At 72.6% G+C, this 55,718-nt stretch carries 50 protein-coding genes, 3 pseudogenes and 1 riboswitch; of the genes and pseudogenes, 27 read left to right on the top strand and 26 right to left on the bottom strand.

All coding sequences use genetic code 11. The annotated features are described in order from the left end of the window. Window positions 1-245: 245 nt before the first annotated feature. The 3 genes from Sm713_RS00815 to sigJ all read right to left on the bottom strand — a co-directional run bounded on the left by Sm713_RS00815 (window position 246) and on the right by sigJ (window position 2,488). Complete coding sequence (locus Sm713_RS00815) at window positions 246-785, bottom strand: hypothetical protein (RefSeq protein WP_212907787.1); 540 nt, start codon at window positions 783-785, stop codon at window positions 246-248. Window positions 786-977: 192 nt separating this feature from the next. Beyond that, window positions 978-1,451 carry a carboxymuconolactone decarboxylase family protein gene (locus Sm713_RS00810; RefSeq protein ID WP_212907786.1) on the bottom strand — a complete coding sequence of 158 codons (474 nt, stop codon included), beginning with the start codon at window positions 1,449-1,451 and terminating at the stop codon, window positions 978-980. Window positions 1,452-1,555: 104 nt separating this feature from the next. Further along, window positions 1,556-2,488 carry an RNA polymerase sigma factor SigJ gene (gene sigJ, locus Sm713_RS00805; RefSeq protein ID WP_212907785.1) on the bottom strand — a complete coding sequence of 311 codons (933 nt, stop codon included), beginning with the start codon at window positions 2,486-2,488 and terminating at the stop codon, window positions 1,556-1,558. A gap of 719 nt (window positions 2,489-3,207) precedes the next feature. On the opposite strand from sigJ, the gene Sm713_RS00800 reads away from it, so the two are divergent. Continuing rightward, complete coding sequence (locus Sm713_RS00800) at window positions 3,208-4,389, top strand: serine hydrolase domain-containing protein (RefSeq protein WP_374195943.1); 1,182 nt, start codon at window positions 3,208-3,210, stop codon at window positions 4,387-4,389. Window positions 4,390-4,418: 29 nt separating this feature from the next. On the opposite strand, the gene Sm713_RS40010 is transcribed toward Sm713_RS00800, so the two are convergent. After that, entirely contained in the window at window positions 4,419-4,904 is a 486-nt protein-coding gene (locus tag Sm713_RS40010; RefSeq protein ID WP_374195942.1) for an ATP-binding protein, read from the bottom strand. 177 nt (window positions 4,905-5,081) lie between these two features. Here Sm713_RS40010 and Sm713_RS00790 point away from each other — a divergent pair, with 177 nt between their 5' ends. The 4 genes and pseudogenes from Sm713_RS00790 to Sm713_RS00770 all read left to right on the top strand — a co-directional run bounded on the left by Sm713_RS00790 (window position 5,082) and on the right by Sm713_RS00770 (window position 8,040). After that, entirely contained in the window at window positions 5,082-5,996 is a 915-nt protein-coding gene (locus Sm713_RS00790; RefSeq protein WP_212907782.1) for a helix-turn-helix transcriptional regulator, read from the top strand. Beyond that, window positions 5,953-6,258: a DUF397 domain-containing protein gene (locus Sm713_RS00785; RefSeq protein ID WP_308293140.1), complete on the top strand. Its 306-nt coding sequence runs from the start codon at window positions 5,953-5,955 to the stop codon at window positions 6,256-6,258. The genes Sm713_RS00790 and Sm713_RS00785 overlap by 44 nt, the downstream gene beginning before the upstream one ends. A 269-nt stretch (window positions 6,259-6,527) precedes the next feature. Further along, on the top strand, window positions 6,528-7,664 hold the full coding sequence (locus Sm713_RS41380) for a DUF433 domain-containing protein (protein WP_308293139.1): 1,137 nt from the start codon (window positions 6,528-6,530) through the stop codon (window positions 7,662-7,664). Further along, a pseudogene (locus Sm713_RS00770) lies at window positions 7,627-8,040 on the top strand (toxin-antitoxin system, toxin component, PIN family protein). Before Sm713_RS41380 ends, Sm713_RS00770 begins: the two are co-directional and overlap by 38 nt. 67 nt (window positions 8,041-8,107) lie before the next feature. Here the strand turns inward: Sm713_RS00770 and Sm713_RS00765 are convergent. Together Sm713_RS00765 and Sm713_RS00760 are read right to left on the bottom strand one after the other, a co-directional pair. Next, a complete protein-coding gene (locus Sm713_RS00765; protein WP_212907781.1) occupies window positions 8,108-8,422 on the bottom strand; it encodes a putative quinol monooxygenase in 315 nt (104 codons plus the stop codon). A 106-nt stretch (window positions 8,423-8,528) separates the two neighbouring features. Then, complete coding sequence (locus Sm713_RS00760; RefSeq protein WP_212907780.1) at window positions 8,529-9,290, bottom strand: DUF4239 domain-containing protein; 762 nt, start codon at window positions 9,288-9,290, stop codon at window positions 8,529-8,531. Between Sm713_RS00760 and Sm713_RS00755 the strand changes: the two genes are divergently transcribed. Next, window positions 9,289-9,534: a hypothetical protein gene (locus Sm713_RS00755; protein WP_212907779.1), complete on the top strand. Its 246-nt coding sequence runs from the start codon at window positions 9,289-9,291 to the stop codon at window positions 9,532-9,534. The genes Sm713_RS00760 and Sm713_RS00755 overlap by 2 nt on opposite strands. Window positions 9,535-10,398: 864 nt before the next feature. Further along, complete coding sequence (gene prcB, locus Sm713_RS00750) at window positions 10,399-11,262, top strand: proteasome subunit beta (protein WP_212907778.1); 864 nt, start codon at window positions 10,399-10,401, stop codon at window positions 11,260-11,262. Between the two features lie 95 nt (window positions 11,263-11,357). Here the strand turns inward: prcB and Sm713_RS00745 are convergent, their stop codons facing one another. Both Sm713_RS00745 and Sm713_RS00740 read right to left on the bottom strand, forming a co-directional pair. Further along, on the bottom strand, window positions 11,358-11,714 hold the full coding sequence (locus Sm713_RS00745; RefSeq protein WP_212907777.1) for a DUF1330 domain-containing protein: 357 nt from the start codon (window positions 11,712-11,714) through the stop codon (window positions 11,358-11,360). Between the two features lie 171 nt (window positions 11,715-11,885). Further along, window positions 11,886-13,373 carry an MFS transporter gene (locus Sm713_RS00740; protein ID WP_212907776.1) on the bottom strand — a complete coding sequence of 496 codons (1,488 nt, stop codon included), beginning with the start codon at window positions 13,371-13,373 and terminating at the stop codon, window positions 11,886-11,888. A 559-nt stretch (window positions 13,374-13,932) separates the two neighbouring features. On the opposite strand from Sm713_RS00740, the gene Sm713_RS00735 reads away from it, so the two are divergent. The 3 genes from Sm713_RS00735 to Sm713_RS00725 all read left to right on the top strand — a co-directional run bounded on the left by Sm713_RS00735 (window position 13,933) and on the right by Sm713_RS00725 (window position 17,850). Continuing rightward, window positions 13,933-14,487 (top strand): hypothetical protein, encoded by a 555-nt coding sequence (locus Sm713_RS00735; RefSeq protein WP_212907775.1) that lies wholly within the window; start codon window positions 13,933-13,935, stop codon window positions 14,485-14,487. Window positions 14,488-15,066: 579 nt separating this feature from the next. Further along, window positions 15,067-17,034: an APC family permease gene (locus Sm713_RS00730; RefSeq protein ID WP_212907774.1), complete on the top strand. Its 1,968-nt coding sequence runs from the start codon at window positions 15,067-15,069 to the stop codon at window positions 17,032-17,034. 114 nt (window positions 17,035-17,148) lie between these two features. Further along, on the top strand, window positions 17,149-17,850 hold the full coding sequence (locus tag Sm713_RS00725; protein ID WP_212907773.1) for a UTRA domain-containing protein: 702 nt from the start codon (window positions 17,149-17,151) through the stop codon (window positions 17,848-17,850). Between the two features lie 50 nt (window positions 17,851-17,900). Here Sm713_RS00725 and Sm713_RS00720 read toward each other — a convergent pair whose 3' ends face one another. Then, window positions 17,901-19,169 (bottom strand): MFS transporter, encoded by a 1,269-nt coding sequence (locus Sm713_RS00720; protein ID WP_212907772.1) that lies wholly within the window; start codon window positions 19,167-19,169, stop codon window positions 17,901-17,903. 149 nt (window positions 19,170-19,318) lie between these two features. Here Sm713_RS00720 and Sm713_RS00715 point away from each other — a divergent pair, with 149 nt between their 5' ends. The 3 genes from Sm713_RS00715 to Sm713_RS00705 all read left to right on the top strand — a co-directional run bounded on the left by Sm713_RS00715 (window position 19,319) and on the right by Sm713_RS00705 (window position 21,818). After that, window positions 19,319-20,287, top strand: coding sequence for a LysR family transcriptional regulator (locus Sm713_RS00715; RefSeq protein WP_212907771.1), 969 nt, complete (start codon window positions 19,319-19,321; stop codon window positions 20,285-20,287). Window positions 20,288-20,409: 122 nt separating this feature from the next. Then, window positions 20,410-20,661: a hypothetical protein gene (locus Sm713_RS00710; protein WP_212907770.1), complete on the top strand. Its 252-nt coding sequence runs from the start codon at window positions 20,410-20,412 to the stop codon at window positions 20,659-20,661. Between the two features lie 11 nt (window positions 20,662-20,672). Continuing rightward, window positions 20,673-21,818, top strand: coding sequence for a flotillin family protein (locus tag Sm713_RS00705; RefSeq protein WP_212907769.1), 1,146 nt, complete (start codon window positions 20,673-20,675; stop codon window positions 21,816-21,818). Between the two features lie 111 nt (window positions 21,819-21,929). On the opposite strand, the gene Sm713_RS00700 is transcribed toward Sm713_RS00705, so the two are convergent. Next, window positions 21,930-22,577, bottom strand: coding sequence for a hypothetical protein (locus Sm713_RS00700; RefSeq protein ID WP_212907768.1), 648 nt, complete (start codon window positions 22,575-22,577; stop codon window positions 21,930-21,932). A 335-nt stretch (window positions 22,578-22,912) separates the two neighbouring features. On the opposite strand from Sm713_RS00700, the gene Sm713_RS00695 reads away from it, so the two are divergent. Further along, entirely contained in the window at window positions 22,913-23,320 is a 408-nt protein-coding gene (locus tag Sm713_RS00695) for a PPOX class F420-dependent oxidoreductase (RefSeq protein WP_212907767.1), read from the top strand. A gap of 204 nt (window positions 23,321-23,524) precedes the next feature. On the opposite strand, the gene Sm713_RS00690 is transcribed toward Sm713_RS00695, so the two are convergent. Beyond that, window positions 23,525-23,764, bottom strand: coding sequence for a hypothetical protein (locus tag Sm713_RS00690; RefSeq protein ID WP_212912235.1), 240 nt, complete (start codon window positions 23,762-23,764; stop codon window positions 23,525-23,527). Beyond that, complete coding sequence (locus Sm713_RS00685) at window positions 23,761-23,976, bottom strand: hypothetical protein (protein ID WP_212907766.1); 216 nt, start codon at window positions 23,974-23,976, stop codon at window positions 23,761-23,763. The genes Sm713_RS00690 and Sm713_RS00685 overlap by 4 nt, the downstream gene beginning before the upstream one ends. A 118-nt stretch (window positions 23,977-24,094) precedes the next feature. Between Sm713_RS00685 and Sm713_RS00680 the strand changes: the two genes are divergently transcribed. Next, complete coding sequence (locus tag Sm713_RS00680) at window positions 24,095-24,937, top strand: helix-turn-helix transcriptional regulator (protein ID WP_212907765.1); 843 nt, start codon at window positions 24,095-24,097, stop codon at window positions 24,935-24,937. Next, the gene (locus tag Sm713_RS00675) at window positions 24,918-25,133 is read left to right on the top strand and encodes a DUF397 domain-containing protein (RefSeq protein WP_212907764.1); all 216 of its coding nucleotides are present in this window, start codon (window positions 24,918-24,920) and stop codon (window positions 25,131-25,133) included. The genes Sm713_RS00680 and Sm713_RS00675 overlap by 20 nt, the downstream gene beginning before the upstream one ends. Before the next feature lie 103 nt (window positions 25,134-25,236). On the opposite strand, the gene Sm713_RS00670 is transcribed toward Sm713_RS00675, so the two are convergent. From Sm713_RS00670 to thrC, 5 genes are all read right to left on the bottom strand, one after another. Beyond that, window positions 25,237-25,671, bottom strand: a complete 435-nt coding sequence (locus tag Sm713_RS00670; RefSeq protein ID WP_212907763.1) for a VOC family protein — start codon at window positions 25,669-25,671, stop codon at window positions 25,237-25,239. 214 nt (window positions 25,672-25,885) lie between these two features. Further along, on the bottom strand, window positions 25,886-27,514 hold the full coding sequence (gene groL, locus Sm713_RS00665; protein WP_212907762.1) for a chaperonin GroEL: 1,629 nt from the start codon (window positions 27,512-27,514) through the stop codon (window positions 25,886-25,888). 842 nt (window positions 27,515-28,356) lie between these two features. After that, on the bottom strand, window positions 28,357-28,560 hold the full coding sequence (locus tag Sm713_RS00660) for a cold-shock protein (protein ID WP_003986833.1): 204 nt from the start codon (window positions 28,558-28,560) through the stop codon (window positions 28,357-28,359). A 673-nt stretch (window positions 28,561-29,233) separates the two neighbouring features. Continuing rightward, the gene (locus Sm713_RS00655; RefSeq protein WP_212907761.1) at window positions 29,234-29,512 is read right to left on the bottom strand and encodes a MoaD/ThiS family protein; all 279 of its coding nucleotides are present in this window, start codon (window positions 29,510-29,512) and stop codon (window positions 29,234-29,236) included. 113 nt (window positions 29,513-29,625) lie between these two features. Then, window positions 29,626-31,056 carry a threonine synthase gene (gene thrC, locus Sm713_RS00650; protein ID WP_249416021.1) on the bottom strand — a complete coding sequence of 477 codons (1,431 nt, stop codon included), beginning with the start codon at window positions 31,054-31,056 and terminating at the stop codon, window positions 29,626-29,628. Beyond that, window positions 31,050-31,223: riboswitch (SAM riboswitch) on the bottom strand. Its footprint overlaps the gene before it by 7 nt. A gap of 405 nt (window positions 31,224-31,628) precedes the next feature. Here thrC and Sm713_RS00645 point away from each other — a divergent pair. Together Sm713_RS00645 and Sm713_RS00640 are read left to right on the top strand one after the other, a co-directional pair. Then, window positions 31,629-32,600 (top strand): glucosyl-3-phosphoglycerate synthase, encoded by a 972-nt coding sequence (locus Sm713_RS00645; RefSeq protein WP_212907759.1) that lies wholly within the window; start codon window positions 31,629-31,631, stop codon window positions 32,598-32,600. A 702-nt stretch (window positions 32,601-33,302) separates the two neighbouring features. Next, window positions 33,303-34,730 carry a trehalose-6-phosphate synthase gene (locus Sm713_RS00640; RefSeq protein WP_374196022.1) on the top strand — a complete coding sequence of 476 codons (1,428 nt, stop codon included), beginning with the start codon at window positions 33,303-33,305 and terminating at the stop codon, window positions 34,728-34,730. 61 nt (window positions 34,731-34,791) lie between these two features. On the opposite strand, the gene otsB is transcribed toward Sm713_RS00640, so the two are convergent. Beyond that, a complete protein-coding gene (gene otsB, locus Sm713_RS00635; protein ID WP_212907757.1) occupies window positions 34,792-35,646 on the bottom strand; it encodes a trehalose-phosphatase in 855 nt (284 codons plus the stop codon). A 253-nt stretch (window positions 35,647-35,899) separates the two neighbouring features. On the opposite strand from otsB, the gene Sm713_RS00630 reads away from it, so the two are divergent. Continuing rightward, on the top strand, window positions 35,900-37,492 hold the full coding sequence (locus tag Sm713_RS00630) for a PstS family phosphate ABC transporter substrate-binding protein (protein WP_212907756.1): 1,593 nt from the start codon (window positions 35,900-35,902) through the stop codon (window positions 37,490-37,492). Between the two features lie 244 nt (window positions 37,493-37,736). Here Sm713_RS00630 and Sm713_RS00625 read toward each other — a convergent pair whose 3' ends face one another. Continuing rightward, window positions 37,737-37,955 (bottom strand): DUF3263 domain-containing protein, encoded by a 219-nt coding sequence (locus Sm713_RS00625; RefSeq protein WP_212911685.1) that lies wholly within the window; start codon window positions 37,953-37,955, stop codon window positions 37,737-37,739. A 313-nt stretch (window positions 37,956-38,268) separates the two neighbouring features. Here Sm713_RS00625 and Sm713_RS00620 point away from each other — a divergent pair, with 313 nt between their 5' ends. The 3 genes from Sm713_RS00620 (at window position 38,269) to Sm713_RS00610 (ending at window position 42,069) form a co-directional block, all read left to right on the top strand. Beyond that, window positions 38,269-39,297 (top strand): ROK family protein, encoded by a 1,029-nt coding sequence (locus Sm713_RS00620; RefSeq protein WP_212907755.1) that lies wholly within the window; start codon window positions 38,269-38,271, stop codon window positions 39,295-39,297. Window positions 39,298-39,304: 7 nt separating this feature from the next. Beyond that, entirely contained in the window at window positions 39,305-40,537 is a 1,233-nt protein-coding gene (nagA, locus tag Sm713_RS00615; RefSeq protein WP_212907754.1) for an N-acetylglucosamine-6-phosphate deacetylase, read from the top strand. Window positions 40,538-40,866: 329 nt separating this feature from the next. Continuing rightward, complete coding sequence (locus Sm713_RS00610) at window positions 40,867-42,069, top strand: 1-phosphofructokinase family hexose kinase (RefSeq protein ID WP_212911684.1); 1,203 nt, start codon at window positions 40,867-40,869, stop codon at window positions 42,067-42,069. A 152-nt stretch (window positions 42,070-42,221) separates the two neighbouring features. Here Sm713_RS00610 and Sm713_RS00605 read toward each other — a convergent pair whose 3' ends face one another. The 4 genes from Sm713_RS00605 to arfB form a co-directional block, all read right to left on the bottom strand. Next, window positions 42,222-43,265 (bottom strand): carbohydrate-binding protein, encoded by a 1,044-nt coding sequence (locus tag Sm713_RS00605; RefSeq protein ID WP_212907753.1) that lies wholly within the window; start codon window positions 43,263-43,265, stop codon window positions 42,222-42,224. 184 nt (window positions 43,266-43,449) lie between these two features. Then, window positions 43,450-45,102, bottom strand: coding sequence for a diguanylate cyclase CdgB (gene cdgB / locus Sm713_RS00600; protein ID WP_212907752.1), 1,653 nt, complete (start codon window positions 45,100-45,102; stop codon window positions 43,450-43,452). 640 nt (window positions 45,103-45,742) lie between these two features. After that, entirely contained in the window at window positions 45,743-46,225 is a 483-nt protein-coding gene (locus Sm713_RS00595) for a flavin reductase family protein (protein ID WP_212911683.1), read from the bottom strand. 960 nt (window positions 46,226-47,185) lie between these two features. Further along, window positions 47,186-47,611 carry an alternative ribosome rescue aminoacyl-tRNA hydrolase ArfB gene (arfB, locus tag Sm713_RS00590; protein WP_212907751.1) on the bottom strand — a complete coding sequence of 142 codons (426 nt, stop codon included), beginning with the start codon at window positions 47,609-47,611 and terminating at the stop codon, window positions 47,186-47,188. Between the two features lie 398 nt (window positions 47,612-48,009). Between arfB and Sm713_RS00585 the strand changes: the two genes are divergently transcribed. Then, entirely contained in the window at window positions 48,010-48,585 is a 576-nt protein-coding gene (locus Sm713_RS00585; RefSeq protein WP_212907750.1) for a TerD family protein, read from the top strand. A gap of 223 nt (window positions 48,586-48,808) precedes the next feature. Next, window positions 48,809-49,306 carry a hypothetical protein gene (locus tag Sm713_RS00580; RefSeq protein WP_212907749.1) on the top strand — a complete coding sequence of 166 codons (498 nt, stop codon included), beginning with the start codon at window positions 48,809-48,811 and terminating at the stop codon, window positions 49,304-49,306. A gap of 28 nt (window positions 49,307-49,334) precedes the next feature. On the opposite strand, the gene Sm713_RS00575 is transcribed toward Sm713_RS00580, so the two are convergent. Next, on the bottom strand, window positions 49,335-50,018 hold the full coding sequence (locus tag Sm713_RS00575; RefSeq protein ID WP_212907748.1) for a pentapeptide repeat-containing protein: 684 nt from the start codon (window positions 50,016-50,018) through the stop codon (window positions 49,335-49,337). 469 nt (window positions 50,019-50,487) lie between these two features. Here Sm713_RS00575 and Sm713_RS00570 point away from each other — a divergent pair. The 3 genes and pseudogenes from Sm713_RS00570 to Sm713_RS00560 form a co-directional block, all read left to right on the top strand. Beyond that, window positions 50,488-50,808, top strand: a pseudogene (locus tag Sm713_RS00570) (hypothetical protein); the annotation flags it as partial. A 485-nt stretch (window positions 50,809-51,293) separates the two neighbouring features. Further along, a pseudogene (locus Sm713_RS00565) lies at window positions 51,294-52,353 on the top strand (zinc-binding dehydrogenase). A gap of 192 nt (window positions 52,354-52,545) precedes the next feature. Continuing rightward, window positions 52,546-54,051 (top strand): MFS transporter, encoded by a 1,506-nt coding sequence (locus Sm713_RS00560; protein WP_212907747.1) that lies wholly within the window; start codon window positions 52,546-52,548, stop codon window positions 54,049-54,051. 14 nt (window positions 54,052-54,065) lie between these two features. Here the strand turns inward: Sm713_RS00560 and Sm713_RS00555 are convergent, their stop codons facing one another. Then, on the bottom strand, window positions 54,066-54,548 hold the full coding sequence (locus Sm713_RS00555; protein WP_212907746.1) for a GNAT family N-acetyltransferase: 483 nt from the start codon (window positions 54,546-54,548) through the stop codon (window positions 54,066-54,068). Window positions 54,549-54,608: 60 nt separating this feature from the next. Beyond that, complete coding sequence (locus Sm713_RS40005) at window positions 54,609-55,676, bottom strand: aminoglycoside phosphotransferase family protein (RefSeq protein WP_249416020.1); 1,068 nt, start codon at window positions 55,674-55,676, stop codon at window positions 54,609-54,611. Window positions 55,677-55,718: the final 42 nt, after the last annotated feature.

Genomic DNA, 55,718 nt, shown 5'->3' with positions numbered 1-55,718 from the left:
GAGGCCACCCATGCGCGAACCCGGCAGAGCCCCTTCGCGGGAGCGCCTTCTCGCCGCCGCGGGCGAGCCCTTCCACAACGAGGGCATACGGACCACCGGCGTCGACCACCGGCCCGATCGGCCCGGCCCTGCGTGCGCCGGCCGGGCCGATCGGGGCTGTGCGCGGATCTGTGGATCTGCCACCAGCTGATCAGTGGGGCAGTGGATCAGCCGCCTGCTGATCAGCGGATCAGTGGATCAGTGGATCAGCAGCGCAGGGCGGTCTGGGTGTAGATGCTCTCGACCGGGGAGATGAAGTAGCCGTCCGCGCGCGTGCAGTCCTTGACGGTGCTCGTCCCCTGGGACCAGAACTCCTGCGCCCGCGTGTCCTTGGTGATCACTTGGCCCAACACCTTGTTGGTGGCCTTGTCCCAGACGCCGATACGGATCTCGTACGGGTCCGGGTACTGCGTGAGGTAGCTGTCCCACACCCAGATGTAGCCGTAGTTCTGCTGGCACTTCGGGGAGTAGAACTGCTTGAGGGAGACCCAGTGGCCGCCGTTGCCGTCGTCGCCGAGGTAGGTCGTCGCGCCGATCTGGTAGGCGTCGTCGCAGACCCCGCTCGCCTGTGCGCGGGCACTCGCCGGGTTGCCGGCGGCGGACGGCGCGGTCGAGCGCACGGCCGTCCTCTCCCCCGAGGACGCCCCGGGCGCCGGCCCGGTCCCCGCATAGGCGCTGCTCGTCATGGCACCCATCGCCAGGGCGGCGACCGCGGCCACGACTATTCCGACCCTTTTGAAACGCATCGCGTGGTTCTCCTGAGGTGGAAGTGGGCTTGTACGACGCCGTGTACGACGGCTCACCCGTCCCTTGGGTTGTAGGGAACGTGCCGGGCCGGGTGGGATTCGGACACCGTCACCCATGGCCCGCCCATGGCCCGATCCGACCGGGCCCGGCACCGTTCGGTGCCGGGCCCGGCCCGGCGCCGAGCGGTGTCGCTAGCCCCACTGACCAGGCTGGTAGTCGCCGGCGGGCTGCCGGGTGATGACGTTCAGCCGGTTCCACGTGTTCATGACGGCGACGAGGCACACCAGGGCGGTGAGCTGGTCCTCGTCGTGGTGCTTGGCCGCGTTCGCCCAGGCCTCGTCGGTGACGCCGCCGGCGCCGTCGGCGACGCGGGTGCCCTGTTCGGCCAGTTCCAGGGCCGCGCGCTCCGCGTCGGTGAAGACCGTGGCCTCCCGCCAGGCCGCGACCAGGTTGAGGCGCAGCGCGGTCTCGCCGGCGTGCGCTGCGTCTTTGGTGTGCATGTCGATGCAGAACGCGCAGCCGTTGATCTGGCTGACGCGGATCTCCACCAGGTGCCGCGTGGCGGCCGGGAGCGCCGACTCCCACACGGCGTTGCCGGCCGAGACGATGTGCTTCACGAACTTGGAGCCGACCGGGTTGCCTTGGTGGTCGAGACGGGCTTCCATGCTGATCTCCTTGCCGTATCGGGGGTACACCCTTCCGACACCGCAGGCCGGCGAAATGTGAGCCGAGCCGGGCCCCCGGCTCCCCGGTCTCCGGGCCACCCCCGTCAGCCTTCCGTCCCCGTCTCCGTTCCCGTGCCCGTCCCCGTCCCCGTGCCCGTGCCCGTCCCCGTCCAAGGGCGGAGCTTCTCGGGGTTGCGCACCGCCCAGATGCGCCTGATCCGCTCGCCCGCGACCTCGAACGCGAACACCGTCACCGTGACGCCGTCCTCCTGCGCGACCAGCCCGGGCCGGCCGTTGACCGTGCGCTCCAGGAGCGTCGCCTCGGGTGCCGTGCGGGCGATGTCGATGTAGAGGCGCGCGATCTGCTCGCGGCCTTCGATCGGGTGGGGGTGGGCGCTGGCGAGGCCGCCGCCGTCGCCGATGGCCGTGGCGTCCGGGTCGAGCAGGCCGATGAGGGCCTCGATGTCCTGGGCCTCCCACGCCTGCTTGAAGTCCCTGATGACGCCGGCCTGCTGCGCCGTCGGCGTCGCGGGAGGCTCCGCCGCGCGGATGCGGCGGCGGGCCGAGGAGGCGAGCTGGCGGCAGGCCGCGGGGGTGCGGCCGACGATCTCGGCGATGTCGGCGAAGGGGTAGCGGAAGACGTCGTGCAGGATGAACGCGACGCGCTCGGCCGGGGTCATCGCTTCGAGCACGACGAGGAAGGCCATGTTGACCGATTCGTCTAGGGTGACGCGGTCGGCCGGGTCGGCGGTGGCGTTGCCCGGGCGCCCGCTGATCCACTCCGTGCGGTCGGGCAGCGGCTCCGGGACCCACTGGCCCACGTACCGCTCGCGCCGGGCGCGCGCCGAGCCGAGCAGGTTGAGGCAGACGCGGCTGGCGACCGTGGTCAGCCAGGCACCGGGGGTTCGGATCCCGTCCCGTTGCCGCGGGGTCAGCGCGTACCACCGGGCGTAGGTCTCCTGCACGGCGTCCTCGGCCTCGGCCAGCGACCCGAGCAGGCGGTAGGCGAGGTTGGTCAGCTGGCGCCGCTCGCTCATGATCGCGCTCAGGGCCGGGTCGGTTCCCGCATGTCCCGGCTCGCCGGACCCCGTCTCCCGGCTCGCCGGACCCGGCGTGCTCCGGCTCCTCGGACCGGTGGCGTACCGGGTCCTCGGACCGGTGGCGTACCTGCTCGCCGGACCGGCCCTCAGCCGGCCCTTCCGGCCCCGCCGGCTCGGATGGGGTGCTCATGGTGCGCTCGCTCCCTCGCTCGCGTCTGCCCTCATCCGTTCGACAGGACGGCGCCCCTGAATGTGAGGATGCCACTGATCAGGCGCCGAGAGGGGCCCGGAGACGCAAGCCGAGACACAGGCCGGAGACACAGGCCGAGAGACACAGGCCGAGAGACACAGGGGGGGCCTTGCCACGGCAGGGTGATGTGCCGTGGCAAGGCCCCGGCGGGGTTCACCGCGTCCGGTGAACCCCGCCCCGCCCGGCGTCAGGAGCCGCCCAGCCCCAGGACGCCGCCAAGCAGACCGCCACCGGATGACCGGTGGCCCCCGCCCGACGCTCGATTGCTCTCCGCCCGGACTCGTTCCCCCCGGATGTCGCGGCAGGTATCTGATGGCTCACCTGGACCTCATGCGGGACATACACATTTAGGGGTGCGTCCATGTCAACGGCCCCATGGACATGGGCACAGCATCGCCATGTGGTACATAGGGCCGCCATTCAACCGCCCGTGTCCGGTGCGCGGCACGGTGCCAGGATGGGCCGTATGACGACGATCGACGGTATCGACGGTGAGGTCGCACCCGGGTTCGAGCCGGTGCGGGAGGCGTTCGCGGCGAACTTCGAGCGGCACGGGGACATCGGCGCCGCGGTGTGCGTGTACCGGGACGGCCGGCCGGTGGTGGACCTGTGGGGCGGGACCGCCGACCCCGACGCCGGCCGTCCGTGGCAGCGGGACACGCTGCAACTGGTCTACTCGGCGACCAAGGGGGCGACGGCGACCGCCGCGCACCTGCTGGCCCAGCGCGGCGAACTGGACCTGGACGCGCCGGTGGCCGCGTACTGGCCCGAGTTCGCGGCGAACGGCAAGGCGGAGATCCCGGTGCGCTGGCTGCTGTCCCACCGGGCGGGCCTGGTCGCGCTGGACCGGCCGGTGCCGCTCGCCGACGCACTGGCCTGGCAGCCGATGGTGGACGCCCTCGCCGCCCAGGAACCGCAGTGGACACCGGGCACCGCGCACGGCTACCACGGCCGCACCTTCGGCTGGCTGGTCGGCGAGGTGATCCGCCGGGTGTCCGGCCGCACACCCGGCCGCTTCTTCGCCGACGAGATCGCCGCCCCGCTGGGCCTGGACTTCTTCATCGGGCTGCCGGCCGGTGAGCGCGAGCGGGTCAGCCGGATGGTGTCGACGAAGCCGGACTTCGACCCGGCGTCCGTCCCGCTGGAGGCGATCCCCGAGGAGTTCCGCGAGATCGTCGCCGCCACGCTCGACCCGGACTCCCTCACCAACCGCGCCTTCGCGGTCACCGACCCGGCCGAGATGGACTTCGGCTCGCCCGAGGTGCAGGCCGCGGAGATCCCGTCCTCCAACGGCATCGGCAGCGCGCGGGCGCTGGCCCGCATGTACGCGGCGGTGATCGGCGAGGTGGACGGCGTCCGCCTGCTCACCGCGGACACCCTCGCGTCGGCGACCGAGGAGCAGGCCGCCGGCCCGGACAAGGTCATGATGATCCCGAGCCGTTTCGGCTCCGGATACATGCTCCCCACGGAGATGACCCCCCTGACGGGACCGCACTCCTTCGGCCACCCGGGCCGTGGCGGCTCGCTCGGCTTCGCCGACCCGGACCACGGCATCGCCTTCGGCTACGTGATGAACAACATCGTCGAGGGCGCCGAGGACCCTCGCGCGGTGTCGCTGGTCGAGGCAGTACGGAAGTCGTTGGCGTAACGGGATGGGGTGCCGGGCCGGGCGACCCGTCACCTTGCCCCGTCCCCGGTGGCCACCTCCGCCCAGACGGTCTTGCCGAGGGGGTCGCGTGGGGCCGAGCCCCAGCGGGTGGCCAGGGCGTTCACCAGGAGCAGGCCGCGGCCCGACTCGCCGCCGGGGCAGGAGGGCGGCGCGGCCTTCGGCGGACGCTTCACGCCTGCGGCGTCCGCGACCTCGATGCGGACCACGCCGGTCGTCCCGTCCAGGCTGAGGCAAAGGGCGAAGTGGTGTCCCGGGACGCGGCCGTGGAGCACGGCGTTGGCGCTCAGTTCGGCCACGAGGAGTGCGACCGTGCACGAGGTGTCCGACGGTGGCGGGTACCCCCACTCCTCCATGCGGCGCACCGCAAGCCGGCGTGCGAGGCGCGCGTTTCGGGGTGAGGAGGTGAACTGGCGCCTGAACTCTCGGCGTTCGGGCACGCCCGCCGCTTCCGGTCGCGGTTCCTCGTCGCGCGTGGTGGTCGTCTTCGTCAGCACGCTTGTCCGTCCTTGTCCGTCGAGCCCGGTGAAGCCCCGCGGTGTACGCGAGTCATCACGTTCCGTACTCAAGGTTCGGCAGACCGTCCTAGGGTCGGAAGGTGACGGAGCCTTACCTTTCGGTTCGTAAGGAACGGACGTGATCCCTTGGCCAGCGAAATCGATCCCAGTACGTCGATGGCGGCGCTGTTCGGGTCGCGGGTGCGCAGGCTCAGGCTGGCGGCGGGGCTTACACAAACCGAACTGGGCATGCTGACGCATGTCGTGGCCAGCAGGATCACGCAGATCGAGCGGGCCTCCGGAGCGAGGCCGACGCTGCAACTGGCTCGGGCGCTTGACGTCGCCCTGGGGGCGGACGACCTGCTGGTCGACCTGTGGCCGTATGTGTATCGGGAGGCGTTTCCGGACTGGGCGCAGGCGTTCATCGGGCACTCGGTGCGGGCGGTGGGCATCAGTGAGTACGCGGCCCACGTCGTGCCGGGTCTCTTACAGACGAGGGAGTACGCGCGGGCCGTGCTGCGCGTCGGCCGCACCCTCAGCAGCGACGAGCAATTGGAGGAGAGGCTTGCCACCCGCATGGGACGACAGGAACGGCTGCGTTCGCCCGACCGGCCGGAACTGTGGGTCGTCCTCGACGAGGCGGTGCTGTTGCGCCCAGTTGGCGGGCAACTCGTGATGCGGCGGCAACTGGAGCGGGTGCTCGACGCCGCCGCGGAGCCGCACATCACCGTGCAGGTGCTGCCGTTCGACCAGGGCGAGCACGACGCGATGGGCGGCTCCCTGACCATCCTGACGCTGCCGGACGGTTCGGAGATGGCCTACACGGAAGGCGCCCACTACGGGCAACTCATCGAGGATCCGGAGGAGGTCAAGGCCTTCGCGCTGGCTTACGATCGGCTGCGGGCGGCAGCTCTGCCGCCGCTCATGTCGCTCGACATGATCCGATCCGTGATGGAGGGCAACCACCATGGAGCGAAGGTCCCGTCCCGATCTGAACGGCGCCGTCTGGCGCAAGAGCAGCTACAGCAATCAGGAGGGCGGCAACTGCGTGGAGGTGGCCGACGGATTCCCGGGCGTCGTGCCCATCCGTGACAGCAAAGCCCCGCACGGTCCCGTCCTGACCTTCGAGGCCACTGCCTGGACTGCGTTCATAGGCGACCTGACTCGTACCGCCTGGCGCAAGAGCAGCTACAGCAATCAGGAGGGCGGCGACTGCGTGGAGGTGGCCGACGCATTCCCGGGCACCGTCCCCGTCCGTGACAGCAAGGCCCCCCACGGCCCCGTCCTGACCTTCCGGACCCGCTCCTGGGCCGTCTTCATAGGTGGGTTGAAGGCCGGGAGCCACCGCGTCTGAGCCGACCGGGCCCCGGTCACCGTCCGTCTTCCCGGGCCGCCGGGTCCTTGTCCACGAGGGTCCGGTGGCCCACTGAACTCCCAAAGAACCGGGACAAAGAACTACCGCCCACCCACCTTCCCGGCCCGTTTCACCCGTCAGGGTGACCAGCTTGCAGGCGGAGGACACGGACGGTTACGTTCGCCGCGACAACCGTAAAAGCTACGGCCCCCGGCCGGGACGGCAATCCCGAACGAGGGCCTGACCGATCAGGAAGCAAACCCTTCCCGATGGCTGACCCGCAGTCTAACGCGCGCCTGCGCGCCCATGCCGGTTCCGCCGGTACTCCCACCTCCGGCGTGATCCACGTACGCACCCGCCTCACCGCCGACTTCACGGTGATCTCCAACGCCCTCGCGCAACGCCGCGGCAGCGCGATCACGGTCGGCGTCGCGGCGTACGTCCTGTCCCTGCCGGACGGCTCCCCTGTGAGCATCGCCGCACCGTGCGCGCACTTCACCGAGGGTCAGACCCTGATCTCGTCGACGCTCGGAGGCCTCGAAGTGGCCCGATACCTGGAGCGAGACATGAGCGATGGCCTGGATCCACTCCGGGAACTCGTCGACTGGCTGGAGAAGGAGCATGGACCCATCACCGAGGAGGAGTACGCCGCGGGCCTGGAGGAGCTGAAGGAGCTCGACGCCGAACATGCCCGGCGTGCCGAGCTGGCTGTGCCACGATGTGAAGGCAGGGCTGAGAGGAGGCAGGACATGGTCGACAGGTTCAGCGACGGGCTTCTGACCCCCAAGGAAACAGCCTCCTACCTCGAGATCCCCCAGTCGACCCTCGCCTCCTGGCTGAAGGGCAAGGCCGCCGGAACGCCACTGGTCCATCAGGTGCAGCCGGTGCGGAGGGGACAGCCTTCGGTGCCCTTCATCGCCGTGGCGGAGGCGCACGCCCTTCGTTCGCTCCGCTCCCTCGGACTGCGGATGAGCGAGATCAGGGAGGCGGCTGCCGCCGTACGGGACGCCTTCGGTACGCCGTACGGGCTCGTGTCCCAACGGATTGCGACGGACGGCGTGGACATCTTCATCGAACACGGCTTCGGGGATCTGCGTAGAGCACGGGACGGGCAAGCCCCCATCCAGGAAGTGGTCTCGGACTATCTCCGCTACCTGAGCTGGGAGCCGGGCGACGACTTCCCGTCCAGCCTGCGACTGCGGCAGTACCCGGCATCCGTACCGGTCGTGATCGACCCCAGGTTCGGCCACGGCCTCCCGGTGGTGGCCGCGAACCGTGTCTCGGTCAAGGCCATCACCGATCTCTGGGAGGCCGGGGAGACGGTCGAGGACATCGCCTACGACTTCGACATGACGCCTGAACAAGTCGATGCGCTCTGCCGCGCAGTGGTGCGCCTTGCCGCCTGAGTTCTTCCTCGATCGGAATCTCGGGCGCCGAGTCGCCGATGGACTGACTGCCTGCGGATGGACTGTCCACCGCATCGGGGACGTCTTCCCCGACGACGGCCAGGACATACCCGACCAGGAGTAGATCAGCCATGGCCTCGAACGGTCCTGGGTCCCGCTCTCGAAGGACGGTCGGATCAAGACACGTGACCTGGAGATCCAGCCTGTTCTGGAGCACGAGGCGGTGCTCTTCTACCTGGACAATCAGCAGCTTCGCAGCATCGAGATGGTCGAACGGCTCCATGCACGCCGCGACGCGATACACCGAGCCGTCGAGAGAGGCGGTCCGGCGGCTTACGCGGTACGACACGACCGCATCGAGCGCACGTGGCCCTGACAGGGCGGACTGCGGACGACAACCGCCCGCAACGGCAGTCCCCCGGAGGGGATTGGTGGGACCTTCGTCACCCGGCGGCCAGCCCCACTCCCCCCAGAACAGTGAGCTCCGTACGCTGCGGTGGTGACGCGAGCAGGGCGAGGACGTCCGCCGGGCGAGGTGCGTCGGCGGTCGGCTCGCCGGTGAGGGCCGCCTGGGCGCTGGCCTCGTCGTGCCAGACCTCGGTGACGTGCACCGTGTCCGGAACCGAGGCGTCGCGGCTGATCAGGTAGAGCTCACAGCCGGGGAACCCGCGCAGGCCCGCCGCGACCCTCAGCAGGATGTCGGCGAGGTCGCCGCCCCTGCCCGGGTGCGCGGTCATGGTCATCAGTCGGCCGATCATGCCCCCGCCTCGACTATGTCCGGTGCAGTCGTCATACCCAGGACGATATGCGGCCCGACGGCGGTACGGGTCGCGTGCGCACCGCCGGATCCCACCCCGCCGGATCTCACCCCACCGACGGGAACAGGTCCACGAACGGCTGGGGCGTGGCGGATAGTCCCTGGCCGAAGGGGGTGTCGAGGTCCCAGATGAGGAAGAGCAGGAAGACGATCAGGGCGCTGAAGGTGCCCGCCAGGACGAGTTCGCGGGCCGAGCGCCTGATCTGGAGGGTGAACATCAGGCCGACGGTGACCACCGCGCCCGCGATCAGGCCGAACCAGACGACGCCGGGCATCGTGGGGCCCGCGCTCTGCCCGCGGGTGTTGCGGGCCGCGTCGGCGGTGGCGACGAGGTCGGCCATCGCCTGGTAGTTCTGGCTCTCGGCCTCGCTTGCCGGTTCGCGGTCGAGAATGTCGTGGCGCACCCGGTCGAGCAGCTCCGTCCCGTGCGGCGACAGGGACTGCTGCTCCTCCATGTGCCGCCACTCGGTGTGGACGACGTAGGACACGTACGCGTCGATGTCGGACCTGACGCGGTCCCGGACCGCCGCCGGGTAGACCTGCGCGCGGGCACTCACCTCGTGCAGCGCCTGGGCCTCGTTGAACGTGTTGTCCTGCGCGGCGCTCCTGGCCTCCCAGACGCCGGCGATGGCGAGGCCCAGGACGATCGCGTAGATCACGCCGATCATCATCGTCATGTACTCGATGACGTCGGGCGTCTCGGACGGGTCGTCGTCCTCCCCGATCCTGCGCTGCTGCAGCACGACGACGGCGACGACCACGGCGCACACCAGCGCCATCGCCAGGACGAGTACCACCCATTCCGACATGGACAACCCCCATGGCTGGTCAGGCTCTTGCGAGGCCTGGTTCCCGGAATCCTTCGTCTTCGGATCCCGGCTGGTCAGGACGGGTCAGGACGACCGCGTGCTACGGGACGAACGGGAGCGCGGGCGCAGCACGGCCGCCGCCAGGACGGCCGGCACGGTGATCACCAGCACCGTGAGCGTCAGCGGTGCCCCGCCGTGGTGGGACTGGGCGAGCGTGCTCTTGTGCCGCGGGGCGGCCTGGTAGGTCCGGTCCGGTGGCTCGGGTGCGGACGGGGGGTCCGTCGCCGGTGCGGATGACGCGGGTGGCGGCGGAGGGGCCGGCGGCGCCGCGGCCTCGCCCGACGGGCCTGGGGTCTCCGGTTTCTGCGGTCCCGGGGTCGGCGTGGGCGCCGGCGGCGTGGGCGTGGGCGTCGCGCCTTCCGACGGCGGCGGCGGAGGCGGAGGGGTGTGCGGGGGCGGTGTCGTGGGCGGCGGCGTGGTGGGCGGCGGCGTCGGCTTGCACGGTGGCGGGGGCGGCGGGCACGGCCAGTGGTGGTGGTGCCGCGTCCAGTCCGCCGAGCTCAGCCACAGGCCGATGTGGATGCACAGCCCCAGGTGGATCCCGCCCCCGTGGTGGCCCTCTCCGTGGTGCCGCGACGAAGACGGATCCGCCGTGCCCGACGCCCCGGTAAGTGCCAGGCACAGGACGAGGGTTGCGGGGAGGGTGAGGAAGGCGACGGCACGTCGGCGGAGCACGTCGCGCACCTGTCCCCAACGGCCTCGGGTACCCATCCCCTTGCCGGCCCCCATGCCACGTCGCCCGCCGCGCGCAGCGATGCGCGTGGGCGTGTCCCGTCCCCTCACAGCCACGTCGCGGATCGTCTCACAGCATTTGTCATGTGATGACTTTTTTGCGGGTTTTCGGTACACCGGGCCCTACGAGCAGGCATAATGCACGGCCACACATGCCCTTCGGATGCTTCCCAGCGCCGGCCCCCCGCAGACATGCCCCGGGCCCCGTACAGGCGGCCGAGAGCGTTTCCCGTCTGCTGGATCTGGTAGGAATCGGGGGTCGGGGGAGCCGCGAGTGGGGAGCCTCGTGCGCGCACGGGGACGAGGGAGGGGTCGCATGGCACCGCGTGAGGTCGCCGGCCCGTCGCAGGACGGGTACTTCAGCGGGTCGGAGAGTTCGTCGTTCACCGAGTTCGTCGCCGCCCACCGGCCCGAGCTGCTCCGGCCCCACCGGGCCGTCCCCCGGGATGCCGCCCCGGGCGTCTCGCCCGGGGGCCTGCCGCACGGCACCACCGTGCTCGCCCTCGCCTTCCGCGACGGCGTGCTGATCGCCGGCGACCGGCGGGCCACGATGGGCAACGTCATCGCGCAGAAGGACCTGGAGAAGGTGCACCCCGCGGACGACTGGACCGCGGTCGCCTTCGCCGGGACCGTCGGCCTCGCGGTGGACATGGTGAAGCTCTACCAGGTGGAGCTGACGCACTTCGAGAAGATCGAGGGCGCCCCCATGACCGTCAACGCGAAGGCGGCCCGGCTGGCCGCCATGGTCCGGCAGAACCTCGGCCAGGCGATGCAGGGGCTCGCCATGATCCCGCTGCTCGCGGCCTACGACCAGGTCGCCCCGGACGGCCGGCACGGTCGGATATTCAGCTACGACGTCACCGGCGGCCCCTACGAGAAGACCGACTTCCACGCCGAGGGCTCGGGCTCCCCGTACGCGCGTGCCGCGCTGAAGAAGCTGTTCCGGCGCGACATGTCACGGCGCGAGGCGGCGCTGGCCGCGCTCCAGGCGCTCTACGACGCGGCCGACGACGACTCGGCCACCGGCGGCCCCGACGTCGGCCGCCGCATCTACCCGATCGTCTCCGTCATCACGGAGGAGGGCTACGAGCGGCTGCCCGAGCCGGAGACCGCGGAACTCGCCCGCGAGATGATCGACCAGCGGCGGACGCGACCGGACGGACCGGCCGCGGGCCTGTAAGCGACGGGTGCGTGAACCGCAGGGCTTCCCGGCCCGGCCCGGCTCCGCGAGCGAGGCCGCCCGCCGCTCCGGCCTGCTCCGTCAACCCCGCTCCGTCAGCCCCCGCCCGCCCCCGTCATCGCGCGGATCTCGCGTGCGAAGCCCGCGACCGTGAAGTCCGCGGGGACGCCGTCGATCAGGACCATGTCGCTGATGGAGCTGCCCGTGCGCAGGGGGCGGATCCGCTCGTACTCCGGGGAGTCGTACCAGTTCCGCGCGTCCGCGTGGCTCGGGAACTCCAGGAGGACGGCCAGGCCCGGCCAGGCGCCTTCGAGGACGTCGACGGCGCCCTGCGCGAGCCACCGGCCGCCGTACGCCCGGACGGTGTCCTCGACCTGCTCCAGGTAGGACAGCCCGTCCTCGCCGGGCACGCCGCCCGGGATGCGCAGCTGGTTGATCAGGTACGTGGTCATGCGGGTCCTCCGGTCTCTGCTGCGGCGGGAGCAAGGGGGTGCCCCGGCGGCGCCGGCCAACCGGGGACGAGGGGGTGTCCCGGCGGCGCCGGCCAACCTGCGATGAGCGGGTGTCCCGGCGGCGCCGGCCAACCGGGAAGGCACGGCGGTCCGGGGCCGCCGTGCAGCGGATCAGCCATTCCGGAACCGTGCCGCGATGCGCGGCGAGTCGAAGCCCGTCCCCTGGCCCGTGGACCAGCGCACCAGGTCGGGGGCGTGCAGCCGGGCCGCGCCCGCCGCCCAGATGGAGACCACGATGACGGCCCCCAGCGTGGCGATGGCCATGGTGATCGCCACGGAGATCTGGAAACCGTCGGCGAAGGACGGATAGTGCGTCAGCGCCAGGTGGACCAGCACGGGTCCGATCAGGAACGCCGCCTCCGAGCGGAGCAGCTCGACCAGGGCGAAGGTCGGGCCGAGCTGGGCGGCCGTGACGGAGAAACCGGCGAGGAACAGGCCGGGGGTGACGCCGGCGCCCGCGCCGTAGCCCAGGAACACCATGGACAGGGGGATGAGGACGTCCGCGTCGCTCTGGTCCACGCCCAGCAGCAGGGCCCCGCCCGCCAGGATGCTGAGGATCCCGGTGAGCGCGAGCACCGGCGTCCACTTCGTCCTCACGCACCTGTAGAACATCACGGAGGCGACGATCACGCCGACGATCATCGGGGTGAGCAGGCCACCGGTCTTGACCGCGGAGAAGCCGGACATCCTCAGCAGGTAGGTCTCGCTGAGCTCCAGGAGCGTGGTGAAGCAGGCGCCGACCACCATCGCGGTGATCACACCGGTGACGGGCAGGGTGTTGGTGATGATCCGTACCGGCATCAGCGGGTGCCGCGTGTGGTACTGCGACCCGATCAGCGAGATGCCGAAGAACACCCCGACGAACAGGGGCACCAGGAACTCGGGGTCGGACCAGGTGCCGCGGGCCAGCCAGGCGACGCCGAAGAACGGCAGGAAGGACGCGCCGAACGCCTGTGGAATCGCCCACCAGTCGAAGGCGCTGCCCGGCGCGAACGGTTCGTTGGGCTCGAACGTCAGCAGGCCGATGGACAGGCCGATCGCCGCGATGACCGCGATCCCGGTGTACAGGAGCCGCCATCCGTCGTACTCGCCGATCAGGCCGCCCACCAGCGGCCCGACGGTCACCATGCCGAAGAAGCCGAGGCTGACCACGGCACCCGTGGTCGGCAGCCGGTCCATCCCGTGGCGGAGGATCAGCGGCGGCAGCGAGGCGACCAGCAGCATGCCGGTCGCGGCGCCCTGGAGGATCACGCCGGCGATGAACTGCTCGATGCCGTACGCGCTCAGCACCACGATGGTGCCCACGATGAAGCCGCCCTCGGCCAGCAGGTACACCGTGCGCCGCGACAGGCGCTGGGTCAGGTCGGCCGAGACCACCGCGCCGAAGGCGTAGCCGGCGTTGGACATGGCCCCGGCCAGTTGCAGCTCGAACGTCGTGGCGCCCAGCGCCCGCATCAGGACCGGGCTGGCCAGGGTGGTGACGGTGGTGAGCACCAGGTACGGGCTCAGCGCCAGGAGCACCACGATGACCGCGGCGGGGTAGTTCGTGGCCAGGGGCACACGGTTGAGCACGCTCGGCACGGTGAGACGGAAGCGCATGGTTGCCCTTGCGGTCGGGGACGGGCGGCGCCCGGTCACGCACCCGGCACCCACCGAGTGCCGTCCTCAGCTCGGACGGGCCGCGGCCTGACGGGCCATCAGTTCACCGTAGCCCTGACCGGCCCGTATGACGTTTTGACACGCCATGGGGCTATTCGACCGTTTCCTTGGCGACGGCGTCGTAGCCGCTGGTCGACGAGAGGGAGCCCCAGCCGCAGTAGAACTGGGCGTTGAACCAGCGGCCGGCTTGAGAGGGCTACCCGGGGTGGGTGGGGCCGCGGTGCTGGTCAGCCCGTGCGCCGGGTCTCTGGCTCATGCGCTTCAGTTGCCCGGACCATGGCCGAGGGGCACGGGGGTGTCAACGGGGACTCGGGGCGTCTGTGGCAGGGGTGTACGGGTGAGGCGTGTGGGGCGCCCGGGGTGGCGCCCGGGGTGTGATGGCACGTCAACGTCAGAGGCCGTCCAGAGGCGCCACGCCGCGACAAGAACGCGCATCGCACCCGTATGACGGACGTCAAGGTCCGTTGACCCGTGCCATCCGCTGTCTACGGTTCGGCTCATGGGAGGGCTCGACGAGGTGGGGCGCGACGACGCCGTGCGCACTGCGGAGCCCGCCGGGGCGGCGCACGACCGGCACTGGGCGGGTGGCCTGCGCAGCGCACTGCTGTGTCCGGCGCTGCTGCTCGGGCTCCTGCTGCTCGTCGACCGGGGCATCGGCGACCTCACGTGGTGGCGGGCCGGGGTGTGGACGGCACTCGCCGTCCTGCTGTTCCTGGTGCTCTTCCCGGCCCGGGTCACCGCGGGCCCCGGCTGGCTGGCCTCCCGCGGGCTGCTGCACGGCCGGCTGGTCCGCACCGACCGGCTGCGTTCGGTGCGCTGGTCGGACGGCATCTCCCAGCGGGTCGTCCTGCGGGACGCGCTGGGCGGCCGGGTGGACGTCGACGCCCGCGTCCTGGCCGCCAACCCGCACCTGTGGCACCGCCTGAGTGAGGACGCGCGTACCGCGCGCGAACTCGGATTCCTGGTCAGCGGCGAGGCGGCCCTGCGCCGGCTGTCGGAGCGGATCGACCGGGAGGCGGCGGCGGACGTGTTCAAGGTGTCGGGCCTGGAGTAGGCGCGGACCGCTACGGCAGGCAGTGCCCCTGTCGGCACGGTGGCGATCTGACGGTCTCGTCGTGGCTGGTCGCTCCCCCACTGCCTTGAGGGCGTGGGAGGCACCCCCACCCCGCGCCCCTTGCAAGCCGGGGCTGCGCCCCGGACCTGCGCCCCGATAGGGGCGCGGGGAACTGCGCGAGCAACCAGGACGAAGCGATAGCCGACCCGCGACCGCAAGGGGCAAGGCCTGATAAGGGGCGCGGGGAACTGCGCGAGCAACCACGACCCGGCGGCAGCCAGGCAACGACCGCAAGCGGCTCGACCCAAAAAGGGGCGCGGGGAACTGCGCGACCCGCGCCCACTGGCAGGTGGTCGGGCGACAGGCCGCAAGAGGCTCGACGGACCGGATCGGGCGAAGCCCGAATCGACAGGGGGCGCGGGGAACTGCGCACCGACGCGGCACCCCGAGACGTTTCTCTCACTTCGTCCGCCAGATACCGACACGCCGGGTTCGCGCACCCCCATTACATACGCTGACCGAGCCGCCGCCCGCCCAGCGCAGCGCCCCGCAGCGCCACCCATGATCAGGAGCCCCTCGATGGCCCCCACCGATGCCGCCCCCCTGAGCCGGCTGCGCGCATGGATGCTGGAGGGGCTGTCGGACATGGCCGGTGCCCGGCAGGCGCAGGCGCAGGCGCAGGCTCCGAGCGCCGCGCCGCCGCACCCGCACAAGGGCCAGCGGTGGTGGCGCGTGATGTGCCTGACCGGTGTCGACTACTTCTCCACCCTCGGCTACCAGCCGGGCATCGCCGCCCTCGCCGCGGGCCTGCTGTCGCCGATCGCCACGATCGTGCTGGTCATCGTCACCCTCGTGGGGGCCCTGCCGGTGTACCGGCGGGTCGCCGAGGAGAGCCCGCACGGCCAGGGGTCGATCGCGATGCTGGAGCGGCTGCTGTCGTTCTGGCAGGGCAAGATCTTCGTGCTGACGCTGCTCGGCTTCGCCGCGACCGACTTCCTGATCACCATCACCCTGTCGGCCGCGGACGCCGGCACCCACCTGGTGGAGAACCCGCACCTGACCGAGGTGCTGCACGGCAGGCAGATGCTGATCACCCTGCTGCTGATCGCGCTGCTGGGCGCGGTGTTCCTCAAGGGCTTCCTGGAGGCCATCGGCGTCGCGGTCGTCCTCGTGGCCGCCTACCTGGTGCTGAACGCCGTGGTGGTCGGCGTGGGCATCTGGCACGTGATCGTCGCGCCGCACGTGATCACGGACTGGTCCGCGGCGCTCACCGCGCAGCACGGCAGCCCCCTGGCCATGCTCGGCGTGTCGCTGATCGTCTTCCCGAAGCTGGCGCTCGGCCTGTCCGGGTTCGAGACGGGCGTGGCCGTGATGCCGCACGTCGAGGGCTCGAAGGGCGACACCGAGGAGAAGCCGGCGGGCCGGATCAGGGGCGCCAAGAAGCTGCTCACCACCTCCGCCGTGATCATGAGCTGCTTCCTCATCTGCACCAGCTTCATCACCAGCGTGCTGATCCCGGAGAACGAGTTCGAGCGGGGCGGCCAGGCCAACGGCCGCGCCCTGGCCTTCCTCGCGCACCGCTACCTCGGCGACGGCTTCGGCACCGTCTACGACGTCTCCACCATCGCCATCCTCTGGTTCGCGGGCGCGTCCGCGATGGCCGGGCTGCTCAACCTGATGCCGCGCTACCTGCCGCGGTACGGCATGGCCCCGCACTGGGCGCGGGCGGTGCGGCCCATGGTGCTGGTCTTCACGCTGGTGGCGTTCCTCGTCACCTGGATCTTCGACGCGAGCGTGGACGCCCAGGGCGGCGCGTACGCCACCGGCGTGCTGGTCCTGATCAGCTCCGCCGCCATCGCGGTGACCATCGCCGCACGCAGGGCCGGGCAGCGCGGCTGGACCGTCGGCTTCGGGATCATCTCCGCCGTCTTCCTCTACACGACGGTGGTGAACGTGATCGAGCGCCCGGACGGCGTGAAGATCGGCGCCTGCTTCATCACCGGGATCATCCTGGTGTCGCTGCTCTCCCGGCTGGCCCGCTCCTTCGAGCTGCGGGTGACCAACGTGGAGCTGGACGACCTCGCCGAGCGCTTCGTGCGCGACATCGCGCACCGCAGGATCCGCTTCATCGCCAACGAGCCGGACAGCCGCGACATCGCCGAGTACCGCGACAAGCTGGAGCAGATCCGCAAGGACAACGACATCCCGGCGCAGGAGGACTTCATCTTCACGGAGGTCTCGATCGCGGACCCGTCGGAGTTCGAGGCCGACCTGAGGGTGCACGGCGAGGTCCTGCACGGGCGCTACCGGGTGCTGACGTTGCAGAGCGCGTCCGTGCCCAACGCCCTGGCGGCGCTGCTGCTGCACGTGCGGGACACCACCGGCGGGCTGCCGCACATGTACTTCGAGTGGACCGAGGGCAGTCCCCTCGCCAACTTCCTCCGCTTCTTCCTCTTCGGCCAGGGCGAGGTCGCACCGGTCACCCGCGAGGTCCTCCGCGAGGCGGAACCGGACCGCTCGCGCCGGCCCCGCGTGCACGTGGGCTGACTCGCCCCTCACACCCCACCCCTCACGCCTCACCCCGGCCGACCGGCGCCAAAAAGTGACATAATGCCGCGAAACGTACGCTGGTGGTGGTGCCCGACGGGACGGTGACGGCGGATGCCCGAGGCTCACGAGAACTCCTCCGAGCCCCATGAGCCCTACGAGCCCCACGAGCCCTCCGAATCCCGCGAACCCCACGAACCCCGCGGCCCTCAAGACCCCCACGAACCCCCCACCCCCCGTATCCGCTGGACGCGCCCCAACCTCCGCTACCAGTGGGAGAAGGACCGCGCCCGGTTCCCCAAGGAGCGGCGGGCGCGGTCCGGGGTCATGGAGTACGACACCGGGCTGCCGGCCTCGGAGCTGGTCTTCCACGCGTCATACAGGGACGTCCCGGCGGATCCCGCGCTCGCCGCCGCGTTCGGGGTGCCGGAGGGCACGGTGCTGGTGGAGCGCACCTACCGCACCCGCCCGGCGGCCGAGCGCGCCCCGCTGGCGCTGGTCACCTCACGGCTGGTGCGGCACATGGTCGCGGCCAACCCGGACCTGCTGACCGAGGCCCGCGAGCCCTGGCCCGGCGGCACCCCGCACCAGCTCGCCACGGTCGGCATCGAACTGGACCGCGTGGAGGACCGCGTCACCTCCCGCCCGCCGACCGCCGCAGAGATCCGGGAGCTGGACCTCCCGCCCGGCGCCGCGGTCCTGCTGCTGCGCAAGAGGTGCTTCGACACGGCGGGACGGGTGGTGGAGCTGTCGGACATCACCCTCCCCGCCGACCGCACGGAACTCGTCTTCACGACCCCGCTCCGGCCCTGGTGACCGGGGCGGAGCACCGCGGTGGGGCCGCTCGCCCCGAGTGGGCCCTCGCCTCAGGTGAGGCTCGCCGCCTCCTCCCCCGTGTCCGGCGACACGTCCAGGGGCGTACCCGCGGCCGCCCGCTCGCGGCGCGGGAGCAGCAGCGGCGTGGCCAGGAGGAGGACACCGGCGATCGCGATGGCGGTGCGGGGGCCGGTGGCGGCGGCCAGCAGACCCCACAGGGCCGTCATCGCCGCGATGGCGGCGCTGGTGCTGACCGACCACGCCGACAGGGTGCGGGCGAGACGGCCGGGTTCCGTGTGGTCGAGCCGGTAGGTGGACAGCACGGGGTTGAACAGGGCGGAGAACGTCACCAGGCCGAACTGGACGACGATGACCAGCACGATCCCGGCCAGGCCGGGCCGGACGAACGCCAGCCAGAGGGGCCAGCAGGCCCGCAGCACGCCGGAGAAGAGGATCACCCTGTGCTGCCCGAACCGCGTCACGAGGCAGCTCGCGAGGCGGGAGCCGAGCAGGCCGCCGGCGCAGGGGAGCGCGAACACGAGGCCGTACTGCCAGGGCGCGAAGCCGAGGCGGCCCAGCAGGAGCACGGCGAGCAGCGGCTCGCTCGCCATGATGAGGCTGTTGACCGCGAGCACGTTGAAGAACAGCGGGCGCAGCCCGGGGTGGGTGAGGATGTGGCGCCACCCTTCGAGCAGGTCGCCGGCCCGCAGCCGCGTCCCCTCAGTCCGCGCGGGGCGCGGCTCGCTCCCGCCGACGGCGCGGAGGCCCAGCGCGGAGAGCAGGTAGCTGGCCGCGTCGGCCACCACGGTCGTCACGGGGCCGAACAGCCCGATCGCGGCGCCGCCGAGCGGCGGTCCGAGCACCGCCGACGTCCACATCGTCGACTCGAACCGGCCGTTCGCGACGAGCAGGTCCTCCGGCGGCACGAGCGTCTTCAGGAACGCGCCGCTGGCCGCCCTGAAGGCGATGTCGGACGCGGCGACGACCACGGACACGACGAGGAGCTGGACGAAGCTCAGCAGGCCGAGCGCGTACGCGGCGGGCACGCTCAGCATGGCCGCGAACCGGGTGAGGTCCATCCCGATCATGACCGGCCGCTTGCGGCGGAACTCGACCCACGGGCCGAGCGGCACCGCGAGCACGGCCCCCACGGCCCGCCCGGCGGCGGCCAGCGCCGCCACCTGGGTCGGCCCGGAGTGCAGCACGAGGATCGCGATCAGGGGGAACGCGCCGAACCCGAGCCACGTGCCGTACGAGCTGACGGCGAACGCCGCCCACAGCCACCCGAACCGCCGCCCCAGCGCACGCCTGCCCGCCATACCGCCGCCCCTCTCGCCGATCCGGGAACCCGCCACCCGTGCCCCGCGACCCGCTGACCGTCGGAATCAAAGCGAGTGGCGGGCGGTGGGGGCAAACAACCGACCCGCCGGGAAAGCACAACCGAGCGTTGTGTCGATACGGTGACGGCGTGGATCTCGACGCCGTGCGCACCTTCGTGGCCACCGTGGACGCGGGGCGGTTCCAGGACGCCGCCGCCGAACTGTCCGTCACCCAGCAGGCCGTCTCCAAGCGCATCGCCGCGCTGGAGAAGGTGCTCGGCGTCCGGCTGTTCGTCCGCACCGCGCGCGGAGCGCAGCTCACCGCCGACGGACAGGCGTTCCTGCCCCGCGCCCGCGACCTCCTGCGCGCCGAGGAGCGGGCGGTCGCCTCCGTCGGCCCCGGCCGCCGCGCGCTGCGCATCGACGTGATCGGCAGGCGGCTCGCCCCGGCCGCCGTGCTGGGCGACTTCCACCGCGCGCACCCCGAGGTCGAACTCGACGTCGTGACCCTCTTCGACGCGGACGCGGCCGTCGACGCCATCCGGTCCGGCACCGTCGACGCGGCCTTCCGCGCCGTCACCATGCCCGGCCGGCGGCTCCCCGCCGACATCCGCGCCGCCCGCGCGTTCGGCGAGCCCATCGAGCTCCTCACCGGGCCCGCGCACGAGCTGGCCGGCGCCCGCGCCGTCACGCCCGCCGACCTCGCCGGGCACCGGATCTGGATGCCCGGCATCGTCGCGGGAACCGAGTGGGCCGCCTACTACGGCGACCTGGCCGCCGCGTTCGGCCTCACCATCGAGATCACCGGCCCCGACTTCGGCACCGAGCCCCTGCTGGACACCCTCGCCGTCACCGCGCGGCTCGCGACCTTCGTCGGCGAGCGGACCCGCCTCGTCTGGCCCGCCGAGCACGGCCTGCGGCGGATCGCCGTGCACGGCCCGACGCCGGTCTACCCGCACTCGCTGCTGTGGCACCGCGACAACCCGCACCCGGCGCTCGCCGCGCTCCGCGACCACTTCCGCTCCGGGCGGTCCGGGCACCCCGACGGGGAGATCTGGACACCGGCGTGGGCGCCCTGGCCGGGGCCGGTGGGCGAAGTGGAACCAGCAGGTCCGTGAGCCGGGGACACGTTCGGTCCCGGAACGGTTCCGGCCGTGCTACGACACCCCACCTGCATGCGCTTTTCCCCCTCGCGGGTCTAAGGTCGAAGGCGGAGGTCCAGGGGGAAGGGGCAGGCCGGATGGCTCAGGACGACGCCGTGGTCGGCTGTACCGGGATTCTGGTCATCGGCACCCGTGGCAGCGCCGGTCCCGGCGAGGTGCTCGTGCGGGTGCGCGGCGGCTCCGAGACCTTCCTCGCCTGGTCCGACGAGCCCCTGTCACGAGGGGCGACCGTTCTCGTGATCGAGTCCCGTGGCACCCGCCAGGTGGACGTCATCGAGTGGACGGATCCATTGGACGCCACCGCCCTGGACGCCGGTGGCGTGGGCTGAGGAGATGAAGGATGTTCGGTTACCGCGTTCCCGCCCCTGACCAGGCGATGCTTATCTCCGGTGGCAGGCGCGGCCTGGGTGGCGCCCCCTTCCGGGTGGTGACCGGCCACGGGAAGTTCGTCCTGCCGGTCTTCCGCAAGACGCGCTTTCTGACCCTGGCGATGCGCGAGGCCGAGGTCGAGGAGAAGTGCGTCACCCGGCAGGGCATCACGCTGACGGTCCGCTCCGTGATCGCCTTCAAGGTCGGCAACGACGACGAGAGCATCGTCAACGCCGGCCAGCGGTTCCTCTCCGACCAGGAGCAGATGGCGATCCTCACCGGCCGGATCTTCGCCGGCCACCTGCGTTCCATCATCGGCTCGATGACGGTCGAGGAGATCGTCACGGAGCGCCAGAAGCTCGCGACGGAGGTCCTGGAGACCTCGAAGGCGGAGATGGCGAAGATCGGCCTGATCGTCGACTCGCTCCAGATCCAGTCCATCGACGACGGCGACACCGGCTACATCGAGGCGATGTCGGCGCCGCACAAGGCGGCCATCCGCCGGCAGGCCCAGATCGCGCAGGCCCAGGCCACCCAGACCGCGGCCGAGGCGGAGCAGGAGGCCGCGCGGAAGCAGGCGGAGTACGCCCGCCAGACGGCCGTCGTCCAGGCGGAGTACAACGCCCAGGTGGACCGCGCCCAGGCCGAGGCCGCGCAGGCCGGTCCGCTCGCCCAGGCGCACGCCCAGCAGGAGGTGCTGGCCGCGCAGACCGAGCTGGCCCAGCGCAAGGCGGAGCTGCGGCAGAAGGAACTGATCGCCGAGGTGGTCAAGCCCGCGGAGGCGGAGGCCGAGCGGATCAGGCTGCTCGCCGTCGCCGAGGCGGAGCGGATGAAGATCCAGGCGGAGGCCGCGGCCTCGCACGACCGCGTGGCGCTGGACCGGATGCTGATCGACCAGCTCCCGGGGATCGTGAAGGAGGCGTCCGGCGGCCTGGCCGGCGCCAACGTCAACGTCCTCAACGGCACGGACGGCCTCGGCGAGATCGCCGCCGGCCTCGTCGGGCAGGGGCTGACGATCCTGGACTCCGTCCGGCAGAACCTGAACAACGGCGGCTCGGCGAAGGCCGCCGCGGACGGGCACGGGGGCTCGGACGGGGCACGCGTCGGCATCGAGTGACCCCACGCAACGGCGCCCCGGAAGGGGCGCGGGGTGGTACGGCTACCAGTGGTTCCCCGCGCCCCTGACGGGGCGTACGCATGCCGGAACGTTCCGGCCGAGCTGGGACGGTCAGTAGCCACCCCCGCCGCTGCCGGTGTTCGTCCCGCTCGGGCTGGGGCTGCCGCTGGGGCTGGCCGACGACATCTTCGTGATCTGCTTGCCCGTCGCGTCGAGCGCCCACCACTTCGCACCGAACTGGTTGAGGCCCTGTCCGGCGGTGTCGCCGGCCTTCTTGTCACCGGCGAAGTAGTACACCGGGTGGCCGTTGACGGTCACCTGTGTACCGCCGTCGGTCCGCTTCGTGGTGCCGAGCTTCACGCCCGAGCCGACCCCGCTGCCGGCCTTGGGCTCGCCCACGGTGAGCACCGGCGGCCAGGCCGCGGCACAGGCACCGGTGCAGGTGGACCTCGTCGTGGTGTCGGCGAGGAAGCGGTACACGGTGAACCCCCTCGCGCCGACCATGGTCCTGCCGAGACCGGTGTTGTGGACGGAGAGCGAGGCGGGTCCGGTCGGGCTGGCGGTGGGGACGACACCCGCCTGCTTGGTCGCGGTCGCCGCGGGAGTCTTGGCCTTTGCGCTCTCTTCGGCCTGTGACACCGTCGAGGACGATTTGTCGCTGCCGGCGGAACATCCTGTGGTAACTGCGGTGGCCAGGCTGACGGCGGCGAGCACCGCGGCACCGGCTGCCCAGTCGGCCGCCCAGGTCGTGCGTTTCATACGGACCCCTCGTAGTTGGCAGGCGTCGTCGGTGACGCTGTCTCCACTAACGATCAGCTCCGCGGCTCCGGCAATCCGGGTGACCCGGCCGGGCTAAGCAGGTGGGGGACACCCCGCTCGGGCGGGTGAGAGGGCACCGGCCGGCACGGGACCCGCGCCCCGGGTCCGTCGAGCGCCCCGGGGAGGCTCCCGGCGCGGAATTCCTTACGCGCAAAGGGTGTTGGGCATCAGTGCGCCGGCACAACACGGCCGCACGCGGCGCACGGAACCACCTTTCGTAGCGACGCCCGCCGTGCGGGCGCCGCCTCCCTCTCCGCAGAGGAGGACGCCGAACCGTGTCAGCCCAGCTCTCGGACGCCCTGAAGAAGTACGTCGACGAGGAGAAGGTCTTCGCGACCGTCGCCACGGTCCAGCCCGACGGCCGCCCGCACCTGACGGTCGTCTGGCTCAAGCGCGAGGGCGACGACCTGCTGTTCTCCACGACGGTGGACCGCCAGCAGGGCCGGAACGTCGCCCGCGACCAGCGCGTCACGATCCTGATCAGCCCTCCGGACGAGCCGTACAGGTACGCCGAGGTCCGCGGCACCGCCACGGTCACCCCCGACCCCGACCGCCGCATGCCCGACGAGCTCTCCCTCAAGTACCGGGGCATGCCCTACGCCCAGGCCAACCCGAACTCCGTGAACGACGCGGACCGCGTCATCGTCCGGGTGACCCCCGACAAGGTGACGGGCCGCTTCTGACACAGACCCGCACGCGAGCGTCGCGGGCCCCGCCCCCGGGGCCCGCGACGGCGAGGGCCCCGGACCACCTGCGCCCCCCGATGGCGGGAAAGCCGAGACAAAAGGCAAGCCGGTTCAAGGGGCGCGGGGAACTGCGCAAACACCCCCGCGACGAGACACCCAACACAAGAGACCAACCCCGGAGCCCGGCACAGCCAGCGCAGCTCACGGCACCCACTTGCGCCGATTCGCCTCCCGCACCCGCGCCCGCAGCACCTCCCCCGGCTCGGCCACATCCACCTCCCCCGGAGGACAGTCCCACCTCCGCCCGCCCCCGGGCGGACGCAACTGCACGTACCCGCCCTCGTACCCCATCACCTCCCCCACTCTGCCGTCCCGCCCGTCCCGCACGTACGAGCCGATCGCCGGCCGCCGCTCCCCCGCCGCGGGCTCCGTGGCGCTCACCGCCTCACCTCGCTGAGGACGGCGACCAGGCGCTGCGCCGTGTCGACGTTGCAACGCCCCAACTCCACGAGCGGGTACGGCTCCTCGCTCGCCGCGGTCAGCGGGTCGACGCGCAGGGACGGCAGCACCACCCCGAGCGCCGCCAGCGCGCCGCGCAACCGGTTCACCACGTCCTCCACGGCCTGGATCCCCTCCACCGACTTGGCCACCATGATCCTCCAACTCCACGCTCAGTACCTGAGTTCTCCACAAAGAGTGGCGGATGGAGAGCTACCCTGACCACTGTCGGTGAACAACACCACTCTCTGTGGCACAGTTTGGGAGGCTGCCATGCCGGGCCCGAAGGATCTCGACCCCACCTCCTCGCCCCGCGCGATGCTCGGCAGCGAGCTGCGCCACGCCCGCGAGCGCGCCTGCCTCACCCAGTCGGAGCTGGGCGAGCCGCTCTTCGTCAGCGGTTCCTTCATCGGCCAGCTGGAGGCCGGTACGCGCCGCATGCAGTTGGAGTACGCCGTCCAGTTCGACGAGATCCTCGGCACGGACGGCTTCTTCACCCGCAACTGCGAGGCGTCGGCCAGGTCGAGGTACCCGGACCACTTCGCGGAGGCGGCGGAGGCGGAGGCGGTCGCCACGGAGATCAGGGAGTACGCGCCGCTGCTCATCCCGGGGCTCCTCCAGACGGAGGCGTACGCGCGGGCCGTGTTCCGCGCGTACCGGCCCACGGCCGAGGAGGAGGTCATCGACGAGCTCGTGGCCGCCCGGCTGGACCGGACCCGGCTGCTGGACGATCCGACGACACCGATGTTGTGGGCGGTACTCGACGAGGCGGTGCTGCGCCGGAGGGTCGGGGGCGCGGCGGTGATGGCGGAGGCTCTGGGGCACGTGGCGGCGGTGGCGCGGCGGCACCGGGCGATCGTTCAGGTGATTCCCTTCACCGTCGGAGCACATGCCTGCCTTGACGGCGCGCTGAAACTGATGTCCTTCCCCGACGCTCCCAAGCTCGCCTACGTCGACGGCCCGAGCATGGGAAAGCTGATCGATGACCCGGCCAAGGTCAGCAGATACCAGCTGACTTACGACCTGCTCGGTGCCGTTGCACTTCCGCCATGGGATTCGATGGTCCTCATGGAATCAGTGGCACAGGATTACGCCCATGGAGCACAGAAGCCATGACCACGACCTGACCCGGGCCGCCTGGCAGAAGTCCAGCCACAGCGGAGGCGACGGTGCCAACTGCCTCGAAATAGCCACCGGCTTCCACGGCATAGTCCCGGTGCGCGACTCGAAGAACACCGCAGGGCCCGCCCTCCTCTTCCGGGCGCCCGCCTGGGCGGAGTTCGTCGTGGGGATCAGGAACAGCGCGGCCTGAGCCTCCCCGTACGCAACACCCCCCGCCGACCGATCGCCGGATCGACGGCGAAGGCCGCACCGCGGCGACGCGGCTCGCGCGGCCTCCCCGGCCCGCGGCCGGACTACGCCGCTCTCGCGGCCACGCAGAACCCGTTGCCCTCCGGGTCCGCCATCACCAGATGATGGCCGTCGACCTCCACGAGGACGCTGCCGCCCGCGGCCGTGAGCCGTGCCCCCTCCGCCCTGATCCTCGCCCAGCGCTCCCCCGCCGTGCCGTGGCCCGGGACGCGTATGTCGATGTGCAGGCGGTTCTTGGCGGTCTTGGGCTCGGGAACCCTGAGGATCGACAGGCGGGGCCCCACCCCGTCGGGGTCGCAGAGCCAGGCGCCGTCCTCCTCGTCGCCGGCCTCCTCCGGGCCGAACGACGCCAGCCACTCCTCACGGGTCGCGAACGGCGCCAGCGGCGGCTCGTCCACGTAGCCGAGCGCCGTCTTCCAGAAGGCGGCGAGCACGCGCGCGTCCGCGCAGTCGAAGGTCAGATCGATTCGGATCGCCATGCCCAGGACCGTACAACCCGCCACTGACAGCCCCTCCCTGGAAGACCCGCCGCTGAGGGACCGTCCCGGAAGCCCCGCCACCGACAGCCCGTCCGAGAAGCCCCGCCACCGACAGCCCCGTCCCCGGAGACGACCGAGGGCGGCACCCCCTGAAGAGGGGATGCCGCCCTTGGTGTGAGCGAAAAGCTCCGAACCTCCGAACCGCGGTGGCGGATCAGAAGTCCATGTCACCGCCCGGCATACCGCCCGGCGCGCCGGCGGCGGCGCCGGCCTTCTCCGGCTTGTCGGCGACGACGGCCTCGGTGGTGAGGAAGAGGCCGGCGATCGACGCGGCGTTCTGGAGCGCGGAACGCGTCACCTTCGCCGGGTCGATGATGCCCTCGGCGACCAGGTCCACGTACTCGCCGGTCGCGGCGTTCAGGCCGTGGCCCGGGGTGAGGTTGCGGACCTTCTCCACCACGACGCCGCCCTCAAGGCCGGCGTTCACGGCGATCTGCTTGAGCGGGGCCTCCAGGGCCAGCTTCACGGCCTGGGCACCGGTGGCCTCGTCGCCGTCCAGCTCGAGCTTCTCGAAGACCGACGCGGCCTGGAGCAGCGCCACGCCACCACCGGCGACGATGCCCTCCTCGACGGCGGCCTTGGCGTTGCGGACGGCGTCCTCGATGCGGTGCTTGCGCTCCTTGAGCTCCACCTCGGTGGCGGCGCCGGCCTTGATGACGGCCACGCCGCCGGCCAGCTTCGCGAGGCGCTCCTGGAGCTTCTCGCGGTCGTAGTCCGAGTCGGAGTTCTCGATCTCGGCGCGGATCTGGTTGACCCGGCCCTGCACCTGGTCGCTGGAGCCGTTGCCGTCGACGATGGTGGTCTCGTCCTTGGTGATGACGACCTTGCGGGCGCTGCCGAGCAGGTCCAGCGTCGCGTTCTCCAGCTTGAGACCGACCTCCTCGGAGATGACCTCGCCACCGGTGAGGATGGCGATGTCGCCGAGCATGGCCTTGCGGCGGTCGCCGAAGCCCGGGGCCTTGACGGCGACGGACTTGAAGGTGCCGCGGATCTTGTTGACGACCAGGGTCGACAGGGCCTCGCCCTCGACGTCCTCGGCGATGATCAGCAGCGGCTTGCCGGACTGCATGACCTTCTCCAGCAGCGGAAGGAGGTCCTTCACGTTGCTGATCTTCGAGTTGGCGATCAGGATGTACGGGTCGTCGAGGACGGCCTCCATACGCTCCATGTCGGTGGCGAAGTACGCCGAGATGTAGCCCTTGTCGAAGCGCATGCCCTCGGTGAGCTCCAGCTCCAGACCGAAGGTCTGCGACTCCTCGACGGTGATGACGCCTTCCTTGCCGACCTTGTCCATGGCCTCGGCGATCAGCTCGCCGATCTGGGTGTCGGCCGCGGAGATGGAGGCGGTGGAGGCGATCTGCTCCTTGGTCTCCACGTCCTTCGCCTGCTCCAGGAGGGCGGCGGAGACGGCCTCGACGGCCCGCTCGATGCCGCGCTTCAGCGCCATCGGGTTGGCACCGGCGGCGACGTTCCGCAGGCCTTCCTTGACGAGCGCCTGGGCGAGGACGGTCGCCGTCGTCGTACCGTCACCGGCGACGTCGTCCGTCTTCTTGGCGACCTCCTTGACGAGCTCGGCGCCGATCTTCTCGTACGAGTCCTCGAGCTCGATCTCCTTGGCGATGGACACGCCATCGTTGGTGATCGTGGGGGCGCCCCACTTCTTCTCCAGCACGACGTTGCGGCCCTTGGGGCCGAGCGTCACCTTGACGGCGTCGGCGAGCTGGTTCATGCCGCGCTCAAGGCCGCGCCGTGCCTCCTCATTGAACGCGATGATCTTGGCCATGTGAAGTGGTCCTCCCGGACAACAGAGGTCTCCCCATGCCCTGTGAGAGCGTGGGGCGGGATTGCTCCGGACCGCGCTGGCGCCCGCGACGGACGGTCTGCCTGCCGCCGCGGTTCCTTGCCCCGCGGCGCCTGCGGACCTCACCGACCCGGTCCTTCTTTTTGTCACTCTCACCTTCAGAGTGCTAACGCCAATGATTAGCACTCTCCCCACCCGAGTGCAAGGTTCCGCTGCGGCGGGTGGCCCGGGGCGGGTGGGCGGTGCGTCTGCGTGCGGCGTGCGGCGTGCCGGTTGCGCGGTTCCCCGCGCCCCTGATCGGGCTCGTCCAGCCCCTTGCCGCCTCTCGTGCGGCTGACCGGCCGCGGGCTGTTTTGCGCAGTTCCCCGCGCCCCCCGATCGCAGCCCGTCCAGCCCCCTGCCGCCCCTCGTGCGGCTGACCGGCCGCGGGCTGTTTTGCGCAGTTCCCCGCGCCCCCCGATCGCAGCCCGTCCAGCCCCCTGCCGCCCCTCACGCGACCAACCGTCCACGGGCTGTTTTGCGCAGTTCCCCGCGCCCCGGCCGCAGCCCGTCCAGCCCCCTGCCGCCTCTCACGCGACCGACCGGCCGCGGGGGCCTTTCGCGCAGTTCCCCGCGCCCCGGCCGCAGCCCGTCCAGCCCCCTGCCGCCTCTCGCGCGACCAACCGTCCACGGGGCTCCTTCGCGCAGTTCCCCGCGCCCCTGATCAGGGAACGTCGGCCGCCAGCCGCTCCCGCCCGGCTGACCGTCCCCCGGCATGGCGAAGGGCCCGCGCCCCGGGTGGGGTGCGGGCCCTTCGGTAAACGTCGCTGTATTCAGTCGGCGCTTCAGCCGGCCACACGGACCATGTCCGCCTGCGGCCCCTTCTGGCCCTGCGAGATCTCGAACTCGACCCGCTGGCCTTCCTCCAGGGTGCGGTAGCCGTCCATCTGGATCGCGCTGTAGTGGACGAAAACATCCGCACCACCGTCGACCGCGATGAAGCCGTAGCCCTTCTCCGCGTTGAACCACTTGACGGTGCCCTGAGCCATGCCTAACTCCCCTATTACTGGCCCTTGCACAGGACCGCACTTCGCGGACCCGGGTCAGACCTCACGCCCCAAATGGTTGGGGGTGTGCGCCGGAACGCGTCGACCGCGGCTGAATGTATCTGTCCAACTGCCGTCTGCAACAGGTCAAGCGGACGAGAAATCTGGGCAGCGCAGATCGTAAATAGCCGGAGAATTCCCAAGAACTCAGGGCAATTCGGGCCGGGCAAAAGCCGTGAAGGGCTGAAAAGAGTCGGGGACTTTGGCCATTTCTCGACGGCAAACGGCCGCACTCCCCCAGGCCCCGACTTGGGGCGAGCGGGCGCGTTCCCAAACTCTACCGCTTTCAATCCTACTGAATTGCCCCCTCCGCTTCTTCTCCGGAGGGGGCAATCACAGGGACGGTTCGGGGCGTCGAACGGTTCCGCGGGCCGGAGCGGCCTCCGGGAGGCGCCGGGACGGGCGGACTCGTGAGGCCTGAGGGGGCTGAGAGGCCTCCGGGGACGGAGAGGAGCGACGACAGGGGCGGCGCATTACCCGGAGCACGGAGGCACGAAGGGGGCGCACTTGATATGCACCTGCCGGGCGACGCGGTCGCGCCCCGGCCCCGACAGGCCGACGGGGCGCCCCGCTCCACGGCTGGGGCGCCCCGCTGTGCGGCGTCGAGCGGCGGGTGTCAGCAGCCGCCTGCGACGGCGGGGATGATCGAGACGCCCGCGCCGTCCGGGGTGGCCGTCTGGAGGCCCTGCTCGAAGCGGACGTCGTCGTCGTTGACGTAGACGTTCACGAAGCGGCGCAGCTTGCCCTGGTCGTCGAGGACGCGGGCGGAGATCCCGGTGTGCCGGGTCTCCAGGTCCGCGATGACCTCACCGAGCGTGGTGCCCTCGGCGGGCACTTCGGCCTGGCCGCCGGTGTAGGTGCGGAGGATGGTCGGGATGCGGACGTTCACGCTCATGTTCAGACCTTCCTGGTCCTGGTCGTGGTGGTGGTCTCTGGTGGGCGGGGCCGGGTGGGGGCGGCGGCGGGGCGGGCGGCCCAGGCGGCTCGTCCGGCCCGGTGGGTGCTGGCTCAGCCGGCCAGTCCAGCCGCGCGGAACTCGTCCAGGCTCGGACGGATCGTGGCCGTGGGGCCGGTGGTGGGGGCGACGGCGTCCAGCGTCTTCAGGCCGTCGCCCGTGTTCAGCACCACGGTGGTGAGGGTGGGGTCGAGCACGCCGGCCTCGACGAGCTTCTTCGTCACGCCGACGGTGACGCCGCCCGCGGTCTCCGTGAAGATCCCCTCGGTGCGGGCGAGGAGCTTGATGGCGTCGACGATCTGCGCGTCGGTCACGTCCTCGACGGCACCGCCGGTGCGGTGCGCGATGTCCAGGACGTACGGGCCGTCCGCGGGGTTGCCGATGGCGAGGGACTTGGCGATGGTGGCGGGCCGCTGCGGGCGCACGACGTCGTGGCCGGCCTTGAAGGCCGTGGAGACCGGGGAGCAGCCCTCCGCCTGGGCGCCGAAGATCTTGTACGGCTTCTCCTCTACGAGGCCCAGCTTGATCAGCTCCTTGAGGCCCTTGTCGACCTTGGTGAGCTGCGACCCGGAGGCGATCGGGATCACCAGCTGGTCCGGCAGCCGCCAGCCGAGCTGCTCGCAGATCTCGTACGCCAGCGTCTTGGAGCCCTCGCCGTAGTAGGGGCGGAGGTTGACGTTGACGAAGCCCCAGCCCTCGCCGAGCGGGTCGCCGATGAGCTCGGAGCAGAAGCGGTTGACGTCGTCGTAGGTGCCCTCGATGCCGACCAGGTCGCCGCCGTAGACGGCCGCCATGACGACCTTGCCCTGCTCCAGGTCGTGCGGGATGAAGACGCAGGAGCGGAAGCCGGCGCGCGCGGCGGCGGCGCCGACGGCGCCCGCGAGGTTGCCCGTGGACGAGCAGGACAGCGTGGTGAAGCCGAACGCGCGCGCGGCCTCCACGGCCTGGGCGACGACGCGGTCCTTGAACGAGTGCGTGGGGTTGCCCGAGTCGTCCTTCACGTACAGGCCGCCGGTGATGCCCAGCTCCGCGGCGAGCCGGTCGGCCTGGACGAGCTTGGTCCAGCCGGGGTTCAGGTTGGGCTTCTCGGCGACGTCGGCGGGGACGGGCAGCAGCGGGGCGTAGCGCCAGAGGTTGCTGGGCCCGGACTCGATCTTCCGGCGGAGCGCCTCGGGGTCGCCGAGGGGGAGGTCGTAGGCGACCTCCAGCGGGCCGAAACAGCTCTCGCAGGCGAAGATCGGGCCGAGCGGGAAGCGCTCGCCGCACTCGCGACAGGAAAGGGCGGCGGCGGGGCCGAGGTCCACGGCCCCGGAGGCGGCTGGGCCGGGGACGGTCCCGGAGGTTCCGGAGGTTCCGGATGCCCCGGATGTCTCGGCTCCGGATGTCCCGGTTCCGGGTGCCCCGGACGCTTCGGAGGTGGTGCCGGTCGTGCTGCCGGCGGCAAAAGACTGCGCAGCCATGATGGCGAGGCCCTCTCTCCTCATCTTCCTCGCGACGCGTCTCGCCGCGAGACGGAATTGGCACCTTCCCTAGTCGGGGTCTCGCCGTCGCCTGCGCGGCGGACGGTGCACCGCGTGCGTGCACGGCGTGGCCGACTGGAGGGTTGCCGGGGCTTCAACGGGCCGTATCCCTCTGCCCCTCTGGATGAGCGCTATGGCACGGGAGCCGGTGGGCGGCTCCGGTGCGTTTGTCTCGCAATGGCCCCGGCATGCGGGGGCCATCCGCGTTGTTCAAGACTGTAACCGACGTCCGGGATAGTTGAGATAGTCGTCCGAACCGCGAGATGGATCACACGCCTGCGTTTCGGCCGGTCCGGCGGCCTGCGGCGGGCGGTGCGGGGCGGTGGGAGTGCGGGGGTGGGGCCGGGCGTGCCGGGAGGTTTGGGGTCTGGGGTCCGGGGTTCCATGGTGACGGGGGTCCGTGGTTCTGCGGGGCCGGGCTTCGGGGGGCCGGGCTTCGGGGGGCCTGGGCTTCTGGGCTTCCGAGGGGCTGGGCTTCTGGGGCTCCGGGCTTCGGGGCTTCTGGGCTACTTAGGGAATCGAGAGGGACGCGAACCGTGCTGGAAGAGGTCGAGTGGTGGCTGGACCGGCGATCGTCGTCGGTGGCCGACCGGCCGCGGCATCAGCTCGCCGCCGCCAAGCGCGCCGGCGGCGCGACGGTCAGCGTCGTGCTGCCTGCGCTCGACGAGGAGGAGACGGTCGGCGAGATCGTCTCGGTGATCAGGCGCGAGCTCATGGGGGTGCGCGGGGCGGCGGTGCCGCTGGTGGACGAGCTGGTCGTCGTCGACTCCGGGTCCACCGACCGCACGGCCGAGGTGGCCGCGGCGGCGGGCGCGCGGGTCGTGCACCGCGACGAGATCCTGCCGCGGATCCCCGCGCTGCCCGGCAAGGGCGAGGTGCTCTGGCGCTCGCTGCTCGTGACCGGCGGCGACATCGTGTGCTTCGTCGACGCGGACCTGCGCGAGTTCTCGGCCGACTTCGTGGCGGGCATCGTGGGGCCGCTGCTCACCGAGCCCGACGTGCACCTGGTGAAGGCCATGTACGACCGGCCGCTCGACGGCCGACCCGGCGAGGGCGGGCGGGTCACGGAGCTGATGGCGCGCCCGCTGCTGAACCTCCACTGGCCCCGGCTCGCCGGGTTCGTCCAGCCGCTGGGCGGCGAGTACGCGGCCCGCAGGTCGCTGCTGGAGCGGCTGCCGTTCCCCGTCGGGTACGGGGTCGAGCTGGGGCTGCTCGTGGACGCGCTGCACACCGTCGGGCTCGACGCGCTGGCCCAGGTGGACGTGGGTGAGCGGCTGCACCGGCACCAGGACGGGCGTGCGCTCGGGCGGATGGCGGCGGCGATCTACCGGACGGCGCAGGTGCGGCTTGCGCGGGGGCATGTGGGGGGTCGGTCGATGGTTCGGCCTGTGCTTACGCAGTTCGAGCGGACCGGGGAGGGGTTTGAGCCTCGGTCGTATGCGGTGGATGTGGAGGAGCGGCCGGCGATGAATCTGGTGCCGGAGTATGCGGAGCGGAGGGCGGCTTAGGGGTTCGCCTGTGGGGGTGCCCCTTCGGGTCGGTTTGCGTGTGCGGGTCGGTCGTGGCTGGCCGCGCAGTTCCCCGCGCCCCTCCGGGGGCGCCCCTTACAGGGCGGCACCCCGGTTCCCTCAGGGGCGCGGGGAACTGCGCGCTCAGCCGGCCACCGGCCGATGGTCCGAACACGACCTGCGCCACTTCCCTGGACGGTGGAACGCCATCTGTTACGTCGTGGGGCGGGGCCGCGGGCGGATATCCGTCCTCGGTCCCGCGTCCTCCGCCAACAGAAGGCTCCCCGGGGCCTGACGCAGGACACTGCGGGCGGACATCCCCCCACGCCCCCTCACGTCACATCGGCGGCCAACGGCCGGTGAGGGTACGCGCCCCTGCGCGGACGGGGCGAAGAGGGCACGTCTCGTACGCGACAGCGGCCGAGTGGGGGTACGCGTTCCTGCGCGGACGGGGCCAAGGGGGCACGTCTCGTACGCGACAGCGGCCCGGCGGGGTACGCGTCTCCTACGCGGAGAGGGGCAAGGGGGGCACGTCTCGTCGGCGAGTGGGGCTGCGCCTCCTGCGTGGAGACTGCGGGTCTCGTCGGCGGGTGGCGGGCTGTGCGGGTACGTGCGTGCCCCCTGCAGAGTGGCCGACGGAAACGTTTGAGCGTTTCCGCGGATGGCTAGGTTGGCGACATGGCTTCCGTTCCTGCTGCCCGGATCCTCGTCGCGTCCAACCGCGGGCCGGTCTCGTACACCGTGCTCGGCGACGGGTCGATGCGCGCCAAGCGGGGCGGGGGCGGGCTGGTGTCCGGGCTCTCCGCGATCGGGCCGGACGCCGACGCCGTCTGGGTGTGCGCGGCGCTCGGTGACGGCGATCGGGTGGCCGTGGAGCGTACCGGGGGCAGACTGCCCAGCGAGGACACCGGCGGGCAGCGCGTCCGGATGCTCGGTATCGCGCCGGAGGTGCACGCCGCCGCGTACAACGGCATCGCGAACTCCGTGCTCTGGTTCGTGCACCACATGCTGTACCAGATCCCGCTGGAGCCCGTCTTCGACGCGGAGTTCCGGCAGCAGTGGGCGGCGTACGAGGAGTACAACGCCGCGTTCGCAAGGGCGCTCGCCGAGGAGGCCGCCGAAGGCGCCGCGGTGCTGGTGCAGGACTACCACCTGGCGCTGGTGCCGGGGATGCTGCGGGAGCTGCGGCCCGATCTGCTCATCGGGCACTTCTCGCACACCCCGTGGGCGCCGCCGGAGTACTTCCGGATGCTGCCCGACGACATCGCGGAGCAGGTGCTGCGCGGCATGCTCGGCGCCGACCGCCTCGGCTTCCTGACGGGCCGGTGGGCGGCGGCGTTCACGGCCTGCTGCGAGGCCGTGCTGCCCGACGGCACCGGCGGCACCCGGATCGGGGTCCACGGCCTCGGCGCGGACGGGGACTTCCTGCGCGAGCGCGCGCACCGCGAGGACGTCGACGAGCGGCTCGCCGTGCTGCGCGGCCAGATCGGCACCGACCCCGAGGGCCGCCCGCGCCGCACCATCGTGCGCGTGGACCGCACCGAGCTGTCCAAGAACATCATCCGCGGGCTGCTCGCGTACCGGCAGTTCCTCGCCGACCACCCCGAGTGGCACGAGCGTGTCGTGCACATTGCCTTCGCCTACCCGTCCCGGCAGGACCTCGCCGTCTACCGGGACTACACGGCGGAGGTGAGCCGCCTCGCCGCGGAGGTCAACAGCACGTACGGGTCGCTCGGCTGGACCCCCGTCGTGCTCCATGTGGAGGACGACTTCGCGCGCTCCCTCGCCGCGTACCGGCTCGCGGACGTGGCCCTGGTCAACCCCGTGCGGGACGGCATGAACCTCGTCGCCAAGGAGGTGCCGGTGGTGTCGGACGAGGGGTGCGTGCTGGTGCTGTCCCGGGAGGCCGGCGCGTACGAGGAGCTGGCCGACGAGGTGATCGCCGTCAACCCGTACGACGTGACGGGGACCGCCGCCGCGCTCCACACGGCGCTCGGCGTGGCCCCGGAGCAGCGGGCCGAGGGGACGAAGCGGCTGGCCGCGGCGGCGACGGCGCTGCCGCCCGCCAAGTGGTTCCTCGACCAGCTCTCCGCGCTGCGCTCGGACACGAACGACGACCGGCTCGCCTGAGCGGTCACCCCGATTTACGGTCTCGGTCTCCGACTGCCGTGTCCCCGGCCGGTCCCGGCTCCTACCGCGCCGCCTGCGCCGCCAGCGCGGACAGTAGTTCCACCACTCCGGACGGGCCGTCGACGACCAGGTCCGCGCGGGCCGCGAGTTCCTCCACCTCCGTGCTGCCGCTGCACACCAGCAACCCGGGCAGCCCCTCGTCGCGGAGCTTGTCGACGGCGGCGAACGCGGGCAGGTCGCCGAGGTCGTCCCCGGCGTACAGCACCGCACGCGCGCCGACCTCGTGCACGTACGCCGTCAGTGCCACGCCCTTGTCCATGCCCGGCGGGCGGAGCTCCAGCACGAGGCGGCCGGGCTCGACGACCAGGCCGTTGCCTTCGGCGAGGTCGGTGAGCGGTTCGCGCAGGGCCCTGAGGGCCTCCTCCGGGCGTTCGGCGCGGCGGGTGTGCACGGCCACCGCGAAGCCCTTGTCCTCGATCGTGGCGCCGCGCGCGTCCGCCGTGCCCCCGATCACCTCGGGCAGCGCGGCCCGCACCGCGGCCACCCCGGGGTGCGGGTCGGGCGCGGATACCGCGCCGGTCGCGGCGTCCCAGCGCTCGGCGCCGTAGTGCCCGAGGACGACCAGGTGGTCCAGGCCCGCGACCCCCGCGAAGCCGCCGAGCCGCACCGCCGCCTCGACGGGGCGGCCCGTGACCACCGCCACCGAGCGCACCTCGGGCGCGAGCGCCGCGAGTGCGGGCACCGCGCCGGCGTGCGCGCGGGCCGCGTCGGGGTCGGGGACGATCGGCGCGAGCGTCCCGTCGAAGTCCAGGCCGACCACGGCTTCGTCCGGCCGCGCGAGCAGCGCGGCCAGGCCGTCGCGGCCCGCCTCGGTGACGGGCGTCGGCAGGGGGTCCGGGCTGACATCGTTGGCCATGGAGCGACTGTATCCAGCGTCCCTGGCCCGGACCCGGCGGGTGATCCGAAAGCGGCCACGGCGACGGGTCTCCGCCCGTTGAACAGTCGGCGAACAGTGCGTGCGGGTCGGGTCGCGGCATCCCCGAAAAGCGCTCCGACTCGTACATTTGTCCCTCCCTGGCGGGGGTGGGCGCGGGACCCCTCCCGGGCGGCTGCGCCAGTGTGGGCCGCGGCCTGTCATCGCCTCAGATCACGTGCGCGGGGGACGACTCATGGGGTGGCTGCTGGATCTGCTGGCGCCGGAGAACCTGCTGGCGCTGCTCGGCGTCGTGGCGACCGTCGGGGTGCTGTCGTACGAGCGGCTGTTCCCCGGCCGCAAGCGGATCGGCTTCCGCGTCCAGATGGACACGGTGATAGACGACGGCAGCCGGGACGAGGGCCCGCTGCACCAGCGGCTGCGGATTCTGGAGAGCCAGACGGACCTGTCCGGCCTGTCCGGCGCGTCCCTGGTGCTGCTGAGGATCGAGAACGACGGCTTCCGCGGCATCGACGCGCAGGACTACATCAACTCCCCCGCGGCGGACCACGGCCTGACGGCCACCTTCCCGGGCCGCACCGTCCGGGACGTCGCGGTCACCGAGCCCAGCCACCTGTCCCTGCTGCGCTACCTGCCCCGCGGCAGCAACGAGGAGAGCCCCGGCCTCGTCTGGTCGGGCAGCGAGGTCTCCATACCGCGGGTGCCGCTGAACCGCGGCGACCACTTCAAGCTGCTGGTGCTGCTGACCGGCCCCGGCGGGGAGAAGCCGGCGGAGGTCGACGGCCGCCTCAAGGAGGGCAAGGTCCGCAACAACGAGCGGTTCCGGCGCCCCACCAACCGGATGCTCGGGCTGATCCTCAGCCTCTTCCTCGTGACGGTCGCCCAGCCGTTCTTCTTCAGCCACTTCCAGGAGAAGCCGCTCCCGGCGGGCTGTGCGGGCGGGAACCTCAGCGTCGTCGGCTCCACCGCGTTCGAGCCGGTGATGACCCGGCTGGCCGGCGCCTACCGCGAGAACTGCAAGAGCGCCCCGAAGATCACCGTCGACGCGCACGGCAGCGGGGCCGGCATCAGCACCCTGCTCGACCGGGGCTCGGCGGCCGGCAACGGCTTCGCCCCGTACCTCGCGCTCTCCGACGGACCCGCGCAGAGCAGGAACCCGCGCCTGAAGGGGCGTCTCGTCGCGGTCTCGGTGTTCGCGCTGGTCGTCAACAAGGACGTGCGGCTCACCGACATCCGCCGCGCGGACCTCCAGAAGCTCTACACCGGGGACATCACGGACTGGCGTGACCTGCGCGCCGCGTCGGGCACGCCCGGCCCCCACCTCCGGGTCACGCTGGTGGGCCGGGACGGCGACTCCGGCTCCCGCAACGTCTTCGAGGAGCGGCTGCTGGGCGGCACCACCGAGCCCCCGCGCACGTCGAGCGCCGACGACTGCGGCACCCGGTTCCGCGAGTACAAGGGCATCACCCGCTGCGAGCAGAGCAGCACCGACCGGCTGCTGAAGACGGTGGCCGCCACGCCCGGCGCGATCGGCTACGCCGACCTGCACACCGCCCAGGAGTACGCCGCCAAGGGGAAGCTGCAACTGCTCGGCCTGGACGGCAAGCAGCCCTCCACCGACGCCGTCCGGACCAGCGGCTACCCCTTCTGGGAGCCCGAGTACGCCTACACGTACGGGACCCCGCCGGACAACTCGCTCACCTCGAAGTTCCTCGACTCCATGAACAGCGACACCGGCCAGAACGTCATGGAGCGCAACGGCCACCTGCCCTGCACGGTCCCGGACAACCGGGACGCTTGCGATCAGGCCCGGCAGGAGGATCGGTGACGGGGGGCGGTTGCGCCGGGCGCGGTGGCTCGTCGCGGGGTCGCGAGGGGTGCGGCGGCTCGTCGTGGGGTCGCGAGGGGTGCGGCGGCTCGTCGCGGGGTCGCGACGGGTCGGTGGCTCTTCGGGCGGTGACGCCGGGTCGGTCGCGCGTTGTGCGGTGACGCGGGAGGCGTCCCACCTTGTGCGGTAACGCAGGGTGCGGTGACGGGCTGCCGTGGTGGGTCGCGGCGGCTGCCGGGCGGCGTCAGCGTTCCGTGCGGCGGCGGGCGCGGATCCTGCGCAGCCGGTTCACCGTGACGGGGTCGTGTGCCAGGGCACGCGGGTCGTCGAGGAGCGCGTTGAGGAGCTGGTAGTAGCGGACCGGCGCGAGGCCCAGTTGCTCGCGTATGGCGCGCTCCTTCGCGCCGGGTGCGGGCCAGTTGCGCCGTTCGAGTGCGAGGACGGCACGGTGCCGGGCGCTCAGCTCGTCCTGGGCGCCTGTGCCTCCCCCTCAGCCCCGGGATTCCCCTCCGGGGCCCCCTCCCGCGTGCGACCGCCGTGCCCGTCCTCGTCCCCGTCCACGCCGCCGTCCCGGTCCCGCGTGCCGCTGCCGTCCATACCGCGACCGTACCCCTCGGCCGCGGGCGGATTCAGCCTGCTTCGCCGTGGCCGGCTGCTCCCCCGCTGCCGTGAGGCGTGGGGGTGCCCGAGGTGCCGGTGGTGTCCGGGGAGTCCCGTTGGGCGGAACGGACTCACTGGACTAGACCTCTCCCGGTCCTTCGCGGGAGGATGTGCGGGTGAGACATGTCATCGCCCTGGACGTGGGCGGCACCGGGATGAAGGGCGCCCTGGTCGGGGCGGACGGCGCGCTGCTGTACGAGCGGCGCCGGGCGACCGGCCGCGAGCGGGGCGCCGACGCCGTCGTCGACGCGATCCTCGACTTCGCCGCCGAGCTGCGCGGCGCCGGCGAGGAGCGGTTCGGCGAGGGTGCCGCGGCGGCCGGTGCGGCCGTCCCCGGCATCGTCGACTCCGAGCGCGGCCTCGCCGTCTACGCCGCCAACCTGGGCTGGGACCGCGTTCCGCTGCGCGACCTGCTGAGCCGCCGGCTCGGCGGGCTGCCGGTGGCGCTCGGCCACGACGTGCGCACCGGCGGGCTCGCCGAGGGCCGGATCGGGGCGGGCCGGGGCGCCGACCGGTTCCTCTTCGTGGCGCTGGGCACCGGGATCGCGGGCGCCATCGGCATCGACGGCGCCATCGAGCCCGGCGCGCACGGCTCGGCCGGCGAGATCGGGCACATGGTGGTCCGCCCCGGCGGGCCGCCCTGCGACTGCGGCCAGCGCGGCTGCCTGGAACGCCTCGCGTCGGCCGCCGCGGTGAGCCGGGCGTGGGCGGCGGCCTCCGGCGACCCGGACGCGGACGCCGCGGGCTGCGCCGAGGCCGTCGCCGCGGGCGACCCGCGCGCCGCCGAGGTCTGGCAGGCGGCCGTGGACGCGCTCGCGGACGGCCTGGTCGCCGCTCTCACCCTGATCGACCCGCGCACCCTGATCGTCGGCGGCGGCCTCGCCGAGGCCGGTCAGACGCTGTTCGCGCCGCTGCGTGCCGCCGTCGAACGCCGCGTCACCTTCCAGGGCCTGCCCGACATCGTGCCCGCGGCCCTCGGCGACACCGCGGGCTGCCTCGGTGCGGGGCTGCTCGCCTGGGACCTGCTCGCCGGTTCCGCCGCCCCCGGGCCCGCCGCCGAGGGCGTCCGGCCCGCCGGCGCCGTCCCGTCCCCCGCTCCCCGCCCCGGCGGGAGCACGTCCACCCCCACGACTCCCCGGAGGTAACGGCCTGATGCCCGCGAAGGACAGATGCACTCTCACCGGTGCCCGTGTGGTCCTGCCCGACGGAATCCTGGACGGCGCTCGCCTCACCGTGGAGGGCACCCGGATCGCCGGCGTCTCCGGGAGCGCTCCCGGAGACACGGGCGCGGGTACGGGCGCCGGTGCGACCCGTGCCACCGGTGCCGGCACGCAGGGGGATGCCGGGGCCGCCGGCGGCGAGGTCGTCGACCTCACCGGGCACTGGCTGGTCCCGGGCTTCGTGGACATCCACAACCACGGCGGCGGAGGCGCCTCGTTCACCAACGGCACCGTCGCCGACATCCTCACCGGTGTCCGCACCCACCGCCTGCACGGCACCACCACCGTGGTCGCCTCCACCGTCACCGGCGAGACCGCCGCGCTCGCCCAGCGCGCCGGGCTGCTCTCCGAGCTGGCCGAGCAGGGCGACATCGCGGGCATCCACTTCGAGGGCCCGTTCATCTCGCCGTGCCGCAAGGGCGCGCACTCCGAGGCGCTGCTGCGCGACCCGGACCCCGCCGAGGTCCGCAAGCTGCTCGACGCGGCGCGCGGCCAGGCCACCATGGTCACGCTCGCCCCCGAACTGCCCGGCGGCCTGGACTCCGTACGGCTGCTCGCCGAGCACGGCGTGATCGCGGCCGTGGGCCACACCGACGCCACCTACGAGCAGACCGTGGCCGCCATCGACGCGGGCGCGAGCGTCGCCACCCACCTCTTCAACGCGATGCCGCCGCTCGGCCACCGGACGCCGGGACCCGTCGCGGCCCTGCTGGAGGACGACCGGGTGACCGTCGAGCTGATCAACGACGGCACCCACCTGCACCCCGCCGCCCTGCAACTGGCCTTCCACCGCGCCGGCGCCGCCCGGGTCGCCTTCATCACGGACGCCATGGACGCGGCCGGCTTCGGCGACGGCCTCTACCGCCTCGGACCGCTCGCCGTGGAGGTCAAGGACGGCGTGGCCCGGCTCGCCGAGGGCGGTTCCATCGCGGGCTCCACCCTCACCCTGGACCGCGCCTTGCAGCGCGCGGTCACCGTGGACCGCCTGCCCGTCCAGGACGCCGTCCACGCCCTCAGCGAGAACCCGGCCAGGCTCCTCGGCCGCTACGACACCGTGGGCTCCCTGGAACCCGGCAAGGACGCCGACGCGGTCGTCCTCGACGCGGACTTCGGGCTCGCGGGGGTCATGCGGAAGGGCGAGTGGGTGGTGCGGCCGGGGGACTGATCCGGCCGGGGAGCTGGTCCGTCCCGGAGGGCGATCCGGCCCGGAGGCTGATCCGGCGGGGGAGGGATCCGGCCAGTCCGCCCGAGCGGATCTCCCGCCGCCGGTGCCCGGGCCGCGGCGGGAGACGGGCGCACGCTCGCGCGGTACCGCCGCGGACGGGCGCCCGCACTCCGGCGCGGGCGCCCAGGGCGCGCATGGGGTACCCAGGGCCTCTCGTTCGGATCAGGCCGGAGCCGGTCTGGGCCTGCCGCTGAGTCTTTGGCATGATCAGGACGGACAGCGGTACGACGGTCGGCCACACGGCAGGCGAATTCTTCGAGGAGATTCGGGTGATCCTCACGGTCACGCTGAACGCCGCCCTCGACATCACGTACAGGGTCGCGGCGTTGCGGCCGGGCGCCACCCACCGCGTATCAGAAGTGGTGGAGCGGCCCGGCGGCAAAGGGCTCAACGTCGCGCGGGTACTCGCGGCGCTCGGCCACGAGGTGACCGTCACCGGCTTCGCCGGCGGACTCACCGGGCGTGCGCTCCGCGATCAACTCGCGGAGGACGAGAGCGGGACGGCGACGGGCCCGAGTGTGCGCGCGGTCGCGAGCACGGGCACCCCCACGGCGGGCGGTGCCGGACCCGGCGGTACGGCGGCCGTAGCGGTCGGGGCCGGGGGCGCGGCCGGAGCCGCCGACGGCGATCGGATCGCGGGCCCGGATATGGCCGGGATCGCCGATGCGGCCGGGATCGGGGATGCGGCGGGGGCGGCCGGAGGGGCCGGAAGGCTCACCGCGTCCGGTCCGGCCGGGGCGGCCGGAGCCTCGCGTGCACGGCGGGTGCGGGACGCGCTGGTGTCCATAGGCGGCACCACGCGGCGCACCGTCGCGGTCGTGGACGCGGCCACCGGGGAGACCACGCAGCTCAACGAGCCCGGCCCGGTCATCACACCCGAGGAGTGGACGGCCTTCACGGCCGCGTACGAGGAGCTGCTCGGCGGTTGCTCGGCGGTGGCGCTGTGCGGCAGCCTGCCGCCCGGGGTGCCGGTGGGCGCGTACGCGCAGCTGGTGCGGGCCGCGCACGCGGTGTCCGTGCCGGTGCTGCTGGACACCAGCGGCGAGCCGCTGCGGCGGGGACTCGCCGCCCGCCCGGACATCGTCAAGCCGAACGCGGACGAGCTGGCCGAACTCACCGGCTCCCACGAGCCCGCGCAGGCCACCCGGGACGCGCGGCGCCGCGGCGCCCACGCGGTCGTCGCCTCGCTGGGGCCGCGGGGGATGCTGGCGGTGACGCCGGAGGGCCGCTGGCGGGTGGTCCCGCCGCGCCGGCTGCGGAGCGGCCCGGTGCGCGGCAACGCGACCGGGGCCGGCGACTCGGCGGTCGCCGGGCTGCTCTCGGGGCTCGTGGACAACCTGCCCTGGCCGAAACGGCTCGTGCGCGCCGCGGCGCTGTCCGCGGCGACGGTCCTCTCCACGACGGCGGGCGACTTCGACCGGGGCGCGTACGGGGAGCTGCTGGGGCGCGTCGAGGTCACCGAGGCCACGTGATCCCCCGGTGGCCGAGGGCAGGTGGCCCGCCGGGGGAGAGACCTTCGTGGTGATCCCCGGGCGCTTGGGCCAGGGACCTGGGGAGACGCCGCATGGGAGTCGCCAAGCAGGAGCCGCCGGGCGAACCGGCGGCTCAGCCGCTCAGCCGGGGGTTACTTCTTCCAGCCCTTCACGAGCCAGACCTGGTCGAGGTTCGCGTCGCACTGGTTCCCCTGCTCGCAGGAGATCTTGACGGTGTTCGTCCCCTTGTTGAGCTCCAGGTAGAAGTACGAGCGGGTCCACCCCTTCTCCCAGTCGCCCGCCGGGGCGTTCGCCCAGTTCTTGAGGCTGAGCGGGGTGGTCTGCGGGGTGCCGTTGACCGTGAGGGTGGCGTTCGCGTCCTTGCCGGGCACGCCGTAGCCGATGTACAGCGTGTACTTGCCGCCGGCCGGGATGCCGTTGACCGTCCAGGTGGCGGACGCGCCGACCTGGTTGAGGCCCGCGACGTAGATGCCGCCGTCCGCCTTGGCGCCCTTGATGTCCGAGGCCGTGGCCGTGCCGCCGTCGAGCTTCAGGGCCTTGGCGTCGGACTTGGGCAGCTTGCCGGCCTCCCCGGAGGACTGCTTCGGGGGCGCGGTGTCGCCCGGTCCTGCGGTGTCCGCGGCGCCGGAGCCACCTCCTGCCTGGGCCTTGCTGTCGTCGCCGTCGCCGCCGGTGAGCACGGCGATGCCGATGCCGATGACGACCGCGGCGACCACCGCGAGCGCGCCGATCAGCAGCCCCTTGGTGTTGGGTCCGCCGCTGCGCCTGCCCCGGCCCTCGGTGTCGTACCCGGGCGGGGGGCCCTGGCGCGGCGGGGCGCCGGCCATGGTCTCGGGGGCCTGGTAGTGGGCGTTGGGCTGGTGGTAGCCCTGCTGGGGGATCTGCCCGTAGGCGGCGGTCTGCCCGTCCTGGCCGGGCGCCCCGGGGCGGCCCTGTCCGGGCTGGCCCTGCTGGGGCGGGTATCCGTACCCGCCGCCGCGGGCGCCCTGGGCCTGCTGCCCGTACTGGCGGCCGCCCACGGTGCGGACCTGGTTGTACGAGGACCGCTGACCCGGGTAGCCGTAGCCGCCGCCCCCGCCGGGCGGGGTGGCCCCGGACGCCTGCCCGTCGGCGTACAGATAACCGAACGGGTCGTCGTCCTCGGGCTTGCTCTCGCCGCTGTTGCCGGCCGTCATTCCCTTGGTCACTCCTTGGCACACGGGGTCGGTGCGGTCCCGCCGGCGCGCTGCCGGGCAGGGGGGCACACGTGGTCTGTGCGGTCTCTACAGGTCTGCGGACCAGCCGAGCGTACCCGCTCTCGCCGGTCCCATTCTGGGCCACCGGCCGCATCCGGGTCCCCGGCCCGGCGCTGACCTGCGGTTAGCCCGCTCGTCTGTGCTGTTTCGCACGCGAGCGCTTCTCGATGTACATCCGTTGGTCAGCTGATTTCAATACTTCGTCCGCCGACATGCCGCAGTGTGCCCAGCCGATCCCGAAGCTGGCGCCGACGCGGACCGCGCGGCCGTCGACCTTGATCGGGGGGATGATGGCGTTCCGCAGGCGGACCGCGAGGTCCTGCGCGTCCGCGCGGCCGAGGCCGTCGGCGAGGACGACGAACTCGTCGCCGCCGAGCCTGGCGACCGTGTCGCCGTCCCGTACGCCGCTGGTGAGGCGGCGGGCGACCTCGATGAGCACGGCGTCGCCGGTGTGGTGCCCGAAGCGGTCGTTGATCGACTTGAAGCCGTCCAGGTCGCAGAAGAGCACGGCGAGGCCCTTCGTGCCGTCGTCGGCCTCGTCGTCCGGGGCGACCGTGTGCACGTGGTCGTGGCCCGGGAAGCCCGCCGCGGCCGCAGCCGCGGGGCCGCCGGGGCCGTAGCCGAGGTCGCCGAGCGGCGGGCCCGCGTAGGCGGCGTCGAGGGAATCGATGTCGGACGGCGGCAGGGACTGCGGACGGCCGCAGAGCCGGGCGCCGAGCCGGGCGCGCAGCTCGGCGGAGTTGGGCAGGCCGGTGAGCGAGTCGTGCGAGGCGCGGTGGGCGAGTTGCAGCTCGCGGCGCTTGCGCTCCTCGATGTCCTCGACGTGGGTGAGCAGGAAGCGGGGGCCGTCGGCCGCGTCGGCGACGACGGAGTTGCGCAGCGAGACCCACATGTAGGTGCCGTCGCGCCTGGCCAGGCGCAGCTCGGCGCGGCCGCCCTCGGCGGAGGTGCGCAGCAGCGTGCCGATGTCCTCCGGGTGCACGAGGTCGGAGAACGAGTAGCGCCGCATCATCGAGGCGGGGCGGCCCAGCAGGCGGCACAGGGCGTCGTTGCTGCGCAGGATGCGGCCGTGCTGGTCGCCGCCCATCTCCGCGATGGCCATGCCGGAGGGCGCGTACTCGAAGGCCTGTCGGAAGGATTCCTCACTGGCGCGCAGGGCCTGCTGCTCGCGCTCCAGGCGGACCAGGGCGCGCTGCATGTTGGCCCGCAGCCGGGCGTTGCTGATCGCGATGGCGGCCTGGAACGCGTACATCTGGAGGGCCTCGCGGCCCCAGGGGCCGGGCCTGCGGCCGTTGCGCGGGCGGTCCACGGAGATCACGCCGAGCAGGTCGCCGCCGGAGGCGCCCGGCGCGTACAGGGGCGCGAAGAGCCGGTCGGACGGATGCCACTCGTCCTCGAAGCGCGGCTCGGGGCCCTCGGTGAACCACTGCGGGACGTCGTCGTCGTCGAGGATCCAGCCCTCGGTGTGCGGGATGAACCGCAGGTCCCCCCAGGCCTCGCCCATGGACAGCCTGCGCTCCCAGGCCAGCCGGGAGCCGACGCGGCCCGTGATCAGCGCCTCCGCGGCGCGGTCACCCGCCAGCGCGGCGACGACGAGGTCGCCATCGGGCCGCACCAGGTTGACGCAGGACAGCTCGTAGCCGAGGCCCTCCACCACGCCGTCCGCGACGTTCTGGAGGGTGTCGGCGAGGCTGCGGGCGGTGTTCATGTCCGCCATGACCTGGTGCAACTGCCGCAGGGTCGCCAGGCGGACGTACGGCTCGGACTCCGTGTCCATGCTCGCCCTCCCCGAGACTCTCGTCAGCAACTCCGCCGTGTCTGCTGTTCGTCAGCAGTGCCGGCCGAACGTCAACAATGTCACCTATGTCGCCGGCGACGCCGCCGGCTGTGTCGTCATGGTCGATGTCGTCCCGCCGGCGCACGCCGGGTGCCCGGCCGGAACGCGGTTCGGCCGTGTGTCCGGTGTGTCCGGCGTGCGTACCACAGCGTCTCCGTCACTGAATCACAGCGAGCTGCCCACTCGGTACACAGGGTCAACAAAATATGCCCCGTGTGACCCAAGTCACAGCAGGTAGTGAACCGTTGACGACGTTGTCCTCGGCCGTAGCGTGCGATTCCTGAACGCAACCCGGACCCCCCGGCCCACCTCTCCAGCGCCCCTTTGCGCCCCCATTATGGGTGCGCATGGCGGCGGGGGGCGGTGGGGGTGCTTTTTTCGGGGGATTCCGGATGGGTGGGGAGGTGCGGGGACGCTGGGCGCTGGGCCTGTGGGGGGGGTGAGCGTGTGGGGGCGGACCCACGGCGCCGGGCGCGCGGGGTCGGGCGTCCGGGGTGGGGCGCGCGGGCCGGGCGCGGCGGGGCCGGGTGTTCCGCGGGCGGGGGGCTTGCGGATGCCGGGGCGGGCGTCGGGCGAGGTGTCAGGCGAGGTGGCGGTAGCGCCCGCGGAAGTAGGAGAGGGGGGCGGCTTCGGGGTGGGGCAGGCCGGTTTCGAGGACGAGCCCGATCACGAGGGTGTGGTCGCCGGTCGGCACGCGCTGGTGCGTGCGGCACTCCAGGGTCGCCAGGGACCCGTCGATCAGCGGCGCCCCGGTGATGGCGCCCCGGCGGTGCGGGACGTCCTGGAAGAGCAGCCGGTCGCTGAGCCGCCCCCGCATCGCGAATCTCCCGGCGATCTGCCGCTGCCCCTCCGCCAGCACCGAGACGGCCCACAGGGGCTGCTCCTCCAGCAGATCGTCCATGCGGGAGCCGGTACGCACGCTGACCAGCACGAGAGGGGGGTCGAGCGAGACGGACATGAAGGAGGTCGCCGTCATGCCCGCGTCCTCGCCGCCGGGGCCGTCCGGGTCCAGCGGCGGTTCCTGCGCGGTGACCAGCACCACTCCCCCGGCCAGCCGGGACATGGCGGCACGGAACTCGTCGTTGCTCACGCCACCAGCATGCCCCTCGGGGGGAGAGGGCTGCGGGTCCGGTTGCTGGGAGGGGGCGAAAAGGTCTGGCACGCCGCAACGCTAACCATCTCCGGTGCCCGCGCACATCGGCCACACCCCCGTCCCTTGGCCCTACGCCCCGCGACGGACCCTCCCTTCGCCCCGTCCGCGCAGGAGGCCCAGCCCCACTTGGCCGCACCCGCCGACGAGACGTGCCCTCTCCGGGCAGGAGGCGCAGCCCCACCGCCCGGCAGTCGCCGACGAGGCGCGCCCCCTTCGCCCCGGTCCGCGCAGGAGGCGCGTACCCCCACCGGGCCGCTGTCGCGTGCGAGACGTGCCCCCTTGGCCCCGTCCGCGCAGGAACGCGTACCCCCACTCGGCCGCACCCGCCGACGAGACGTACCCCCTTCGCCCTCTCCGCGCAGGGGCGCGTACCCCCACCGGCCGGTGGTCGCGTACGAGACGTGAGGGGACGCGGGGGGATGTCCGCCCGCAGTGTCCTGCGTCAGGCCCAGGGAACCCGTCCGGTCGACGGAGGACGCGGGACCGAGGACGGACATCCCCCCGCGGCCCCGCCCCACGAAACACAAGGCGCCCCACCGCCCAGGGAAGTGGCACCGGTCGTGTCCGGACCATCGGCGGTGGCTGGCTGGTCGCGCCCACGCGGCGGAGCCGCATATCAACACAGCCCCGCGCCCCTTACGGGGCGCTCCATACACGGCGGCACCCCGGTTCCCCCAGGGGCGCGGGGAACTGCGCGACCAGCCACAGACGACCCGCACACGCAAGCCAACCCGAAGGGACACCCCCACAGACCCGCCGCAGGCGAACCGCCCGCCGCAAGGCGAAAGAGACCGCGGCTCGCCGGAGACGGCCACCCGCCGCACGGGCCAAGGCCGCCCCCCGGCAGCAGGCTTGGGAAGCGCCGGCTTCCTACTCCCAGCGAGTCGAGCGCCCCCGCTTGGTGTCGCCCCGCCTCTTCTTCTGCACCAGCCGCCGCTCGTTGATCCCCCGCGGCACCCGCGTGGCCCGGCGCTGGCGGGGCGGCGGTGCCGTGGCCTCCGCGAGCAGCGCGGCCAGCCGCACCGCCGCGGTCTCGCGGTTGCGCCACTGGGAACGGTGCTCCGAGGCCCGTACCGATATGACCCCGTCGACGAGCCGACCCGCGAGCCGTTCGAGCGCGCGTTCCCGCCACACCGGAGGCAAAGACTCCGTGCGCGCGAGGTCAAAGCGGAGCTCCACCTGGGAGTCCGAGGTGTTCACATGCTGCCCGCCGGGCCCCGACGACCTGGAGAAACGCCAGACCAGCTCGGCCTCGGGCAGCGAGACGGAGCCACGGATGACATAGGGACCGGACATACCCCCATGGTCGCGCGCCGCCACCCGCCACGTCATCCGTTTTTCCCACCGGTCACGTCATCCGCTTGTTCCCTGGCCCGCGCACAACCCCGGGCCACCCACCCCCGCAACGCCCACCGCGGCCTGGCCCCCACCCCCTCGGCACCCCTTCTCCCCCCGGAGCCCCACCGACCTCTTGCCATCACTTCTCGAAGGCATGTACGCAAGGAAAAAGCCTTGGCAAAGAAAGTAAAGGGGTGGGGAACTTGACGATGGCCGGGCGGCGTTCCTAGGGGTGGCGGTAGCTTCGTCGGCGGCACGGAACCGGCGTGGTGGAGCACAACACGCAGACCCGTGCATACGCACACCGAACACGCGGCACCGCAGTAACCACAAAACAATGGAAAGGACTTCCCGAAATGGCTGTAAGCCTGTCCAAAGGCGGCAACGTCTCGCTCACCAAGGAGGCACCGGGCCTGACCGCCGTCACGGTGGGCCTCGGCTGGGACGTCCGCACCACCACCGGCACGGACTTCGACCTGGACGCCTCGGCCATCGCGGTCAACGGCCAGGGCAAGGTCTACTCCGACGGTCACTTCGTCTTCTTCAACAACAAGCAGACGCCCGACCAGACCATCGTCCACACCGGTGACAACCGCACGGGCGAAGGCGCCGGCGACGACGAGGCGATCAACATCAACCTCTCCGGCCTCCCCGCCGACATCGACCGGGTCGTCTTCCCCGTCTCCATCTACGACGCGGACAACCGCAGCCAGAACTTCGGCCAGGTCCGCAACGCCTACATCCGCATCGTCAACCAGACCGGCGGCTCCGAGATCGCCCGCTACGACCTGAGCGAGGACGCCGCCACCGAGACCGCGATGGTCTTCGGCGAGCTCTACCGCAACGGCGCCGAGTGGAAGTTCCGCGCCGTCGGCCAGGGCTACGCCTCGGGCCTCGCGGGCATCGCGCAGGACTTCGGCGTCAACGTCTGACGGTTCGCCGTGGGCCGTATGCCGTACGGATGTCGTACGGCATACGGCCCACGCCCCGTCCGGATAGGGCCCACGTCCAGTCCCCGGATACGGCCCACGCGCCTTCCGGCCCTCCCGCGGGACATCCCGTCCTCCGAGAGGCCCATGCCTGCCGGCGGGAGACCCATGCCTGCCGCACCCGCGCGGATACGCGGCTCCGCGCACCGCGTGACACCATCCCCCCGTGCTCGACATCGGCTACGCCCTCTCCACCCGCTTCCCGGACCCCCCGGCGATCGACTACCGCGCCGCGGACGTCAAGGCGCTGCGATACGACCTGTTCTGCGGTGATGTGTACCTCGCGGACACCGAGGCCGACCGCGAACTGTCCACAGCCTGGGGATGGGTACCCGTGCTCGACTTCGCGTGGGCGCTCTGCGGCATCGTCGAGGAGCTGGGGCACGACCCGCGCGGCGGTCGGGGGCCGGTCCGCGCCGAGCTGGACTTCACCGAGTCGACGGACCGGCTCCGCTTCGAGCGGCACACCCGCTGGGTGAGCGTCGTGGCCGACTGGGCGCGGCCCGGCACGCCCGAACTCACCGTCCCGTACGGCGAGCTCCGCCGCGAGTCCCGCGACTTCCTGCACGACCTGCTCGCCGACCTCGTCGACCTGCACGAGGACCTGGCCGAGAACCCGAACGTCTGGCAGCTCCAGGCCCGCTTCCCCCGCATACGCAGATGACGACAGGGGCGCGGGCCGCGAGCCCCCGCTACCCCTCCAGCACCCGCACGCCCATCTGCGCGGCGAGCACCGGCGCGAGGTCCAGGAGCTGGGTCGGGGTGATCACGGCGCCGGAGAGGCGGTCCACGCCGCGGGTGATGTCGAGGACCGCGGTGCCCCGCAGGTCCACGTCAGTGAGCACCGCGTTGCTGAAGTCCGCACCCCTGAGCGTGGAGTCCGGGAACTCGACGCGCTCCAGGCGGGCCCCGGCGAAGTCCGGCTCGACCAGGACGCAGCCCTCGAAGACCACGTCCTTCAGCCGGGCCGCGCGGAAGTTGGGGTAGTCGATCTTCCCGCCGCGTATCACCACGCGCTCCAGCACCGCGCCGTGCAGCTGCGTGCCGCCGAGGCGGGCGTCGGTCACCTCCACGTCGCGCAGGGTGGCCTCCACCAGTTCGGCGCCGACGCCCCGGGGCGCGGCGAGGACGGAGTCCAGCAGACGGGCACGGGTGAGCCGGAGCTCGTCCAGCGCGCAGTCCCCGAGCGCGCAGTCCATGAACCGGGCGCCGCCCGCGTCCTGGCCCGAGAGGTCCAGGGCCTCGAAGCGGACGCTGTCGTAGTCGCCGTCCGGCTCCAGGGGCCCGCCCGGCCACGCGGTGAGCGGCGGCAGACGCAGCTCGGGCCGCCGCGCACGCCTGACCTTCGGCTTCCCCGGCTCCTTCGCTTGCTTCACCTTCCCCTCCCCCTTCGGGTCTTTTGCGCTTGCCAGTGTTGGCGGTCTTGATGGTCTTGATGGTCTTGGCGGTCTTGGCGGTCTTGGCGGTCTTGATGGTCTCGGTGCGCGCGATGGCCGGCCATGTGTACCGTCCCGTCCCTGCTGGTTGCCCCACGTGGGGGCGCGTGTGCGGCTTCCTCGCGACCTGGCGCGGACCGTCCGCCGGCCACGCCCGCCGGTTCACGCCCGCGGGCCTCAACATGCCGGCGCGCACCGCTGCCCCATGCTGCCCTCCTCCACTGACAATCGGCCTCTCGGCCCCGCGGCCGTCACCCCGGCCCGGGGCGCACGGACCCTCCGGACGGGCCCGGCCGCCCGCGCCGATGTCACGGCCGATGTCACATCCGCACCCCTCTGCGCCGTCTCAGTTATGGACCCGGTGGCCGAGCCGAGCGCCGCCGGATCCCATGTCCAGTCGAAGGGGCAGAGCGCCGCGGACGGCTTCGCGCGGGCGGAGAGGCTGCTGGATCTCGGTTTTCCCGGGTGGCGGGAGCGGGTGACGCTGCGGCGGGAGGCCGTGAGCCGGGGGCGCACCGGGGCGGTGGACCTGCCCGGCAGCACGTGGCGGGACCGGCCAGCCATCGACCGGGGGGACGGGGTGTATCTGGCGGGGGATCAGGTGGCGGCGCCCGGGCTGCTGTCGGAGGTGTCGTTCACGAGTGCGGTGGAGGCGGTGATGCGGGCGTTGACGGTGAGCCGGTTCGCGCCGTGGCCGCCGCGGGCTGTCGACCGCCGTCGAACGGCGTAGGGCCGGGGGCGGCCCGGCCAGCCCCTTCCGGCCGCGGGCGGCCTACCGCCCGCCCTGGCTGCTCGCGCAGTTCCCCGCGCCCCTTCCAGGGGCGCCTTCGGACCCCCTCCCCACCTGCCGGCGGCCCCGCTCGCACCGGCCAGCCCCTTCCGGTCGTAGACGACCCACCGCCCGTCCGGGCTGCTCGCGCAGTTCCCCGCGCCCCTTCCAGGGGCGCCCCTTACAGGGCGGCACCACGGTCCCTTCAGGGGCGCGGGGGAACTGCGCGAGCGACCAGCCACGAGCTGATGGTCCGGACGCGACCAGCATCGCCCCCTCTGGACGGCGATGGGCGCGCAGCGCTCAAAAAACGCGCAGCGCCCAAAAAAGGGCCCCGCCGGGGTGGCTTCTCTTGACCTCAAGTGCGGTTGGTGTTGAAGCGTGAGGAGCGTTCATGCCGCGTGCGGGTGAGTCGTGCGCTTGGGGCGAAGGACAGGGAGTTTGTCATGCGCGCTATCCGACTGCACGCCTTCGGTCCGGCGGGGAATCTTCGGTACGAGGCGGTGGAGGCGCCGCGTCCGCGGCCGGGGCAGGTCCGGATCGCCGTCGGCGCGGCCGGTGTGCATCTGCTGGATGCCGCCCTGCGTGCGGGAGCGGCGGGGCCGATGCCCGGGCCGCCGCCGGTGCTGCCGACCGTCCCGGGGCGCGAGGTGGCCGGCACCGTCGAGTCGGTGGGTGAGGGGGTGCCGGAGCTGTGGGTGGGCAAGGACGTGGTCGCCCACCTGGGATTCGCGCCGGGCGGCTACGCCGAGCTGGCCGTGACCGGCGCCGAGCGCCTGCACGAGATCCCGCCGGGCCTCGACCACGCGGCGGCGATCCCCATGATCGGCACGGGGCGCACGACCATGGGGATCGTGCAGTTCGCCGAGCCGGGACCCGGGCAGGTGGTGCTGGTGCCCGCCTGGGGGTACCTCCCACGCCCTCAAGGCAGTGGGGGACGGTGGCATCGGCATGCTGCTGGTGCGGTACGCGAAGGCGGCCGGCGCGCTGGTCGTAGGACTCGCGGGCGGGCCCGGCAAGACCTCCCGGGTGCGGGCCGAGGGCGCCGACCTCGCCGTCGGCTACCGCGAACCGGACTGGCCGGAGCGCGTGCGCGCGTTCCTGCGCGAGCACGGCGGGACCGCCGACGGCCGCGGCGCCGACGTCCTCTTCGACGGCGTGGGCGGCGAGACCGCCCGGACCTTGGCCGGCATGCTGCGGCCCGGCGGCCGGCACATCGTCTTCGGGTGGTCCAGCGAGGGGATCGCGGACGGCGGTCCCGTCCGGTTCCCCGACGGCTACCTGGCGGAACGCGGCGTCACGTCCGAGGAGGTGCTCGGCCCGGTGATGATGGAGAAGGCCGGCGGCCCCCACCCCATCCGCACGCTGGAGCTGCGCGCCCTCGCCGAGGCCGCGGCCGGCCGTCTCGTCCCGGCCGTCCAGCGCTATCCGCTCGCCGAGGCCGCCGCCGCGCACCGGGACCTGGAGTCCCGGGCGACCGTGGGCAAGGTGGTGCTGGAGCCCTGAGCCCGGGCGGGGCAGGGGCCGGCGGGCGGGGGCCGGCAACGGGCAGGCCTCCGACCGACCTGCGGTTCCAGCACCAAGCCGCCGCCCCAGCCCCCCCACCCGCCGGCCCGCCCGCGGCCCCGCCCACCGGTCTGCCGGCGGCCCAGCCCGCGCCCGGATGCGCCCCCTCATGATCCGTGTTCTTCTGGCCAGATGACCGCCCCCCGACCAGGTGAGCGGGACGAGGCCGGCGAGGGGCCGGATCCGCACCGCTGGTGGGCCCTGGTCGTCATCGCGCTCGCGCAGCTCATGGTCGTCCTCGACGCGACGATCGTGACCATCGCGCTGCCGTCGGCGCAGCGCGAGCTGCACATCTCCAGCGGCAACCGGCAGTGGGTCATCACCGCCTACACGCTGGCGTTCGGCGGGCTGCTGCTGCTCGGCGGCCGGGTCGCGGACTTCGTCGGGCGGAAGCGGACGTTCGTCATCGGGCTCTGCGGCTTCGCCGTCGCCTCCGGCGTGGGGGGCGCCGCGCAGTCGTCGGGGATGCTCTTCGGGGCGCGCGCCCTCCAGGGGGTGTTCGCGGCGCTCCTCGCGCCGTCCGCGCTGTCGCTGCTGTCCACGACCTTCCAGGACCCCTCGGAGCGCGCGAAGGCCTTCGGCGTCTTCAGCGCCCTCGCGGGCAGCGGGGCCGCGATCGGCCTGATGGCCGGCGGGCTGCTGACCGACTTCCTGAGCTGGCGCTGGTGCCTGTACGTCAACATCCCGATCGCGATCGGCACGGTGGCCGGCGCGCTCACCCTGCTGCACGACCGGCCCGGACACGAGGAGGCCCGGCTGGACATCCCCGGCGTGGTGCTCGGCTGCGGCGGCCTGGTCGCCATCGTGTACGGCTTCAGCGAGGCCCAGCCGCGCGGCTGGACCAGTCCGTTCGTCCTCGTGCTGCTCGCGGTGGGCCTGGCGATGCTGGTCTTCTTCGTCCGGTGGCAGACGAAGGCCCCTCATCCCCTGCTGCCGCCGCACATCATCCGGGAGCGGAACCGGGCGGGCAGCTTCCTCGCGATCGTCATGGCCACGATCGGCCTGTTCGGGCTCTTCCTGTTCCTGACCTTCTACATGCAGACCATCCTCGGCTACTCACCGCTGCGCACCGGCCTCGCGTTCCTACCCATCGCGGGCGCCATCGTCGTCGGCTCCACGCAGATCTCGGCGCGGCTGCTGCCGCGCACCGCGCCCCGGAACCTGGTGGTGCCCGGCATGATCCTGGCGGCGGGCGGACTCATCATCCTCACCCAGCTCACCGTGGAGGCGGCATACGTGACCCACCTGCTGCCGGCCATGCTGCTGCTCGGCCTCGGGATCGGGCTGACCTTCATGCCGGTGATGGCGACGGCGACGGCGGGGGTCGCCCCGTGGGACGCCGGCGTGACGTCGGCGACCGTCAACACGTCGCAGCAGGTCGGCGGGTCCATCGGCACGTCCCTGCTGAACACCATCGCGACGAGCACCGCCTCCGACTACGTCCGCACGCACCTGCGCGACCCGGCCCAGCGCACGGCCGTGGAGCGCGCCGGGGTCGTGCACGGGTACGCGACGGCGATCTGGTGGGCCGTGGTGATCATGCTGATCGGGGCGGTCGTCGCGGGGGTCCTCATCAGCGGAAGGGGACCGCAGCAGCCGGCCCGGCGGGAGGGGCGGGTGCCGGAGCCCGTGCGGTGACCGACCCGCCGTTCTCAGGCCGGAACCGTGCCGAGCCGCCGCAGCGGCTCGTCGGTGAGGCGGTAGACCGTCCACTCGTCCTGGGGGCGGGCGCCCATCGCGCGGTAGAAGCGGATCGACGGCTCGTTCCAGTTCAGGACCGACCACTCAAGACGCTCGTAGCCGCGCGCCACGCAGATCCGGGCCAGCTCGGTGAGGAGCGCCTTGCCGTGCCCGCCGCCGCGCCGGTCCGGGCGTACGTACAGGTCCTCCAGGTAGATGCCCTGCCTGCCGCGCCAGGTGGAGAAGTTCGGGAACCACAGCGCGAAGCCCACCGGCTCGCCCGTCTCGTCGTCCGCCGCGATGTGCGCGTACGCGGCGGGACGGTCGCCGAAGAGTGCCTCGGTGAGCTGCTCCCGCGTGGCGCGGGCCTCGTCGGGCGCCTTCTCGTACGCGGCGAGTTCGCGGATCATGGTGAGCAGAACGGGCACGTCAGCGGCTGTGGCGGTGCGAATCATGGCCGAAGGTTAACCCGATTGCACCAACAGCCCCGAGGTTTCCGCGAGCCCCTCGCCGCCTCAGCGGTCCAGCAGGCGGCGCCCGACCTCCACCTGGACGGCACCGGGCAGGCGGTGCTGCTCGGCGTCCCAGAGGCAGAACTGGAGCACCCGGACCAGCGTCCACGCGCGTGCCCGCTCGCGGTCCAGGCCCAGGACGTCCGTCATCGCGTCGAAGCGCCAGACCACCTCGGACGCCGCGAAGCGGTTGTGCAGGGCCGGGAAGAGCTCGAAGCCGGGGTCGCCGGACAGCGGCTTCGGGTCGATGGCGAGCCACGGCTCGCGCCCGCCGGCGAGGACGTTCTCGAAGTGCAGGTCCCAGTGGAGCAGGCGGTTGCCGAAGCCGCCGCCGGCGCCCGCGCCCGCGTCCGCCTCGACGTCCCCGCCCACGTCCGCTTCCGTGTGCCTGTCCGCTTCCGTGTGCCCGTCCGCTTCCGCATGCCCGTCCACGTCCGCGTTCCCGGCCACGCTCCCGTCCGCACGCGCACGCGCACCCGCGCCCGTATCCGTATCCGTCTCCGCATCCGCATCCGCGACGAGCTCCCGCAACGCCGCCGTGCAGCCCTCCAGCACCCGGCGGGCCCCCGGGTCCTCGACCGTCCGCACGGCGGGTGTCCGGGGCACGGTGGCCCGGACCATGGTGCCGAGATCCCGCAGGCCCGAGGGCGCCCGGACCGCGGTCAGCCGGGCCAGCAGTCCGGCGATGACCAGCACGGCCGCGCGCGAGTCGGCGACCGTGCCGAGCTGCCGGGACGCGTCCAGCCGCTCCAGAAGCATCGTCCCGGTCCCGGGGTCGTGCGCGAGCAGCCGTGCCGCGCCCCGGCCGTCCCAGGCCCGTAGCGCGACGGGCTCGCCCACCGTCTCGTCGTCCAGGTACTGGAGCTTGAGCACGGCCGGCGTGCCGTCCGAACGCCGCACCGGCAGCACCAGCGCGCACACGCCGGCCGCCACGGGCCCGTCCCGGGTCAGCCGCCACCTCCGCAGGAATGTGGCCGCCCGCTCGGGCAGTGCGGCGAGGAAGGCCCGGCCGAGGTCGCCGTTGTACCGGAGCTGGGCGGTCACGAGGCTGTCCGGGATCTCCACCGTCATCCTGCCGATGCTAGGTCCGCGGCCGCTGCGACCGGTTGTCAG

The sequence above is a fragment of the Streptomyces sp. TS71-3 genome (assembly GCF_018327685.1).
In the GTDB taxonomy this organism is placed as follows: Bacteria; Actinomycetota; Actinomycetes; order Streptomycetales; family Streptomycetaceae; genus Streptomyces.
This window is presented reverse-complemented; position numbering and strand designations above follow the sequence as displayed.

Coding starts and splice junctions, on each gene's coding strand:
- Sm713_RS00705 (WP_212907769.1), top strand. CDS start 20,673: ATGTTCGGTTACCGCGTTCCCGCCCCTGACCAGGCGATGCTTATCTCC.
- Sm713_RS00760 (WP_212907780.1), bottom strand. CDS start 9,290: ATGTCGGAATGGGTGGTACTCGTCCTGGCGATGGCGCTGGTGTGCGCC.
- Sm713_RS00595 (WP_212911683.1), bottom strand. CDS start 46,225: ATGTCCCGGCTGGCCGGGGGAGTGGTGCTGGTCACCGCGCAGGAACCG.
- Sm713_RS00700 (WP_212907768.1), bottom strand. CDS start 22,577: ATGAAACGCACGACCTGGGCGGCCGACTGGGCAGCCGGTGCCGCGGTG.
- Sm713_RS00720 (WP_212907772.1), bottom strand. CDS start 19,169: ATGGCGGGCAGGCGTGCGCTGGGGCGGCGGTTCGGGTGGCTGTGGGCG.
- Sm713_RS00710 (WP_212907770.1), top strand. CDS start 20,410: ATGGCTCAGGACGACGCCGTGGTCGGCTGTACCGGGATTCTGGTCATC.
- cdgB (WP_212907752.1), bottom strand. CDS start 45,102: ATGGACACGGAGTCCGAGCCGTACGTCCGCCTGGCGACCCTGCGGCAG.
- Sm713_RS00735 (WP_212907775.1), top strand. CDS start 13,933: ATGGGAGGGCTCGACGAGGTGGGGCGCGACGACGCCGTGCGCACTGCG.
- Sm713_RS00630 (WP_212907756.1), top strand. CDS start 35,900: ATGGGGTGGCTGCTGGATCTGCTGGCGCCGGAGAACCTGCTGGCGCTG.
- Sm713_RS00685 (WP_212907766.1), bottom strand. CDS start 23,976: ATGGTGGCCAAGTCGGTGGAGGGGATCCAGGCCGTGGAGGACGTGGTG.
- Sm713_RS00605 (WP_212907753.1), bottom strand. CDS start 43,265: ATGACGGCCGGCAACAGCGGCGAGAGCAAGCCCGAGGACGACGACCCG.
- Sm713_RS00680 (WP_212907765.1), top strand. CDS start 24,095: ATGCCGGGCCCGAAGGATCTCGACCCCACCTCCTCGCCCCGCGCGATG.
- Sm713_RS00555 (WP_212907746.1), bottom strand. CDS start 54,548: ATGATTCGCACCGCCACAGCCGCTGACGTGCCCGTTCTGCTCACCATG.
- Sm713_RS00790 (WP_212907782.1), top strand. CDS start 5,082: ATGGCGGCGCTGTTCGGGTCGCGGGTGCGCAGGCTCAGGCTGGCGGCG.
- groL (WP_212907762.1), bottom strand. CDS start 27,514: ATGGCCAAGATCATCGCGTTCAATGAGGAGGCACGGCGCGGCCTTGAG.
- nagA (WP_212907754.1), top strand. CDS start 39,305: ATGCCCGCGAAGGACAGATGCACTCTCACCGGTGCCCGTGTGGTCCTG.
- Sm713_RS00730 (WP_212907774.1), top strand. CDS start 15,067: ATGGCCCCCACCGATGCCGCCCCCCTGAGCCGGCTGCGCGCATGGATG.
- Sm713_RS00655 (WP_212907761.1), bottom strand. CDS start 29,512: ATGAGCGTGAACGTCCGCATCCCGACCATCCTCCGCACCTACACCGGC.
- Sm713_RS00585 (WP_212907750.1), top strand. CDS start 48,010: ATGGCTGTAAGCCTGTCCAAAGGCGGCAACGTCTCGCTCACCAAGGAG.
- Sm713_RS00815 (WP_212907787.1), bottom strand. CDS start 785: ATGCGTTTCAAAAGGGTCGGAATAGTCGTGGCCGCGGTCGCCGCCCTG.
- Sm713_RS00670 (WP_212907763.1), bottom strand. CDS start 25,671: ATGGCGATCCGAATCGATCTGACCTTCGACTGCGCGGACGCGCGCGTG.
- Sm713_RS41380 (WP_308293139.1), top strand. CDS start 6,528: ATGGCTGACCCGCAGTCTAACGCGCGCCTGCGCGCCCATGCCGGTTCC.
- thrC (WP_249416021.1), bottom strand. CDS start 31,056: ATGAGGAGAGAGGGCCTCGCCATCATGGCTGCGCAGTCTTTTGCCGCC.
- prcB (WP_212907778.1), top strand. CDS start 10,399: ATGGCACCGCGTGAGGTCGCCGGCCCGTCGCAGGACGGGTACTTCAGC.
- sigJ (WP_212907785.1), bottom strand. CDS start 2,488: ATGAGCGAGCGGCGCCAGCTGACCAACCTCGCCTACCGCCTGCTCGGG.
- Sm713_RS00800 (WP_374195943.1), top strand. CDS start 3,208: ATGACGACGATCGACGGTATCGACGGTGAGGTCGCACCCGGGTTCGAG.
- Sm713_RS40005 (WP_249416020.1), bottom strand. CDS start 55,676: ATGACGGTGGAGATCCCGGACAGCCTCGTGACCGCCCAGCTCCGGTAC.
- Sm713_RS00765 (WP_212907781.1), bottom strand. CDS start 8,422: ATGATCGGCCGACTGATGACCATGACCGCGCACCCGGGCAGGGGCGGC.
- Sm713_RS00675 (WP_212907764.1), top strand. CDS start 24,918: ATGGAGCACAGAAGCCATGACCACGACCTGACCCGGGCCGCCTGGCAG.
- Sm713_RS00660 (WP_003986833.1), bottom strand. CDS start 28,560: ATGGCTCAGGGCACCGTCAAGTGGTTCAACGCGGAGAAGGGCTACGGC.
- Sm713_RS00725 (WP_212907773.1), top strand. CDS start 17,149: ATGCCCGAGGCTCACGAGAACTCCTCCGAGCCCCATGAGCCCTACGAG.
- arfB (WP_212907751.1), bottom strand. CDS start 47,611: ATGTCCGGTCCCTATGTCATCCGTGGCTCCGTCTCGCTGCCCGAGGCC.
- Sm713_RS00560 (WP_212907747.1), top strand. CDS start 52,546: ATGACCGCCCCCCGACCAGGTGAGCGGGACGAGGCCGGCGAGGGGCCG.
- Sm713_RS00740 (WP_212907776.1), bottom strand. CDS start 13,373: ATGCGCTTCCGTCTCACCGTGCCGAGCGTGCTCAACCGTGTGCCCCTG.
- Sm713_RS00755 (WP_212907779.1), top strand. CDS start 9,289: ATGGACAACCCCCATGGCTGGTCAGGCTCTTGCGAGGCCTGGTTCCCG.
- otsB (WP_212907757.1), bottom strand. CDS start 35,646: ATGGCCAACGATGTCAGCCCGGACCCCCTGCCGACGCCCGTCACCGAG.
- Sm713_RS00810 (WP_212907786.1), bottom strand. CDS start 1,451: ATGGAAGCCCGTCTCGACCACCAAGGCAACCCGGTCGGCTCCAAGTTC.
- Sm713_RS00745 (WP_212907777.1), bottom strand. CDS start 11,714: ATGACCACGTACCTGATCAACCAGCTGCGCATCCCGGGCGGCGTGCCC.